Origin of the sequence: Paenibacillus dendrobii, assembly GCF_009807035.1 — a bacterium.
GTDB lineage: Bacteria > Bacillota > Bacilli > Paenibacillales > Paenibacillaceae > Paenibacillus_AQ > Paenibacillus_AQ dendrobii.
On the sequence record NZ_WUBI01000008.1, the window covers coordinates 1 to 55,666 of the forward strand.

At 46.9% G+C, this 55,666-nt stretch carries 72 protein-coding genes and 1 other annotated feature (1 of these 73 cut by a window edge); of the genes, 3 read left to right on the plus strand and 69 right to left on the minus strand.

The genetic code is table 11. The features are described 5' to 3' along the window. Positions 1-474: 474 nt before the first annotated feature. Both GRF59_RS27935 and GRF59_RS27940 read right to left on the minus strand, forming a co-directional pair. Complete coding sequence (locus tag GRF59_RS27935) at positions 475-705, minus strand: hypothetical protein (RefSeq protein ID WP_160501009.1); 231 nt, start codon at positions 703-705, stop codon at positions 475-477. Positions 706-906: 201 nt separating this feature from the next. Beyond that, the gene (locus tag GRF59_RS27940; RefSeq protein WP_160501010.1) at positions 907-1,515 is read right to left on the minus strand and encodes a stage II sporulation protein M; all 609 of its coding nucleotides are present in this window, start codon (positions 1,513-1,515) and stop codon (positions 907-909) included. Between the two features lie 89 nt (positions 1,516-1,604). Here GRF59_RS27940 and pdaB point away from each other — a divergent pair, with 89 nt between their 5' ends. Next, positions 1,605-2,411: a polysaccharide deacetylase family sporulation protein PdaB gene (gene pdaB, locus GRF59_RS27945; protein WP_160501011.1), complete on the plus strand. Its 807-nt coding sequence runs from the start codon at positions 1,605-1,607 to the stop codon at positions 2,409-2,411. Positions 2,412-2,440: 29 nt separating this feature from the next. Here pdaB and GRF59_RS27950 read toward each other — a convergent pair whose 3' ends face one another. After that, complete coding sequence (locus tag GRF59_RS27950; RefSeq protein ID WP_160501012.1) at positions 2,441-3,031, minus strand: KinB-signaling pathway activation protein; 591 nt, start codon at positions 3,029-3,031, stop codon at positions 2,441-2,443. A gap of 125 nt (positions 3,032-3,156) precedes the next feature. Here GRF59_RS27950 and gerD point away from each other — a divergent pair, with 125 nt between their 5' ends. Then, the gene (gene gerD, locus GRF59_RS27955; protein ID WP_160501013.1) at positions 3,157-3,843 is read left to right on the plus strand and encodes a spore germination lipoprotein GerD; all 687 of its coding nucleotides are present in this window, start codon (positions 3,157-3,159) and stop codon (positions 3,841-3,843) included. 42 nt (positions 3,844-3,885) lie between these two features. Here the strand turns inward: gerD and GRF59_RS27960 are convergent, their stop codons facing one another. The 65 genes from GRF59_RS27960 to GRF59_RS28280 form a co-directional block, all read right to left on the minus strand. After that, positions 3,886-4,983 carry an Mrp/NBP35 family ATP-binding protein gene (locus GRF59_RS27960; RefSeq protein ID WP_160501014.1) on the minus strand — a complete coding sequence of 366 codons (1,098 nt, stop codon included), beginning with the start codon at positions 4,981-4,983 and terminating at the stop codon, positions 3,886-3,888. A 67-nt stretch (positions 4,984-5,050) separates the two neighbouring features. Beyond that, on the minus strand, positions 5,051-5,824 hold the full coding sequence (cwlD, locus tag GRF59_RS27965) for an N-acetylmuramoyl-L-alanine amidase CwlD (RefSeq protein ID WP_160501015.1): 774 nt from the start codon (positions 5,822-5,824) through the stop codon (positions 5,051-5,053). 68 nt (positions 5,825-5,892) lie between these two features. Continuing rightward, positions 5,893-7,062 carry a sulfate adenylyltransferase gene (sat, locus tag GRF59_RS27970; RefSeq protein WP_160501016.1) on the minus strand — a complete coding sequence of 390 codons (1,170 nt, stop codon included), beginning with the start codon at positions 7,060-7,062 and terminating at the stop codon, positions 5,893-5,895. Between the two features lie 25 nt (positions 7,063-7,087). Further along, the gene (locus GRF59_RS27975; RefSeq protein ID WP_160501017.1) at positions 7,088-7,780 is read right to left on the minus strand and encodes a phosphoadenylyl-sulfate reductase; all 693 of its coding nucleotides are present in this window, start codon (positions 7,778-7,780) and stop codon (positions 7,088-7,090) included. 180 nt (positions 7,781-7,960) lie between these two features. Beyond that, positions 7,961-8,416 carry a spore coat protein gene (locus GRF59_RS27980; RefSeq protein ID WP_160501063.1) on the minus strand — a complete coding sequence of 152 codons (456 nt, stop codon included), beginning with the start codon at positions 8,414-8,416 and terminating at the stop codon, positions 7,961-7,963. A gap of 446 nt (positions 8,417-8,862) precedes the next feature. Further along, positions 8,863-9,255, minus strand: a complete 393-nt coding sequence (gene rpsI, locus GRF59_RS27985) for a 30S ribosomal protein S9 (RefSeq protein ID WP_136609131.1) — start codon at positions 9,253-9,255, stop codon at positions 8,863-8,865. A gap of 19 nt (positions 9,256-9,274) precedes the next feature. Beyond that, the gene (gene rplM, locus GRF59_RS27990; RefSeq protein ID WP_160501018.1) at positions 9,275-9,712 is read right to left on the minus strand and encodes a 50S ribosomal protein L13; all 438 of its coding nucleotides are present in this window, start codon (positions 9,710-9,712) and stop codon (positions 9,275-9,277) included. Positions 9,713-9,894: 182 nt separating this feature from the next. After that, positions 9,895-10,671 (minus strand): tRNA pseudouridine(38-40) synthase TruA, encoded by a 777-nt coding sequence (gene truA / locus GRF59_RS27995; RefSeq protein ID WP_160501019.1) that lies wholly within the window; start codon positions 10,669-10,671, stop codon positions 9,895-9,897. Between the two features lie 252 nt (positions 10,672-10,923). Beyond that, a complete protein-coding gene (gene rplQ / locus GRF59_RS28000; RefSeq protein WP_136609128.1) occupies positions 10,924-11,289 on the minus strand; it encodes a 50S ribosomal protein L17 in 366 nt (121 codons plus the stop codon). Between the two features lie 33 nt (positions 11,290-11,322). Next, on the minus strand, positions 11,323-12,267 hold the full coding sequence (locus GRF59_RS28005) for a DNA-directed RNA polymerase subunit alpha (protein WP_127606487.1): 945 nt from the start codon (positions 12,265-12,267) through the stop codon (positions 11,323-11,325). A gap of 134 nt (positions 12,268-12,401) precedes the next feature. Continuing rightward, a complete protein-coding gene (gene rpsK, locus GRF59_RS28010; protein WP_127606489.1) occupies positions 12,402-12,797 on the minus strand; it encodes a 30S ribosomal protein S11 in 396 nt (131 codons plus the stop codon). 19 nt (positions 12,798-12,816) lie between these two features. Further along, a complete protein-coding gene (gene rpsM / locus GRF59_RS28015; RefSeq protein WP_160501020.1) occupies positions 12,817-13,185 on the minus strand; it encodes a 30S ribosomal protein S13 in 369 nt (122 codons plus the stop codon). A gap of 21 nt (positions 13,186-13,206) precedes the next feature. Beyond that, entirely contained in the window at positions 13,207-13,320 is a 114-nt protein-coding gene (gene rpmJ, locus GRF59_RS28020) for a 50S ribosomal protein L36 (protein WP_026688601.1), read from the minus strand. Positions 13,321-13,522: 202 nt separating this feature from the next. After that, the gene (gene infA, locus GRF59_RS28025; RefSeq protein ID WP_006212898.1) at positions 13,523-13,738 is read right to left on the minus strand and encodes a translation initiation factor IF-1; all 216 of its coding nucleotides are present in this window, start codon (positions 13,736-13,738) and stop codon (positions 13,523-13,525) included. Positions 13,739-13,740: 2 nt separating this feature from the next. Beyond that, positions 13,741-14,049 (minus strand): KOW domain-containing RNA-binding protein, encoded by a 309-nt coding sequence (locus tag GRF59_RS28030; protein ID WP_160501021.1) that lies wholly within the window; start codon positions 14,047-14,049, stop codon positions 13,741-13,743. 10 nt (positions 14,050-14,059) lie between these two features. After that, on the minus strand, positions 14,060-14,812 hold the full coding sequence (gene map / locus GRF59_RS28035; protein WP_160501022.1) for a type I methionyl aminopeptidase: 753 nt from the start codon (positions 14,810-14,812) through the stop codon (positions 14,060-14,062). A 5-nt stretch (positions 14,813-14,817) separates the two neighbouring features. Continuing rightward, positions 14,818-15,462 (minus strand): adenylate kinase, encoded by a 645-nt coding sequence (locus GRF59_RS28040; RefSeq protein WP_160501023.1) that lies wholly within the window; start codon positions 15,460-15,462, stop codon positions 14,818-14,820. Positions 15,463-15,553: 91 nt separating this feature from the next. Then, positions 15,554-16,852, minus strand: coding sequence for a preprotein translocase subunit SecY (gene secY, locus GRF59_RS28045; protein ID WP_160501024.1), 1,299 nt, complete (start codon positions 16,850-16,852; stop codon positions 15,554-15,556). Then, positions 16,852-17,292 (minus strand): 50S ribosomal protein L15, encoded by a 441-nt coding sequence (gene rplO / locus GRF59_RS28050; RefSeq protein WP_160501025.1) that lies wholly within the window; start codon positions 17,290-17,292, stop codon positions 16,852-16,854. Before rplO ends, secY begins: the two co-directional genes overlap by 1 nt. A gap of 46 nt (positions 17,293-17,338) precedes the next feature. Then, positions 17,339-17,524: a 50S ribosomal protein L30 gene (gene rpmD, locus GRF59_RS28055; RefSeq protein ID WP_127606503.1), complete on the minus strand. Its 186-nt coding sequence runs from the start codon at positions 17,522-17,524 to the stop codon at positions 17,339-17,341. Positions 17,525-17,536: 12 nt separating this feature from the next. After that, positions 17,537-18,034 carry a 30S ribosomal protein S5 gene (rpsE, locus tag GRF59_RS28060; RefSeq protein ID WP_160501026.1) on the minus strand — a complete coding sequence of 166 codons (498 nt, stop codon included), beginning with the start codon at positions 18,032-18,034 and terminating at the stop codon, positions 17,537-17,539. Between the two features lie 26 nt (positions 18,035-18,060). Next, complete coding sequence (gene rplR / locus GRF59_RS28065) at positions 18,061-18,429, minus strand: 50S ribosomal protein L18 (protein WP_160501027.1); 369 nt, start codon at positions 18,427-18,429, stop codon at positions 18,061-18,063. 83 nt (positions 18,430-18,512) lie between these two features. Further along, positions 18,513-19,055, minus strand: a complete 543-nt coding sequence (gene rplF, locus GRF59_RS28070) for a 50S ribosomal protein L6 (protein WP_136609118.1) — start codon at positions 19,053-19,055, stop codon at positions 18,513-18,515. Positions 19,056-19,085: 30 nt separating this feature from the next. Beyond that, positions 19,086-19,484: a 30S ribosomal protein S8 gene (rpsH, locus tag GRF59_RS28075; protein WP_136609117.1), complete on the minus strand. Its 399-nt coding sequence runs from the start codon at positions 19,482-19,484 to the stop codon at positions 19,086-19,088. Positions 19,485-19,516: 32 nt separating this feature from the next. Beyond that, positions 19,517-19,702 carry a type Z 30S ribosomal protein S14 gene (locus GRF59_RS28080; protein ID WP_074961883.1) on the minus strand — a complete coding sequence of 62 codons (186 nt, stop codon included), beginning with the start codon at positions 19,700-19,702 and terminating at the stop codon, positions 19,517-19,519. A 47-nt stretch (positions 19,703-19,749) separates the two neighbouring features. Beyond that, positions 19,750-20,292, minus strand: a complete 543-nt coding sequence (gene rplE / locus GRF59_RS28085; protein ID WP_160501028.1) for a 50S ribosomal protein L5 — start codon at positions 20,290-20,292, stop codon at positions 19,750-19,752. 31 nt (positions 20,293-20,323) lie between these two features. Next, positions 20,324-20,677 carry a 50S ribosomal protein L24 gene (gene rplX, locus GRF59_RS28090; RefSeq protein WP_160501029.1) on the minus strand — a complete coding sequence of 118 codons (354 nt, stop codon included), beginning with the start codon at positions 20,675-20,677 and terminating at the stop codon, positions 20,324-20,326. 82 nt (positions 20,678-20,759) lie between these two features. Next, on the minus strand, positions 20,760-21,128 hold the full coding sequence (gene rplN / locus GRF59_RS28095) for a 50S ribosomal protein L14 (protein WP_136609115.1): 369 nt from the start codon (positions 21,126-21,128) through the stop codon (positions 20,760-20,762). Positions 21,129-21,166: 38 nt separating this feature from the next. After that, positions 21,167-21,433, minus strand: coding sequence for a 30S ribosomal protein S17 (gene rpsQ / locus GRF59_RS28100; RefSeq protein WP_136609114.1), 267 nt, complete (start codon positions 21,431-21,433; stop codon positions 21,167-21,169). Positions 21,434-21,476: 43 nt separating this feature from the next. After that, on the minus strand, positions 21,477-21,674 hold the full coding sequence (gene rpmC / locus GRF59_RS28105) for a 50S ribosomal protein L29 (RefSeq protein ID WP_036712586.1): 198 nt from the start codon (positions 21,672-21,674) through the stop codon (positions 21,477-21,479). Further along, positions 21,664-22,098: a 50S ribosomal protein L16 gene (gene rplP, locus GRF59_RS28110; protein WP_094600172.1), complete on the minus strand. Its 435-nt coding sequence runs from the start codon at positions 22,096-22,098 to the stop codon at positions 21,664-21,666. The genes rpmC and rplP overlap by 11 nt, the downstream gene beginning before the upstream one ends. A gap of 2 nt (positions 22,099-22,100) precedes the next feature. Further along, the gene (rpsC, locus tag GRF59_RS28115) at positions 22,101-22,766 is read right to left on the minus strand and encodes a 30S ribosomal protein S3 (protein ID WP_136609113.1); all 666 of its coding nucleotides are present in this window, start codon (positions 22,764-22,766) and stop codon (positions 22,101-22,103) included. A gap of 13 nt (positions 22,767-22,779) precedes the next feature. Then, positions 22,780-23,112 (minus strand): 50S ribosomal protein L22, encoded by a 333-nt coding sequence (gene rplV / locus GRF59_RS28120; protein ID WP_136609112.1) that lies wholly within the window; start codon positions 23,110-23,112, stop codon positions 22,780-22,782. Positions 23,113-23,147: 35 nt separating this feature from the next. After that, positions 23,148-23,426, minus strand: a complete 279-nt coding sequence (gene rpsS / locus GRF59_RS28125; protein WP_094600175.1) for a 30S ribosomal protein S19 — start codon at positions 23,424-23,426, stop codon at positions 23,148-23,150. Between the two features lie 69 nt (positions 23,427-23,495). Next, entirely contained in the window at positions 23,496-24,326 is an 831-nt protein-coding gene (gene rplB / locus GRF59_RS28130) for a 50S ribosomal protein L2 (RefSeq protein WP_160501030.1), read from the minus strand. A gap of 12 nt (positions 24,327-24,338) precedes the next feature. Next, entirely contained in the window at positions 24,339-24,632 is a 294-nt protein-coding gene (gene rplW / locus GRF59_RS28135) for a 50S ribosomal protein L23 (protein ID WP_160501031.1), read from the minus strand. Then, a complete protein-coding gene (rplD, locus tag GRF59_RS28140; protein ID WP_160501032.1) occupies positions 24,632-25,255 on the minus strand; it encodes a 50S ribosomal protein L4 in 624 nt (207 codons plus the stop codon). The genes rplW and rplD overlap by 1 nt, the downstream gene beginning before the upstream one ends. A 26-nt stretch (positions 25,256-25,281) precedes the next feature. Continuing rightward, positions 25,282-25,905, minus strand: a complete 624-nt coding sequence (rplC, locus tag GRF59_RS28145) for a 50S ribosomal protein L3 (protein ID WP_160501033.1) — start codon at positions 25,903-25,905, stop codon at positions 25,282-25,284. A gap of 33 nt (positions 25,906-25,938) precedes the next feature. Next, positions 25,939-26,247, minus strand: coding sequence for a 30S ribosomal protein S10 (gene rpsJ, locus GRF59_RS28150; protein ID WP_005544556.1), 309 nt, complete (start codon positions 26,245-26,247; stop codon positions 25,939-25,941). A gap of 229 nt (positions 26,248-26,476) precedes the next feature. After that, a complete protein-coding gene (locus tag GRF59_RS28155; RefSeq protein ID WP_160501034.1) occupies positions 26,477-27,913 on the minus strand; it encodes a globin-coupled sensor protein in 1,437 nt (478 codons plus the stop codon). Between the two features lie 123 nt (positions 27,914-28,036). Then, the gene (tuf, locus tag GRF59_RS28160; protein WP_160501035.1) at positions 28,037-29,227 is read right to left on the minus strand and encodes an elongation factor Tu; all 1,191 of its coding nucleotides are present in this window, start codon (positions 29,225-29,227) and stop codon (positions 28,037-28,039) included. Positions 29,228-29,343: 116 nt separating this feature from the next. Continuing rightward, positions 29,344-31,428: an elongation factor G gene (gene fusA, locus GRF59_RS28165; protein ID WP_160501036.1), complete on the minus strand. Its 2,085-nt coding sequence runs from the start codon at positions 31,426-31,428 to the stop codon at positions 29,344-29,346. Between the two features lie 48 nt (positions 31,429-31,476). Beyond that, positions 31,477-31,947 (minus strand): 30S ribosomal protein S7, encoded by a 471-nt coding sequence (gene rpsG / locus GRF59_RS28170; RefSeq protein WP_160501037.1) that lies wholly within the window; start codon positions 31,945-31,947, stop codon positions 31,477-31,479. A 42-nt stretch (positions 31,948-31,989) separates the two neighbouring features. Continuing rightward, positions 31,990-32,412, minus strand: coding sequence for a 30S ribosomal protein S12 (gene rpsL, locus GRF59_RS28175; RefSeq protein WP_127606536.1), 423 nt, complete (start codon positions 32,410-32,412; stop codon positions 31,990-31,992). A gap of 167 nt (positions 32,413-32,579) precedes the next feature. Then, positions 32,580-32,831, minus strand: coding sequence for a ribosomal L7Ae/L30e/S12e/Gadd45 family protein (locus GRF59_RS28180; protein ID WP_160501038.1), 252 nt, complete (start codon positions 32,829-32,831; stop codon positions 32,580-32,582). 275 nt (positions 32,832-33,106) lie between these two features. Next, positions 33,107-36,721 carry a DNA-directed RNA polymerase subunit beta' gene (gene rpoC, locus GRF59_RS28185; protein ID WP_160501039.1) on the minus strand — a complete coding sequence of 1,205 codons (3,615 nt, stop codon included), beginning with the start codon at positions 36,719-36,721 and terminating at the stop codon, positions 33,107-33,109. A gap of 78 nt (positions 36,722-36,799) precedes the next feature. Beyond that, the gene (gene rpoB, locus GRF59_RS28190; protein ID WP_160501040.1) at positions 36,800-40,345 is read right to left on the minus strand and encodes a DNA-directed RNA polymerase subunit beta; all 3,546 of its coding nucleotides are present in this window, start codon (positions 40,343-40,345) and stop codon (positions 36,800-36,802) included. Between the two features lie 357 nt (positions 40,346-40,702). Beyond that, positions 40,703-41,308: a class I SAM-dependent methyltransferase gene (locus GRF59_RS28195; RefSeq protein ID WP_160501041.1), complete on the minus strand. Its 606-nt coding sequence runs from the start codon at positions 41,306-41,308 to the stop codon at positions 40,703-40,705. 141 nt (positions 41,309-41,449) lie between these two features. Continuing rightward, positions 41,450-41,815: a 50S ribosomal protein L7/L12 gene (gene rplL / locus GRF59_RS28200; RefSeq protein ID WP_160501042.1), complete on the minus strand. Its 366-nt coding sequence runs from the start codon at positions 41,813-41,815 to the stop codon at positions 41,450-41,452. A 69-nt stretch (positions 41,816-41,884) separates the two neighbouring features. Then, positions 41,885-42,388 carry a 50S ribosomal protein L10 gene (gene rplJ, locus GRF59_RS28205; RefSeq protein ID WP_160501043.1) on the minus strand — a complete coding sequence of 168 codons (504 nt, stop codon included), beginning with the start codon at positions 42,386-42,388 and terminating at the stop codon, positions 41,885-41,887. Positions 42,389-42,502: 114 nt separating this feature from the next. Next, positions 42,503-42,660 (minus strand) — a sequence feature (ribosomal protein L10 leader region). Positions 42,661-42,727: 67 nt separating this feature from the next. Next, positions 42,728-43,420, minus strand: coding sequence for a 50S ribosomal protein L1 (rplA, locus tag GRF59_RS28210; RefSeq protein WP_160501044.1), 693 nt, complete (start codon positions 43,418-43,420; stop codon positions 42,728-42,730). An 87-nt stretch (positions 43,421-43,507) separates the two neighbouring features. Then, positions 43,508-43,933 carry a 50S ribosomal protein L11 gene (gene rplK, locus GRF59_RS28215; RefSeq protein WP_160501045.1) on the minus strand — a complete coding sequence of 142 codons (426 nt, stop codon included), beginning with the start codon at positions 43,931-43,933 and terminating at the stop codon, positions 43,508-43,510. A 68-nt stretch (positions 43,934-44,001) separates the two neighbouring features. Then, positions 44,002-44,535, minus strand: a complete 534-nt coding sequence (gene nusG / locus GRF59_RS28220; RefSeq protein ID WP_160501064.1) for a transcription termination/antitermination protein NusG — start codon at positions 44,533-44,535, stop codon at positions 44,002-44,004. A 31-nt stretch (positions 44,536-44,566) separates the two neighbouring features. Beyond that, positions 44,567-44,758: a preprotein translocase subunit SecE gene (gene secE, locus GRF59_RS28225; RefSeq protein ID WP_036712533.1), complete on the minus strand. Its 192-nt coding sequence runs from the start codon at positions 44,756-44,758 to the stop codon at positions 44,567-44,569. A 21-nt stretch (positions 44,759-44,779) separates the two neighbouring features. Continuing rightward, a complete protein-coding gene (rpmG, locus tag GRF59_RS28230; protein ID WP_076176720.1) occupies positions 44,780-44,929 on the minus strand; it encodes a 50S ribosomal protein L33 in 150 nt (49 codons plus the stop codon). 400 nt (positions 44,930-45,329) lie between these two features. Beyond that, the gene (gene sigH, locus GRF59_RS28235) at positions 45,330-45,974 is read right to left on the minus strand and encodes an RNA polymerase sporulation sigma factor SigH (protein WP_160501046.1); all 645 of its coding nucleotides are present in this window, start codon (positions 45,972-45,974) and stop codon (positions 45,330-45,332) included. A 163-nt stretch (positions 45,975-46,137) separates the two neighbouring features. After that, entirely contained in the window at positions 46,138-46,659 is a 522-nt protein-coding gene (locus tag GRF59_RS28240; RefSeq protein ID WP_160501047.1) for an NYN domain-containing protein, read from the minus strand. Positions 46,660-46,665: 6 nt separating this feature from the next. Next, positions 46,666-47,409, minus strand: coding sequence for a 23S rRNA (guanosine(2251)-2'-O)-methyltransferase RlmB (rlmB, locus tag GRF59_RS28245; protein WP_160501065.1), 744 nt, complete (start codon positions 47,407-47,409; stop codon positions 46,666-46,668). 19 nt (positions 47,410-47,428) lie between these two features. Further along, on the minus strand, positions 47,429-47,887 hold the full coding sequence (locus GRF59_RS28250; protein WP_160501048.1) for a Mini-ribonuclease 3: 459 nt from the start codon (positions 47,885-47,887) through the stop codon (positions 47,429-47,431). Then, entirely contained in the window at positions 47,884-49,290 is a 1,407-nt protein-coding gene (gene cysS, locus GRF59_RS28255; protein ID WP_160501049.1) for a cysteine--tRNA ligase, read from the minus strand. The genes GRF59_RS28250 and cysS overlap by 4 nt, the downstream gene beginning before the upstream one ends. A gap of 48 nt (positions 49,291-49,338) precedes the next feature. After that, positions 49,339-50,022 carry a serine O-acetyltransferase gene (cysE, locus tag GRF59_RS28260; protein ID WP_160501050.1) on the minus strand — a complete coding sequence of 228 codons (684 nt, stop codon included), beginning with the start codon at positions 50,020-50,022 and terminating at the stop codon, positions 49,339-49,341. A gap of 647 nt (positions 50,023-50,669) precedes the next feature. After that, positions 50,670-52,133, minus strand: coding sequence for a glutamate--tRNA ligase (gene gltX / locus GRF59_RS28265; RefSeq protein ID WP_160501051.1), 1,464 nt, complete (start codon positions 52,131-52,133; stop codon positions 50,670-50,672). 275 nt (positions 52,134-52,408) lie between these two features. Continuing rightward, positions 52,409-52,897, minus strand: a complete 489-nt coding sequence (gene ispF, locus GRF59_RS28270) for a 2-C-methyl-D-erythritol 2,4-cyclodiphosphate synthase (RefSeq protein WP_160501052.1) — start codon at positions 52,895-52,897, stop codon at positions 52,409-52,411. Then, positions 52,894-53,598 (minus strand): 2-C-methyl-D-erythritol 4-phosphate cytidylyltransferase, encoded by a 705-nt coding sequence (gene ispD / locus GRF59_RS28275; RefSeq protein ID WP_272915040.1) that lies wholly within the window; start codon positions 53,596-53,598, stop codon positions 52,894-52,896. Before ispD ends, ispF begins: the two co-directional genes overlap by 4 nt. 169 nt (positions 53,599-53,767) lie before the next feature. Continuing rightward, complete coding sequence (locus tag GRF59_RS28280) at positions 53,768-54,844, minus strand: PIN/TRAM domain-containing protein (RefSeq protein WP_160501053.1); 1,077 nt, start codon at positions 54,842-54,844, stop codon at positions 53,768-53,770. Between the two features lie 206 nt (positions 54,845-55,050). On the opposite strand from GRF59_RS28280, the gene GRF59_RS28285 reads away from it, so the two are divergent. Then, positions 55,051-55,446 (plus strand): nucleoside triphosphate pyrophosphohydrolase family protein, encoded by a 396-nt coding sequence (locus tag GRF59_RS28285; protein WP_160501054.1) that lies wholly within the window; start codon positions 55,051-55,053, stop codon positions 55,444-55,446. 108 nt (positions 55,447-55,554) lie between these two features. Here the strand turns inward: GRF59_RS28285 and pssA are convergent, their stop codons facing one another. Then, a protein-coding gene (gene pssA / locus GRF59_RS28290; RefSeq protein WP_160501055.1) for a CDP-diacylglycerol--serine O-phosphatidyltransferase crosses the window boundary here: on the minus strand, positions 55,555-55,666 show its 3' end. 617 nt of this gene lie beyond the right edge of the window; the window shows 112 of its 729 coding nt (coding positions 618-729); its start codon lies beyond the right edge, outside the window; it ends in the stop codon at positions 55,555-55,557.

A 55,666-nucleotide genomic window follows, 5' to 3' on the forward strand; every position in this document is an offset into this window, starting at 1 on the left:
GCATGTATTAGGCACGCCGCCAGCGTTCGTCCTGAGCCAGGATCAAACTCTCCAAGAAAGTTTGTAGCTCATTTTGAAACTGACGAGATATAATGAATTTTTGAATGAGGCAAACCCCAATCAAAAACTTCATTACTTAAAATCTCATTTGTGCTCCACAGTTCGGGGACCGAACTGCTTTGCGTTTCGACTTCATTGCTGAAGTCTGTATCTCACTCGTTGTTCAGTTTTCAAAGATCAAATTCTTTCGATTCAAGCCTCTTTCGAAGCTTTCTTTCGTACATCACCGCATCTCAGCGGCGACTTTTATAATATACCATACATGCTCGATGTTTTGCAAGTCTTTTTTTCAAAAACTTTTTTCAAAGTTTCTAATTCATCAATATCTTGCAGCATCTCACAGCATTCAATTTTATGTGACTAAAACTGAAGCGAAAATAAATTTATCATAGAATCCATTCTTTCGTCAAGCATTTATTGCTTGAATTGAGAGAGCTTGCTGTTACGTGCATATTTAGAGAGTTCCTTGTGAGGAGCAAACCTGGCATACATGCGGAATACCGTTCTATATCTGCTGGCAATGGCGTTCCTGACCTCAAGGTCCAATCTCTGATCACTTAAATCAAACAGCATCTCATCCAGCTCTTTGCGTAGCACATAATCAAGTTCCTTGCATTCCTTATCGTTAAAAAGCATACCCAGCATGATTGCCTGGCCTCCTTGTCGATTAAAAAGCGAATATACAGCTTCAAGTGAGCTAAAGAACGGCAAACTTCTTAATATGAAGCAGCATGGACTTTAGCTCATTTGATATGCGGCTCGATTTTACCGCCTTACTGTTATGCACATTTTTTGGGAAATTTATGAATGTGTTTTTCACAATTCTTCATTTCCTAATACCGATCCCTATCCTTTCATCAGGCTGTATGTAACCGTGCTCTCAATAATAGCTGCCACAAACAGCAAAATTACGATCCATACGGATGCGGTAAGAGCTTTTCTGAACAACTCCCTCCATCTCCCCTTCAATCCTTCCTTCCCGCTTCCGCCAAGGCTCGCAATAACCATCAACCCCATTTGAAGGCCAAAGGCACAAGCAATGATAATAGCCGGTATTTCGATAATACCGTGAGGCAGTAGCCCTTTGACTACCAGATCAAACAAACTGTTTCCCTGCTCCAGAGAACTATGTACGAGATAGCCCAAAACCATGCCGTTCACAAGCAAAAACAAAATCGGCAAAATCCCTACAAACAAACCCAGGAAGATCATCACTACGGCCTTAATGCTGTTATTGAAGAAAATGAACACAAAAAAACTCCACATCGGGCTTGAGGAATCGCTCAGCGACTTGCTGATATCCCGAATCCCCTCCATTTGATTGTTAATGATCTGTTCCAGAACACCAGTGCTGTACCATCCCGCTACAATACCAAGCATGAAAAGCACCGTAACAAACAGCAATGTTTTGCGAATGGATCCAAGGTCTTTTAGAAAAGTACTTAGTCGAAGCATATATAACCTCCTCATGGTAATAACTCGCTGGTACGAGCATACATTGAAGTAAACAAGCATTTCGAAAGTGGAAAGGGGCGACTATAGCGATGAATTCATTTTTTTATGTGCTGAACGGCCGCAAAATCAAGCGTACTTTCTTTGTTCTCGCCGCTGCACTGTTCGCTATCGGCATTATTTATGTAGAGTCTGACAATATTACAGTGTTTTCCGAGGGAGCTCCAGCTGCTATTTACAGCGTTCCTACGGACAAGAAGGTGATTGCCCTGACATTTGATATCAGTTGGGGAGAAAAGCGTCCTGAACCCATCCTGAACGTTCTGAAAGACAAAGGAGTCGAGAAAGCAACTTTTTTCCTCTCCTCACCTTGGAGCAAAAGCCATCCGGACATTGTGAATCAAATCAAAACTGCCGGCTTTGAGATCGGAAGCCATGGGCATAAGCATGTGAATTACAGCAGTCTGAGCGATGAGGAGATTAAGACACAGCTTACGACAGCCAACTCTATATTAACCGATTTGACGGGCAAGGAACCCAATCTGCTTCGTCTTCCAAATGGGGATTTTGATAAACGGGTGCTGAAGATTGCAGACAGCCTGAACTATAAGGTTATTCAGTGGGATACTGACTCACAAGACTGGAAGAACATCGGAGTAGACAATATCGTGAACCGCGTCGTCAGCAAAGCTCATCCAGGTGACATCGTCCTCCTTCACGCCAGCGATTCCTGCAAACAAACGCACGAGGCTCTCCCGATCATTATCGATGAACTGCGCAAGCAGGGATATGAGTTCGTAACGGTATCCGATCTTCTGACCCAAGCCGACACCAAGGGCAAAGAAGTCCGCGATCAAGCCACGCTGCAGCAAGCCATTGATGACGCTGCGGGCATGTAGCAAAAGCTAAAGAAAAAAGAGCTAATTACTTAGCTCTTTTTTGGTTTCAACACTTTATGAAGTATTAAAATCTGGTATGCATTGCAGGCTAACAATGGAACCACAATAAAGATGGTGGCATTGTTATCGTTAATTTTGAGTCCGCCTACCATCTCTACAATCGTAACTGCTGTCATGAAGAAAATCGTCGGTACCCACGCACTCGGGTTCGTCGCTCGGACTTTAAAGAAGGCAACCGCGACAGCGACAACTAAAATGGCTATACCCAGTAATAAATCTGCCGCTTGATTGCCCTCCCTGCCTACAAAGGACCGGAAGAACATGACTTCAAGCAAAGCCAGAACCGCGAGGACAAACTGTATGTACTGCCACGTTTTCAGCTTGAACACGCCAATAGCCGTATAATTCAGGATCATATAAGCAAAAAAACCAAGCTGTGAGTATACGCTCGTCATCGCCCCAAAACCGAAAAGAATGAGCAAATAAAACAAAACATCTTTAGCATCCTTGAATGAAATGGTTTCTCTGCTGTACGGTAGAAGGAAACCGGTAATTATGGAGACGATGGCTCCCACAAGCAAGGTTTTTAAAAATAACTTGGACCAATTTTTCAAGTTCAACTCGTCTGCACCCCCAAGACATTATTTTACCAACGTTCTCATTAAAAAACCATGCCCGTGTCGACATATTTCGAAATTCACTTCGGCATACTACAAACAGGATTATAGACAAAGGAGTGACGCTCATGAAGTGGCCGGTTTTAGGCGTATGGGGAATCATTTTCGGGCTTTCCGCCGTACTTGCGGGCTGTGGATCCGAACAGAGCTATGCACCGCCTCAGGGCGATTATAAAGAAATGAAAACGATGGTTGTCGACATCCTGAAAAGCGATGAAGGCAAAAAAGCGGTCGAAGATGCTTTAAAACAAAGTGGCGGAAGCTCTTCAAGCGGTCCGGGCATGCAAATGATGACCGTGCAGGCAACAGATCAAATCCGTACGGCCGTAAAGGACACCATTACTTCCGAGGAATATAAAAAAGAATTCGAAAAAATTATGACCGATCCTCAGTTTGCCGGCGAATTCGCCAAATCGATCAGCTCCCAGAATAAACAGCTACACATGCAGCTCATCAAGGATCCAACTTATCAAAAGGCGGTCTCGGACATCATGAAATCGCCGGAAGTCATGAAAATGTTCCTAGACCTCACCAAAACACCGGAATACCGAAAACAATCCATGACGGTTATGCAGGAAGCCATGCAGAATCCGATGTTTAAAATGGAAGTCATGTCACTGTTGAAGAATGTCGTCACCCAAGAATTGCAGCCAAAAGTAGAAAAAGGCAGCCAAGGTGGCGAAGGCGGTAAGGGACAGGAAGGCGGAGACAAAGGCGAGAAGGATAAGGACAGTGGAGACAGCGGCGGTTCTTAAAACAAAAAAGCCCCTATGTAGGGGCTTTTTGCTTGCGAAGAATTACTTTTCACATTTGCCAATTATGTTCGTTGCCAATTCATTATAAAGCTTGCCGATTGTCGATTCGGATTTGTACACCGAAGGCGAGAAATCCGGTTCTGATATATGATTATCCGGCGCTCCCAGCGGCAGCTGCGCCAACAGGCTCGTATGAAGCGTTTCGGCAAGCTGTCCGCCGCCTCCGCGGCCAAATACATAATCCTTTTCACCGCAATGCGAACATTCATAATATGCCATGTTCTCCACGACGCCCAAGATTTCATGATCCGTTTGAATGGCCATGGCACCCGCACGAGCTGCTACGAATGCAGCAGTGGCATGCGGAGTCGTAACAATAACCTCTTTGCTCTGAGGTAGCATTTGATGGACATCCAGTGCAATGTCACCGGTTCCCGGAGGGAGATCCAGAAGCAGGTAATCCAGCTTGCCCCAATTGACATCGCCGAAAAATTGATGAAGCATTTTGCCAAGCATTGGTCCGCGCCAGACCACAGGATTGTTCTCACGGATAAAGAACCCCATGGACATTACCTTCACGCCAAATCGCTCTACGGGTACAATGGTACCATCTACCACGACAGGACCTTCTTCGATCCCCATCATATCCGGAACGCTGAAGCCGTAAATATCCGCATCGATCAGGCCAACTCTTTTCCCTTGGCGGGCCAATGCGGCAGCCAGATTGACGGTTACCGTCGACTTGCCAACGCCCCCCTTCCCGCTCGCTACCGCGATGAAGTGTACGTCGGGATCGGTCAGCAGCTCATTTCTCTCAAGACCCGCCGCATGTCCCTTGACCAGCTTATCCTCGTCCGTTTTGCTCTCATGCTCACCCAGGATCTTGCTGCGCTCATGTTCATTGGCTTCTCGCATACGAATATGAATATCTTCGACTCCCGCAGACTGCAGACGATCGCGGATCTCCTTCTCGAGCGCTTGTCCGTAGCCTTCACGGTTATCCAGTGTAATAACGGAAAGCGAAACCCTATTTTCTTTTACAACAATATCTCTTATCATTTGCAGCTCAATCAGGCTTCGGCCGGTGGCAGTATCACCGATGGGCTGTAGCACCTCTTGAACTTGCTCACGTGACAACATGATGGCAGCACCTCTGCTTTATTAATTGGCATCCATACATGGATAAGCCCCAGTAGGTATTATACCATCAACGCTCATTTTCTGACGACAGTTTCACCTTTTCTCCGGATAAATACCTTAACATCCCCTTGTAAACAGCTGCAGCGATCTTACGCTGGTAATTCTCATCCCTAAGCAGCTGAGATTCCTGCGGATGGGAGAGAAAGCCTAACTCCACTAGCGCAGCAGGCATTTTTAATGCTTGCAGGAGATAAACAGTATCAACCGTTTTCGCGATACGGTCCGTATTTCCAAGGTTCCGCTTGATTTCATCCTGAATGAGTTCAGCGAGTCCCTCGTTATCAGGATGATTAGGATAATAAAAGGTCTGAGCCCCGCTCCATCTGCTGGACGGAAAGCTGTTCAGATGAATGCTCAGAAACAGGTCGGCCTTCGTATCCTGGATAACTTTTGCCCGTTGTTTCAAATCTTCCGTCTTGCGTTTGGAGTACCCCTTGGTATCTGCATCCGCCAAATCGTAATCTCCTTCGCGGGTCATATAGACCAGGGCTCCCGCCTGCTGCAAATAATCCCGGAGGTATAATGCGATCGCGAGATTTACGTCTTTTTCAATAACGCCCTGTTTGCTTACCGCCCCTCCATCAGGCCCACCATGCCCTGCATCAAGCGCAATCACCTTTCCCGATAAAGGGAGGCTCCAGTGTCCCGTTGTTTTGACAACAGGGATATTAAATGTGGCTACGGCGATAAATACGATAAGCAGACATAAGCCCATCAGCAATTTTTTGATCGAGCTCAGCCTGATCCACAGCACCTGCTTGCCAGGCCCCTGCTTGGACATCAAAAATCCACCTCCGTTCCCATATCGACTCTACTCATCTATATGGGCGAAGGTGGACAAATAGTACCTTAAGGCGTAACTTGCGCGCTCATACCGGCAATCAATACTTCGGCGACTTCCGGGCGGGTAAATTCCGGAGGCGGGCACTGACCGTCTCTCAGCAACCCGCGCACCTTGGTACCAGAAAGCGTCAGATGCTCTTCATGCGGATGAGGACAGGTTTTGCTGGAAGCCATGTTGCCGCATTTCTTGCAAAAGAAGCTATGTTCAAAAAATAGAGGGGTAATTCCGAGTTCCTCCGGTCTGAAGTTCGAGAAAATCTCCTGAGCTTCATAAGTTCCATAGTAATCGCCTACACCCGCATGATCGCGGCCAACGATAAAATGGGTACATCCGTAGTTTTTGCGGACAATTGCATGGAATATTGCCTCTCTTGGACCTGCGTACCGCATCGCTGCCGGGAATACGCCCAAGAAAGTCCGATCTTCGGGATAATAATTTTCCAAGAGTACCAGATAGCTTTTCATCCGTACATCAGCCGGAACGTCGTCCGACTTCGTTTCGCCCACGAGCGGGTTCAGGAACAAGGCATCGACGATTTCCATCGCACTCTTCTGGATGTACTCATGAGCTCGATGCACCGGGTTACGGGTCTGGAAACCGACGACCGTTCTCCATCCTTTTTGCTCGAACAGCTCTCTGGTTCTTGCAGGATCAAAATAAAAGTCGCTAAATCTGGCTGGCTGCGGCCGATTAAGAATCTTAACGCTCCCGCCAACATAGATCGAGGAGCGCTCCAGCAGCTTTTTCACGCCGGGATGTTCCGGGTCAGAGGTCTTGAATACCTTATTAGCCTCTTCCTCTTGATCCACTTCATATACACTTTCAATATTTAACACAGCATAAATGACTTTATCCTCAGCGCCTGTCAGTGCCACCTGATCTCCTATGCTCAGACTGCCAACTGTCTCTTCATCCACGGACAGGGTCACCGGAATGCTCCATACGTTTCCATCGGCAAGACGCATGGTATGAACAACAGAACGGTAATCTTCCTCATTCATAAAGCCTGTTAGCGGAGAAAAGGCACCACTCCCAATTAAATCAAGATCGGATATGGTCCAGTTATTCACCGGTATCTGCTTCAGATGATAAGAGGTTTTCAATAGTTCTTCCCTCTCCTGCCCCTCGGCAATCCGGTTTACAAGTTTTCCACCGTGTGGAAGAATTGTTGTCATATTTGCTCCCCCTTAGCCGCGTCTATTATTGGTGAAGTCCACACTCTGTTTTATCGCTGTCGGACCAACGTCCTGCTCTTGCATCTTCTCCCGGATTTACCTGACGAGTGCAATACTCGCAGCCTATACTGGGATAGTTCTGATCATGCAAAGGATTATACAGTACTTGGTTCTCTCGAATATAATTCCAGACATCATCCGATGTCCAGTCGGCAATCGGGTTAAATTTTACAAGTCCAAATTTCTGATCATATTCAACCTTCTTGGCATTCGCACGCGTTGGAGCCTGATCTCTGCGAATTCCAGTGATCCAAGCATCATACTGGGAGAGAATCCGAGTCAACGGTTCGACTTTGCGGATATTGCAACATTGGTTGGGTTCCGACTTCCACAATTCAGCACCATGCTGCGCAGCTTGCTCCTCCGGAGTCAGTTTGGGAGATACACGCACGAATTGAATACCGTACTTCGATTCAAGGCGGTCCTTGGTTTCATACGTTTCTTTAAAATGAAAATCGGTATCCAGATAAAAAATATCCGTTGAAGGACTCACTTTTTGCAGAATATCGACCAGAACGACATCTTCAGCACCAAAACTGCATGCAAACGTCAGATTCGGGAACGTCTCTACGGCAACACGGATGACTTCTTCGGCAGAAGCATGTTCAAGTTCAGCAGCTTGAAGCTCAATCCATTTTTCCTTTTCAAGCAAATTCATTGTGAATGTCTCTCCCCTTCCCATATTTCACACCATTAAATTCATTTAATACCAAGCGGTTTAATATGATTTAAATCCAGTATAAACCAATTTGGTTGGTTGTCAATGCTCATAACGTGTAATTTCCAGTTGAACAAATAAAAAAAGCCCTTCTTCAGAAGGACTTTTTATCAAAATAAATTAAAGCTCGAGCGCCTTTTTAGCCATCTTCTTATCATTTTCCAGCATCTTGTGAAGATCATATGCAGGATAATACCCATGTTCCAACATAAAGTGAAAAACTTTGGCCTGCAGTTTGATGTATTGGTTCAAATGTTTCGTAAACGTGTCTCTTAACTGAGGCGTTGCCGTTTCCGTAATGGCATCTGCGTAACTTTTAATACATGTCTTGAGCATTCCCAGCAGGTGCCCTGCATAAAATCCGGTCAGATCCTCATGCTCGCCTTTGCTTTTATTGTTTCGGGTCTCTGTCGGCGCCATGGAGTAAAAGTGAAGCAGATCTTTCAGATTCCCTTCCATCATGCGGATCGTTTCCTCGTACAGATGATGCAGATGGGGATTGGCCACCTCATGCACATGCATTTTAAGAGCGATTAAATTATTCGCTGTAGATGCCGTTAATTCGTGCAGCTTCATGGTTTCATGCCAGGCCAGATGTTTATGCTGCGCGTTTACGTTTGCATTGACATTCGCATTAGCATTCGTATGTGTGTTTGCATTTACGTTTGTATTAGGTTGCAAAATCGAATCCCTCCGTGTTCAGTAATACTTCAGCATATGGGGGATCCGCCCATTAGGCATGTTGTCTCATGCAAAAAATTCAGAAGATTAATCTCCAGCCCTCAACGCAACAAAATACATCCTAACCAGCCAAGACCGTGCAAGCCTTATTACGATAATGCGAGAAGAGGAGCAGGACTTGAATCTTCAGGATCAAGTAAAGCTCTCCAGATAGGTATAAATGGGTATGGATGCGCATTGACTCAACTTTGTCGATAACGAAGTTGCCTTTTCACTATCGCAAACAAAAAAGCCCCTGACCATAAGGCCAGAGGCTTTGTTTTCTTGGATACCAAGAAATATTAACGTTTGGAGAACTGAGGTGCGCGACGAGCCGCTTTGAGACCGTATTTTTTACGTTCTTTCATACGTGGGTCACGAGTCAGGAATCCTGCTTTTTTCAGGGATGGACGGAAGTCTGGATCAGCTTTGAGCAACGCACGGGAGATACCGTGACGGATTGCTCCTGCTTGACCAGAGATACCACCACCGTGAGCAATAACGAGCACGTCGTATTGTCCAAGTGTTTCAGTCAGGTTCAGTGGTTGTTTAACGATCAGTTTGAGGGTTTCCAAACCGAAATATTCATTGATGTCGCGTTTATTGATGACAATGCGTCCTTCACCCGGTACAAGGCGAACACGTGCTACCGAATGTTTACGACGACCTGTCCCATAGTATTGTACTTGTGCCATGAAACTGTCCTCCTTTTAATTATCCGCGAAGTTCGTAAACTTCTGGTTTTTGTGCTGCATGTGGATGTTCGGTGCCTGCATATACTTTCAATCTCAGCTTCATTTTTTCGCCCATGCGAGTTTTAGGAAGCATACCGTGAACAGCAGATTCGAGTACACGTTCTGGTTTTGTGTTCAGCAGGTCTTGAGCGTTAGTCACTTTCAGACCACCTGGATGCATGGAGTGACGGTAGTATTTCTTGTTTTGCAATTTCTTGCCTGTCAGATGGATCTTCTCAGCATTGATGATGACTACGAAGTCACCTGTGTCAACGTGAGTTGTGAATTGTGGTTTGTGTTTACCGCGGATCAAAGCAGCTGCTTCGCTCGCCAAACGACCAAGCGTTTTGCCTTCGGCATCAATGATGTGCCAGTTGCGCTCAACTTCATTTGGCTTAGCCATATAGGTGGTACGCATGAATAGTTCCTCCTTGTATTCGTCCGAAAATCATTTATCTTCGTTCTTTGTCGTTATCAAAAGTCATTTGTAAATGTTAGGTTGTTATTTCCCTGATTGGGGGCTGTGGGATAGCCATCAAGAAAACACAACTTTTATTTTACAGTATAGGCAGATAAATCGCAAGCTCATTTTCAATGTTTTTAATTGAAATTCTCATACTCCACATTCCATAAAATGAGGCCCTTAGATTCAGCTGTCGGACCAGCTTTCATCCGGTCTTTGGCCTCCAAAATCGAAGCGATATCCTCCGGCTTCTTACGGCCCTTGCCCACTTCCAGCAAAGTTCCCGCAATAATGCGGACCATATGCTGCAAAAAGCCATTGCCGGTGATATACAGATGTATCAAGCCCTGATCCCGGGTTCCCGGACGACACATGGATTGATCCCTTTCAATATGGACATCATAAACGGTGCGGATATGAGACGGCTTGGTAGAGTGCCGGGACGCAAAAGATGTATAGTCATGCGTGCCGATCAGATACTTCAGCCCCTCAGCCATGGCTTCTACATTCAGCTTGCCGGGATGATGGAGTTCCGTATTTCGCCGGAATAGATCCGGAAACTGATTGGCATTGATGGTATAACGGTAGGTTTTACGCTTGGCAGATCTTCTCGAATGAAATTCCATTGGGACCTCTCTGGCTTCGGTCACCATGATATCTCTCGGTAGTCTGGAATTGAGTGCCATACACCAGCGTTCCACAGGAATCTTGGAAGCCGTGTGAAAATGAAACACCTGCCCGTAGGCATGTACACCGGCATCGGTGCGACCCGAGGCATGAATTTTCACTTTCTCTCCCGTCAGCATCTCAATGGCCTTCTCCAAATAATCCTGAATGGCATTTCCGTCGGGTTGAGTCTGAAAACCGCTGTAATTCGTACCGTCATAACTGACTTTCATACATATGTTGCGCATTTCCCCTAGTACCTCCTGAATCCTCTGCCTGCCTTTTACGCAAAAGGCAACTCATGCGCTGCATGCCGAAACATAAAACGGCTCCGCCGTACAACACGGCGAAGCCGTTCCAGATCGAGTCATAGGAACACGATTCGAGGCCTGTATTCGGAAAAGAAGAGCGTCTTTATCCGTCCGCAGGCCCCGGACGTGAAAAAAAGGGTTCGATCAGAATCATACGATTCCTTCCCCCCTTTCCCCATCCTCACCTGTTTACGCGCGGTCAACCAGTTCCAGATAAACCATAGGCGCGGAGTCACCGCGGCGAGGTCCGAGCTTCAGGATACGAGTGTATCCGCCTGGACGCTCAGAATAACGGGTAGCCAGTTCGCTGAACAGTTTTTGGATAGCGTCTTGCTCTCCATCAATCGTTTCACGACGAACGAATGCTGCCACTTGACGGCGAGCGTGAAGGTCACCCTTCTTCGCTTTAGTGATCAGCTTTTCAGCGATGGAACGAACTTCCTTCGCTTTAGCTTCCGTAGTTTGAATGCGTTCATATAAGAACAGGTCGGTTACCAGATCACGGAACAAAGCTTTACGTGCACTGGAATCGCGGCCCAACTTTTGGTATGCCATGTTTTCCCCTCCTTCGCTAACGATTCTAAGAAGCTATTCTTCTGTACGAAGCCCCAGACCAAGTTCCTCGAGCTTTTCCTGTACTTCTTCCAAAGACTTGCGGCCCAGGTTACGGACTTTCATCATGTCTTCTTCGGTTTTGGTAGTCAGCTCTTGTACCGTATTGATGCCGGCACGTTTGAGGCAGTTGTAGGAACGAACAGAGAGATCAAGCTCTTCGATCGTCATTTCAAGCACTTTTTCTTTTTTGTCTTCTTCTTTTTCGACCATGATTTCAGCATCTTTTGCTTCGTCAGTCAGACCAACGAACAGCATTAAATGCTCGGTCAAAATTTTGGCGCCGAGGCTTACAGCCTCTTCCGGACGAATGCTGCCATCAGTCCAGATTTCAAGCGTCAATTTGTCATAGTTGGTCACTTGACCAACCCGCGTATTCTCCACGCCGTAGTTGACGCGGCTAATCGGGGTATAGATAGAATCGACCGGGATGACGCCAATCGGTTGATCATCACGTTTATTCTTATCTGCTTGGACATAGCCACGACCGCGGTTAGCAAAAATACGCATGTGAAGTCTCGAACCTGGACCCATTGTTGCAATATGAAGGTCTGGATTGAGAATTTCCACATCGCTGTCCGCCCGGATATCTCCTGCCGTCACAACTCCTTCACCCTCAGCATCAATCTCGAGGACTTTCTCCTCATCAGAATGAATTTTCAGGGAAAGAGCCTTCAGGTTCAGAATAATTTCCGTCACGTCTTCCATTACACCCGGAACCGTTGAGAACTCGTGGAGAACGCCATCGATCTGTACGGATGTTACGGCTGCGCCTGGCAGCGAGGATAGCAGGATCCGGCGAAGGGAATTCCCCAAAGTCGTTCCATATCCACGCTCAAGCGGTTCTACTACAAACTTGCCATAGGCTCCGTCTTCACTGACGTCTACGGTCTCAATTTTCGGCTTTTCGATTTCAATCACGCAAGTACCCCTCCTTCAAACGTCGCTCCTATTTGAAACTGTCACCTTATCTTGTGTAAACATGTAGTATGCCTAAACAACCATTATTAGCAGATTGTGCCGGAAATATACCACATTCTTCAGGTTGGCTTCAATTAGACACGACGACGTTTAGGCGGGCGGCAACCGTTGTGTGGAACTGGAGTTACGTCTTTGATCAGGTTGACTTCCAGACCAGCAGCTTGCAAAGAGCGGATCGCTGCTTCACGGCCTGCACCTGGACCTTTAACCATAACCTCTACCGATTTCATACCATGTTCCATAGCAGCTTTTGCCGCGGATTCAGCAGCCATTTGAGCTGCAAACGGAGTCGACTTACGGGAACCTTTGAATCCAAGGCCGCCGGAGCTTGCCCAGGAAATCGCGTTTCCATGAGGATCCGTAATTGTTACGATCGTATTATTGAACGTGGAACGGATATGAGCCACTCCGGATTCAATATTTTTGCGGTCACGACGTTTAGTACGTACGACTTTTTTCGGTTTAGCCATTGTCTTTTATCCCCCCTTCTTATTTCTTCTTGTTCGCTACAGTACGACGAGGGCCTTTCCGTGTACGAGCATTCGTTTTAGTACGTTGTCCACGAACCGGCAGACCGCGGCGATGACGCACTCCACGATAGCAACCAATTTCAACGAGACGTTTAATATTCAAGGAAATTTCACGACGCAGGTCACCTTCAACCTTAACCGTTTTGTCGATCGTTTCACGCAATTTGCTGACTTCATCTTCCGTCAAATCACGAACACGAGTGTCCGGATTGATGCCTGTAGTGCTCAGAATTTTCTGGGAAGTCGTTTTACCGATTCCGAAAATATAAGTCAAGGCGATCTCAACGCGTTTGTCACGTGGCAAATCCACACCAGCTATACGAGCCATTTTACGCTACACCCCCTTCTATTAACCTTGTTTTTGTTTGTGTTTCGGATTTTCACAGATAACCATTACAGTACCTTTGCGGCGAATGACTTTGCATTTTTCGCACATAGGCTTCACAGAAGGTCTCACCTTCATGTTAATTACCTCCCTCAAGTTTTGCAAAGCAAAACTCACTTCGTAAGGATTGAATAAAGGATTTGCCTCCATCATGAAGGAAACAAATTCATATCTTATAGGATCAACCGGATTTTACAAGTGTAAAACCAGGAAAGAACTTTTTCAAGTGCCATATAGGATCATAACATCCCTGGCGTCTTATTGAAAGAAACGGTAAAAATTACTTACGGTACGTTATACGGCCTTTGGTTAAATCATAAGGCGATAACTGCACGACCACTTTGTCACCTGTCAGAATACGGATAAAGTGCATCCGCAGCTTACCGGAAACGTGAGCAAGAATTTGATGACCGTTCTCAAGCTCAACTTTGAACGTAGCATTCGGCAACGGTTCGATGACCGTACCTTCCACTTCAATTACATCTTCTTTGGCCACAGTTAGTCTCCTTTCTCTTCAGCATGGGGTTCGGTGGACTGCACAAATTTCGTCACTGCAAAACGCAGCTTTCCATTTGTGACCCGACCGCTTTCATTTAAACTGTTTGCGACCTCGCTGCTAATAAAGGACTGGGGCTCCAGATGAAGAAGACTCTTCTTCTTTCGCTGATCAAACTTACGTTTGTTCCCATCCGCTATATACACGAACCTGCTGTCTTCAATGGATACGACCACGGCCACCTGTCCGGCATCTTTGCCCTTCAGGATCTTCACAATCTGACCGATTTGCAGGGTGCTTTGATTACTCAAGAACAATCACCTACATATCCAGTTTAGTGAGAATTTCATGACCTTCGGCAGTAACAGCTACTGTATGCTCAAAGTGAGCACACCATGCTCCGTCGACCGTAACGACCGTCCAATTGTCTTCCAGCGTTTTGACATAACGGGATCCGGCATTCACCATTGGTTCAATCGCCAGCACCATGCCGGGTTTGAGCCGTGGTCCCCGATCCGGAACGCCAAAGTTCGGAATATTCGGTTCTTCATGCAGTTCTGCCCCAACTCCGTGTCCGACATACTCCCGGACAACCGAGAAGCCGGCGTCTTCGATGACGCGTTGGATGGCATGTGAGATCGTGAACAGGCGCACATCAGGTTTGACAAGCTCCAAGCCTGCATACAAGGAAGCTTCCGTGACGTCCAGCAGACGCTGGGCCTCTTCGGAAATCTTGCCTACAGGATAGGTCCAAGCGGAGTCTCCATGGTAACCACGGTACTGCGCACCGATGTCTAGCGTAATAATGTCGCCTTCGTTTAATTTGCGTTTGCCGGGAAATCCGTGTACCAACTGATCATTGACTGAAGCGCAAATGCTGGCAGGAAAACCATTGTAGCCCTTAAAAGACGGCAGTGCTTTCTGACTGCGGATGTAGTGGTCGGCAATGCGGTCAAGTTCCCCGGTCGTGATGCCCGGTTCAATGTGCTTTGCCATGAGACGGTGTGTTTCCGCCACAATTCGCCCTGCTTCCCGCATAAAGCCGAGTTCCGTTTCGGACTTACAAATGATCATTACGACTAACCTCGCAGCACCGATACGATTTCTTGAGATACCGTATCGATTTCTTGATCACCATCGATCTGACGCAATAGACCTTTGTTCTCATAAAATGCTAGGAGTGGTGCTGTTTTGTTGATATATTCGTCCAGACGGGTACCCACGCTCTCTTCGTTGTCATCCGAGCGTTGATACAATTCGCCTCCGCATTTATCACATACACCTTCCTGTTTCGGCGGGTTGAAGATCACATGATAAGTAGATCCGCAGTTTTTACAAATCCGGCGTCCTGTAAGGCGCGCCATCAGTTTATCACGGTCTACTTTCAGGTTAATGACATGATCGAGCTGAGTGTTCAGTCTGCTAAGAATTTCATCCAGCGCTTCCGCTTGCGAAAGGGTTCTTGGAAAACCATCCAATAAGAAACCTTTTTCGCAATCGGACTGCTGCAGACGTTCCTCCACAATGCCGATCGTTACATCATCCGGTACCAAAAGCCCTTGATCCATGTATTCTTTGGCTTTAATGCCAATGGGAGTTCCCTGTTTGATCGCAAGACGAAATGCATCGCCTGTTGAAATATGGGGAATGCCGAATTCATTTACAATGACTTCTGCCTGTGTTCCTTTTCCTGCCCCAGGAGGGCCCATGAATAGTATGTTCACGTTTCTCTCTCCCTCCGACACTGCCTCTTTACAAGAAACAACGCAATAAGTTGCCGGGAAGCTTAAAGATCACTTCACCGGAACCTATCACTTATTTATTGATAAAACCTTTGTAGTGGCGTTTGATCAACTGGCTTTCGATGGTTTTCATCGTATCCAGCGCTACCCCGATGACGATCAGCAGCGAAGTGCCTCCGATTTTAACCGAGCTAGGCAAGCCAGCCAGGGTACCGAAGCCAATCGGCACGAGAGAGATCACTGCCAGGAAGATGGCGCCAGTCATGGTTAGACGGGACATCACTCGTGTCAGATACTTCTCGGTTGCTTTACCAGGACGAATGCCCGGGATATAGCCGCCGTTTTTCTTCATATTGTCTGCCATTTGGTTTGGATTCATCTGCACGAAGGTGTAGAAGAATGTGAACCCGATAATCATCAGAACATACAGTACCATACCTAGCGGATAATCATATCTCAAGTTGGTTTGAATCCACTTCGCCCACTCATGAGTTGACCAAAAGCTCGCGATAATGGTAGGGAACTGCAGCAGGGATACGGCGAAGATGACCGGAATAACGCCAGCCGCATTGATTTTCAGCGGAATATGCGTATTCTGTCCACCGTACATCTTGTTGCCAACCACGCGTTTTGCGTATTGTACAGGAATTTTACGAATCGCCTGCTGGATGTAGATTACACCCACAATGATCGCTACGATGACAATCAGAACGATCAAAGTTTTCAGGATATTCATAAATGTCTGACCATCTTGAATGAAATTGGATTGAGCCGTAGAACGGATATATGTCGGAATATTTGCGATGATCCCGGAGAAGATCAGAATGGAAATACCATTACCGATTCCCTTTTCCGTAATCTGCTCACCCAGCCACATCAGGAATGCGGTACCTGCTGTCAGCACGATGGCAATCAACAGATAATCCACAAAAGTAGCATTAGGAATCATTTCGGCCGAATACAAACGGTTAAAACCGATTGACATCGCAAACGCCTGAATGAGACCCAACACGATCGTCAAATATCGCGTTAACTGCGCCGATTTCTTTTTCCCGTGCTCGCCTTGTTTTGCCCACTCAGCAAGCTTCGGTATAACATCCATCGAGAGCAACTGCACGATAATGGACGAGGTAATATACGGCACGATCCCGAGGGCAAAGATGGAGAATTGATGCAGCGCACCACCCGAGAACGTGTTTAAGAGACCAAACAATTCGCTACCTTGCTGATTCGTTTGCTCCAGGACTGTTTTGTCAACGCCCGGAACAGGAACGAAAGAACCAATACGGTAAACAATCAGTACTAACAAGGTGAACAGAATTCTTTTACGAAGGTCCTCAACCCGCCATATATTCTTCAGGGTCTTAAACATTAGATCACCTCGGTTTTACCGCCGGCAGCCTCGATCTTCTCTACCGCAGATTGAGAGAACTTATTTGCTTTTACAGACAATTTGACGGTTACTTCGCCATTGCCAAGAATTTTGATGCCGCTCTTCGTGTTTTTCACGACGCCGCTTTCCACCAAAAATTCTGGAGTTACTTCTGTACCTTCTGCAAAGTTGTTCAGTTCCTCGATGTTAACAATCGCATACTCTTTCCGCGTAGGATTTACAAATCCACGTTTTGGCAGACGACGATACAACGGGTTTTGTCCACCCTCGAATCCAGGACGTACGCCGCCGCCGGAACGAGAATTTTGCCCTTTATGACCGCGGCCAGATGTTTTACCCGTTCCGCTACTTGTACCGCGACCTACACGCTTACGGTCTTTACGGGATCCAGTAGCTGAAGTAAGTTCATGTAACTTCATCGTTCGTTGCACCTCCTTAATATTTGTAGGTTAATCTTTAGATAGATTAACCTTCAATTTCTGTTACAGATACCAGATGGCTCACTTTGTTGATCATTCCGCGAATCGCGGGATTGTCGTTGTGTACCACGCTGGAGTTAAGTTTACGCAAGCCGAGAGTCTTAACGGTTGTACGCTGAGTTTCAGGACGACCGATTACACTGCGGACGAGGGTAATTTGAAGTTTAGCCATGACATTCCCTCCTTAACCGAGAAGCTCTTCGACAGATTTGCCACGTAGTTTGGCAACATCTTCAACACGCTTCAGACGGGACAAGCCTTCCAAAGTTGCGTTGACCATGTTCATGGAGTTCGAAGAACCCAAAGATTTTGTCAAGATGTCACCTACACCAGCAAGTTCCAGTACGGCACGTACAGGACCGCCAGCGATTACTCCAGTACCTTCAGAAGCTGGTTTCAAAAGAACGCGACCAGCACCGAAGTGACCAGTAACCAGGTGTGGAATGGATGTTCCTACGATCGGAACGTGAATCAGATTTTTCTTAGCATCTTCAATGCCTTTGCGGATGGCGTCAGGTACTTCGCCTGCTTTACCGATACCGGCACCAACGTAGCCTTTGCCATCACCGACAACAACCAGAGCGCTGAAGCTGAAACGGCGTCCGCCTTTTACAACTTTAGCTACACGGTTAATATTTACAACTCTTTCAGTCAGTTCTAAAGTGTTCGGATCTACACGCAAGTCGTTAACCTCCTTTTTAGAAATTCTTAGAATTCCAAGCCTGCTTCGCGTGCTGCTTCAGCCAAGGCTTGAATCCGTCCATGATACAGGTATCCTCCACGGTCGAATACAACCGATGTGTGACCCTTTTCTTTCGCGCGCTTAGCAACCAGTTCGCCTACTTGACGAGCGGATTCTACGCTACCGCCGTTCTTAATAGAACTGCTAAGTTCTTTATCAACTGTAGATGCGGATACGATGGTTACACCTGCTACGTCATCGATCAGTTGAGCATAGATATGTTTAGAAGAACGGAATACGTTCAGACGTGGACGAGCTGCAGTACCTTGGATTTTCTTGCGTACACGCAGATGACGTCTGACACGTGCCTTGTTCTTATCCTGTTTTGTAATCATGACTTCCCTTTCACTCCTTTCAGTTTGCCATTACAGCTTCACTTTAAGACGCATGGGGTAAAAGACTGATAAGTTTAGAAAGCTTATTTCTTCTTACCAGCTTTACCTTCCTTACGGATAATGCGCTCGCCTTCATACTTGATCCCTTTACCTTTGTAAGGCTCAGGCTCGCGAACGGAACGGATTTTAGCAGCGTATGCACCTACGCGCTCTTTATCGATACCGCGAACGATGATTTTTGTATTTGCAGGCACTTCGAATTCGATACCGGCTTCTGGAGTGATTTCAACTGGATGAGAGTATCCAACGTTCAGAACGATCTTATCTCCGGATTTGCTTGCACGATATCCGACCCCAACCAATTCCAGAGATTTGGAGAATCCTTCAGTAACGCCGCTCACCATGTTGTTGACAACGCTGCGGGTCGTGCCATGAAGGGAACGATGCAGTTTGTTATCAGATGGGCGTTCAACGACGATCTCGTTGTTTTCAACCGTTACTTTCATATCCTTGTGAAGTTCACGAGTCAAAGAGCCTTTAGGTCCTTTAACTGTAATTTCGGTATTGTTCAGTGTGATATCCACACCGCTAGGTACTGCGATTGGTTTGCGACCAATACGGGACATTTGTTGCACCTCCTTGTTTTGTGACGTGTATTACCAAACGTAGCAGACAACTTCTCCGCCAGCTTTGGATTGACGAGCTTCTTTGTCGGTCATAATCCCCTTAGAAGTGGAGATAATCGCAATTCCGAGACCGCCGAGTACACGAGGGATTTCATTGCTCTTCGTGTAGACGCGCAGACCTGGTTTACTGATTCTTTTCAAACCGGAGATAACGCGTTCGTTGTTTGCACCATATTTCAGGAAAACACGGATAATCCCTTGTTTGTTGTCATCGATATATTCTGCATCACGGATGAAACCTTCACGCTTCAAGATATCAGCGATTTGTTTTTTCATCGTCGAAGCAGGCATTTCTACTGTTTCGTGACGTACAGTGTTAGCGTTACGAATACGAGTAAGCATATCTGCAATTGGATCAGACATAGTCATGTGTGTAAACCTCCTTCCCGATTATAAACTTCTTACCAGCTTGCTTTTTTGACGCCAGGAATCTGGCCCTTATAAGCTAATTCACGGAAACAAATTCTGCAAATTTTGAACTTTTGCAGTACCGAATGTGGACGACCGCAACGTTCGCAGCGCGTGTAAGCACGAACTTTATACTTAGGCGTACGTTGTTGTTTTACTTTCATCGAAGTTTTTGCCACTTAGCCTGACACCTCCTAAAAAATTTTCGGAGAAATGGATTTGCGAATTATTTCGCAAAAGGCATTCCCAATTGAGCGAGCAGCTCGCGGGACTCTTCGTCAGTTTTTGCCGTCGTTACGATAACGATATCCATACCACGGACTTTATCCACTTGATCATACTCGATCTCAGGGAAAATCAGTTGTTCCTTGAGGCCAAGTGTGTAGTTGCCGCGTCCGTCAAATGCTTTGGTGGACACGCCGTGGAAGTCACGTACACGTGGAAGAGTAATGTTGAACAATTTGTCCAAGAAGTAATACATACGCTCACCGCGCAGCGTTACTTTCACACCGATCGGCATATTCTCACGCAATTTGAATCCAGCGATGGATTTTTTAGCACGAGTGATAACTGGTTTTTGACCAGCAATCAGCTGCATATCATTGACTGCGGAATCAAGTACTTTCGAGTTGGATACGGCATCACCCACACCCATGTTGATGACAACCTTCTCGATTTTAGGTACTTGCATTACCGTAGAATAATTGAACTTCTGCATCAAGGCAGGAGTGATTTCGTTCAGAAAACGTTCTTTCATTCTTGTTGCCATGAATCATAAACCTCCTTTCTCCACTGTTCGATTAGTCGATAACTTCTCCGGACTTTTTGGCTACGCGAACCTTTTTACCGTTATCGAGCACTTTGTAACCCACACGAGTTACGTTACCGCTCTTCGGATCAAGATGCATCACGTTGGATACATGGATTGGCGCTTCCTGTTCAATAATTCCGCCTTGCGGATTCATTTGGTTCGGCTTCTGGTGTTTTTTCACCATGTTGACGCCTTCCACAAGCACGCGGTTCTCACGTGGATAAGCTGCAATGACACGGCCTTTTTTGCCTTTGTCTTTACCGCTGATCACCATAACTTTGTCGTCTTTTTTGACGTGAAGCTTGTTATTGTGCGATTCAAGAACCTTTTTCACTTTTGGCATTTATTACACCTCCTGCGGCTTGCCTTTTGACAAGCATAACTTGGAACGATCTATTCAATCGGTTATCCGATCAATGTAAGTCTTAGATAACTTCCGGTGCCAAGGAAACGATTTTCATGAAGTCTTTATCACGAAGTTCGCGAGCCACTGGTCCGAAAATACGAGTTCCGCGAGGGCCTTTGTCGTCTTTAACAACAACCGCTGCGTTTTCGTCAAATGCGATATAAGATCCGTCCTTACGGCGTACAGAACGCTTCGTACGAACCACAACAGCCTTGACTACGTCACCCTTTTTGACAACGCCGCCTGGTGTTGCTTGTTTCACGGAACAAACGATCAAATCACCGATTGCAGCAGTACGACGACCCGTACCACCCAATACGCGGATACACATCAGTTCCTTCGCACCAGAATTGTCAGCTACATGCAGACGTGTAAATGGTTGAATCATTGAAATTTCCTCCTTTCGGAAAAACTGTCGTTATATCTTTAGATGATAACCGCTTTTTCAACGACTTCTACCAATCTCCAGCGTTTGTCTTTGGAGAGTGGACGAGTTTCCATGATTTTAACGGTATCTCCGATTTTTGCAGTATTGTTCTCATCATGCGCCTTAAATTTCTTAGTGTATTTAATACGCTTGTGGTAGAGATCATGTTTTTTGTAAGTTTCAACAGCTACAACAATGGTTTTTTCCATTTTGTCACTGACAACTTTACCTACTTGCACTTTACGAGCATTGCGTTCTTCGCTCATCGTTAGCCTCCTTCCTGAATACAGGCAAAAATGACTGATTCAATTAACTAATCCCAAGTTCTCTTTCACGGATGACGGTTTTAGCACGAGCTATTTCCCTGCGCACATCACGGATCCGAGTCGGGTTGTCAAGCTGTCCGGTAGCCAATTGAAAACGGAGGTTAAAGAGCTCCTCTTTAAAACCCGCAATCTTTTGCTCAATTTCTGCAGTGGTCAAGTTACGCAGATCATTAGCTTTCATTTGCTTCACCACCCAATTCTTCACGTTTCACAAACTTCGTTTTGATCGGCAGCTTGTGAGCGGCAAGACGCATCGCTTCGCGAGCGATTTCCTCAGGCACGCCTCCAAGTTCAAACATAATCTTACCTGGTTTGACAACTGCGACCCATTTCTCTACGTTACCTTTACCGCTACCCATACGAACCTCAAGAGGTTTTTGAGTGATCGGTTTATCAGGGAAAATTTTAATCCATACTTTACCGCCACGTTTGATGTAACGCGTCATAGCAATACGCGCTGCTTCGATCTGACGGTTCGTAATCCAAGTTGGCTCAAGAGCTTGCAGACCGAATTCACCGAAGTTGAGCTCAGTGCCGCCTTTAGCCATACCTTTCATGTGACCGCGTTGTTGCTTGCGGTGTTTTACACGTTTTGGTACCAACATGATTAGTTGCCTCCTTCCTGAGCAGCTTGTTTCTTAGCCGGAGGAAGTACCTCACCACGATAGATCCATACTTTTACGCCGATACGGCCATAAGTAGTATGCGCTTCTGCTGTACCGTAGTCAATATCAGCACGGAGCGTATGAAGAGGAACTGTTCCTTCACTATATCCTTCCGAACGAGCGATCTCGGCACCGCCAAGACGTCCGCCGACTTGAGTTTTGATTCCCTTTGCACCAGAACGCATTGTTCTTTGAATCGCTTGTTTCAGAGCGCGACGGAAAGATACACGACGTTCCAATTGTTGAGCGATGCTTTCTGCAACCAAGATTGCATCCAGATCCGCATGTTTGATTTCAGAGATATTGATGTGAACTTTTTTACCGCCTGCAATTTTAGTAACTTGGCTGCGAAGTACTTCTACTTCAGAACCGCCTTTACCGATAACCATACCTGGTTTCGCAGTGTGGATAGTTACATTCACACGATTTGCCGCTCTCTCGATCTCAATACGAGATACAGCAGAATCTTTCAGTTTATTCTTAAGGTATTCACGAATTTTAACGTCTTCCAGCAAAAGATTTCCGAAATCTTTGCCTGCATACCATTTCGATTCCCAATCACGAATAATACCGATCCGGAGTCCGACTGGATTTACCTTTTGGCCCACACTTTATCCCTCCTTATTTTTCAGATACCACCAAAGTGATGTGGCTGGTGCGTTTATTGATCCGACTTGCACGGCCCATAGCGCGTGGACGGAATCTCTTCATGGTTGGTCCTTGGTTAACGAAAACCTGGCTAACAACCAGACTGTTAATGTCCATAGAGTAGTTATGCTCAGCATTGGCGATCGCCGAGTTCAGCAGCTTCTCTACAACCAGGGAAGCCGATTTCGGAGTGTGGCGGAGAATGGCGATAGCCTCACCAACTTGCTTACCACGGATCAAGTCAATCACGAGCTTGACTTTACGAGGAGCAATCCGGATCGATCTAGCATGTGCTTTTGCTTCCATTTAATTTTACCTCCTCTCAAACAAAGAGCTTCAAATTATCTTCTTGTTTTCTTGTCATCGTCCGTATGACCTTTGTAAGTACGAGTTGGTGCAAATTCACCCAACTTGTGTCCTACCATGTCTTCCGTTACATATACAGGTACGTGTTTGCGTCCATCGTATACACCGAACGTGTGACCGATAAATTGTGGGAAAATCGTAGAGCGGCGGGACCAAGTTTTGATAACAGCTTTCTTGCTCGACTCGTTCATCACTTCTACTTTTTTCAGCAGGTACCCATCAATGAAAGGTCCTTTTTTCAAACTGCGACTCATCTATAAAATCCTCCCTTCGTCCAATCTCTCGTTACTTTCGGCACTTCACAAAGTTATGCACATTGTGCATTATTTTGTGCGGCGGCGAACGATATACTTGTCAGAAGCTTTTCCTTTTTTACGCGTTTTGAAGCCAAGGGTTGGTTTGCCCCATGGAGACATTGGCGATTTACGTCCGATTGGAGCGCGGCCTTCACCACCACCGTGAGGGTGATCGTTAGGGTTCATAACAACACCGCGTACTTCAGGACGTTGTCCGAGCCAGCGGCTACGACCTGCTTTACCGATCTTGATGAGCTCATGATCTTCGTTACCAACGGAACCGATGGTTGCGCGGCAAACTTTCAGAAGTTTACGAACTTCACCAGAAGACAAACGTACGGATACGTATTTTTCTTCTTTACCCAGAAGCTGAGCTTCGGTACCGGCTGCACGAACCAATTGTCCGCCTTTGCCAGGTTGCAGTTCGATGTTGTGGATAACAGTACCTACAGGAATGTTCTCCATTGGAAGAGTGTTACCGATTTTGATGTCGGCACTCGGTCCGGATTCGATCTTATCTCCAACTTTCAGACCTTTAGGAGCGATGATGTAGCGTTTCTCTCCGTCTGCATAGTGGATCAGAGCGATGTTAGAAGTACGGTTCGGATCATACTCGATTGTAGCAACGGTACCTGGTATGCCGTCTTTCGTACGTTTGAAGTCGATGATACGGTATTTACGTTTATGTCCGCCGCCGTGGTGACGAACTGTAATTTTACCTTGGTTGTTGCGGCCAGCTTTTTTGCTAAGCGGTGCAAGCAACGATTTCTCCGGCTGATTTGTCGTGATCTCTTCAAAAGTAGACACGGACATGTTACGTCTTGCCGGGGAAGTAGGTTTATACTTTTTAATAGGCACGTGATTTCCTCCTTACTCTACAGATTCAAAAAACTCGAGCGCTTTGCTGTCTTTGCTCAGCGTTACGATGGCTTTTTTCCACTCGGTTGTGTAACCGTTGTAGCGGCCATAGCGTTTTGGCTTAGCTGGAACGCGCATAGTGTTAACGTTGGTCACTTTCACTTTGAAAATAGACTCAACGGCTTTTTTGATTTCGGTTTTGTTCGCACGAATGTCAACTTCAAAGGCATACTTAAGGTCAGCCATAAAGTCAGCAGTACGTTCCGTAATCACCGGACGTTTGATAATATCACGAGGATCTTTCATTACGCGAGCACCTCCTCTACCTTCTGAACTGCTTCTTTCGTAATGATCAGCTTGTCGTACATCAGTACGTCAAGAACATTAATGCCGTCTGCCGCTACGAATTTCACACCAGGAATATTACGAGCGGAAAGAGCCACATTATCATCATAGCTAGGAGCCACGATCAGAGCTTTACGTTCCACTTTCAGGTTGTTCAAGATGGTTACAAATTCTTTCGTTTTAGGCGTGTTCAGTGCAAGTGCATCCAGAACGATAATGTTGTTGTCGATCACTTTGGAAGACAATGCGGATTTAATCGCCAAACGACGAACCTTCTTAGGAAGCTTGAACGAGTAGCTGCGTGGTGTTGGACCAAATACAGTACCGCCGCCTTTCCATTGTGGTGAACGGATCGAACCTTGACGAGCACGGCCTGTGCCTTTTTGTTTCCAAGGCTTACGTCCGCCGCCGCGTACTTCAGAACGGCCTTTCACTTTGTGCGTACCGCGACGCAAAGATGCTCTTTGCAGCAATACAGCTTGGTTCATAACATGAACGTTAGGTGTAATACCGAATACCGCTTCGTTCAATTCCAATTCTTCAACTTGGCTTCCGCTGACATTCAACACGGATACTTTTGGCATTGATTGTTCCTCCTTTCCTTAGGTGATTATTTCTTCACCGTTTCATTGATTTTCACGAAACTGTTTTTAGGACCTGGAATCGCGCCTTTGATCAACAAAACATTGCGTTCTGTATCCACTTTAACGATCTCAAGTTTTTGAACAGTTACAGTTACGTTACCCATTTGTCCTGGAAGGTGTTTGCCTTTAGGAACACGGTTTGCTTGGATGGAGCCCATGGAACCTGGTCCACGATGATAACGGGAGCCGTGCGCCATTGGTCCGCGGCTTTGTCCCCAACGTTTGATGTTACCTTGGAAACCTTTACCTTTAGAAGTACCAGTCACGTCAACATATTCGCCTTCTGCAAAAATGTCAGCTTTAAGCTCTTGGCCAACCTCGTATGCCCCGAGGTCAACACCGCGAACTTCGCGAACGTAGCGCTTAGGTGCAGTATTAGCCTTTTTGGCATGACCTGCTTCAGGTTTGTTGGATCTGCTTTCTTTTTTGTCGGAGAAACCGATTTGGATCGCTTCGTATCCATCGTTCTCGACATCTTTCTTTTGCAGAACAACACAAGGACCTGCTTCGATAACCGTTACAGGAATTACATTACCTTCTGGAGTAAATACTTGAGTCATTCCGAGTTTTTTTCCTAAGATACCTTTCATGTTGACACCTCTTTTCTCTTCTTAATTCGGATATTACAATTTGATTTCGATATCTACACCGGACGGCAGGTCCAAGCGCATAAGAGCATCCACAGTTTGTGGAGTTGGGTTCACAATGTCGATCAAACGCTTATGAGTGCGCATTTCGAATTGTTCCCGAGAATCCTTATACTTGTGTACCGCACGGAGAATAGTAATGATTTGTTTTTCAGTTGGAAGCGGAATCGGTCCGGATACACCTGCACCTGAACGTTTCGCAGTTTCAACAATTTTCTCAGCGGATTGATCAAGAATTCTGTGATCGTAAGCTTTCAAACGAATACGAATTTTTTGCTTTGCCATTTTAGTCCCTCCTTCTATCGCCCAATTTGGTATCGGACATACTCCGTGAAAATTTTCTAACACACTGCTCCATGGCAAAGGGGCCGGGTGTGTCAGTAACCTCTCACATCATCGCAACGTCTCAGAACAACATTCATTATTATATAGAAAGAATGGGCACAATGCAAGCTTTTAATAAAAAGAGCGTCATTCTTTTTGAATGTACGCCTCTAAGGACATTTTATTCCGCTCAAAGCAGCGCCGAAGCGGTTTTGAAGCGACTTGCCGACTCAGCCGCCTGTGACGTTGATGAACCAATTCCTTCTATTGTAGTGATTAGCAGCCGAATCTGTTCTTCAACAGAAACAATATCCTTGGTACTATGCTTCATGGATTCTACGATATCGGAGAATACCATTCGGGTTGCCGAGGATTGCTGTCTTCCTAGCCCGGTTAACTGACGAACATCTTGAATTTTGCTGACTACCCCCGAAGTGATCTCTTGTGAGTTATGCACCAATTCAGCTATGCGAACCACCGTCTGCTTCGTATCCTCGGACAATCGGCTGACTTCCTTAGCCACTACCCCAAAGCCCTTCCCATATTCACCGGCTCTAGCTGCTTCAATCGACGCATTTAATGAAAGCATCTGGGTTTGGCTTGCGATTTCCTTCACGGAATCCACAATATATTCAATCTGTTTCGACGCATTGCTTAATTCCTTTATGTTTTTCTCCATCTCGTGAGTTTGCTCATATATGCTGCTGATCCGCTCGTTGAGTTCCTCCATCTGAACGCTTCCTTCTTGCGCCATCCTCTCCGAAGTAACCGCCAGAGATGATGTTTTCTGGAAAGTGCCGCTGACTTCAATACTGCTGGCAATCAACTGCTCAATGGCCTCATTGGTGGAAATGCTGAGTTGAATTAAATCTTCGCTAAACATAGCAATTTTATTCTTCAGTTCGTTCTTAACCTTTTCATGCTCAAGTAGCTGCTCCTGCATGTTTTCTTTTTCGTAAGCCTCAAGTACCAGCTGCTGCTCCAAATTAAGCAGTTTGGTAATTGTACGAATAACCATAAGTCTCTGCTCGTCATCCATTCGTATTTCCTTATAGAGGATTTCCATAAATCCATTTTGCAAATTTTGAAATGCCGATAAATACCACTTGGGTTCCAGTCCTACTCGCTTGTGCACTTTGGCGATCATCAATCGTTTAGATATGTACTTTTCATCCACATCTCCATTAAAAATCTCCAGCAAATGGTCTCTGAGGGTCTTTTTCAAACGTTCAATGGTACTATGCTTCACTATGATTTGCTCAAGCTTCTCTACATCAAGTACTGATGTATAAAAAAAGTCAGTTATCCGGTCTAAGTAACGTTCTACTTCTGGTTTGATTTGACGCAGCAACCTTAGATCACTTTCATTCAGATCGATCATACGCATTTGTTCATTAAGTTCGTTTTGACCCGGAAGGAAATGATGGCTCTCCTTCTTCGCGTCATTCACAAACGCGTACTCCTGTTGAATATTGTTTCTCCCCACCATCTTACTTAGGAAACCGAAAGGGCATTTATGCAAAGGGCACTCCTCATTCCAAAAAGATTGATTACACAAAGAGTATACAAAAAATGATAAATAAACTATACACAATTGTAAAGGAGGATACAAAACAACCATATCCATATCTAAAAAAACAAAAGGCACCTCTCATAAAGAGAAGTGCCTTCTGCATCTTGTGTTTACATCATATCGTTACTCGTTCCAGCACAATGTTGCATTTATCGAAAATTAAGGCGAAAGCCTTAACTATTTCAAGATTGTTGCTACTGCGCCAGCGCCAACTGTACGTCCGCCTTCACGAATAGAGAACTTAGTTCCTTCTTCGATCGCGATTGGAGCAATCAGTTGTACTGTAACAGTGATGTTGTCGCCAGGCATAACCATTTCGGAACCTTCTGGCAGGTTGATGATACCCGTTACGTCAGTTGTACGGAAGTAGAACTGTGGACGGTATCCAGTGAAGAAAGGCTTATGACGGCCACCTTCTTCTTTAGTCAGAACGTAGATTTGTGCAGTGAATTCAGTATGAGGTTTAACTGAACCTGGCTTAGCCAGTACTTGACCACGTTCGATTTGAGCACGGTCTACACCACGAAGCAGGGCTCCGATGTTGTCACCAGCTTGAGCGGAATCAAGCAATTTGCGGAACATTTCTACGCCAGTTACGACGGATTTTTTGGACTCTTCAGCGATACCGATGATTTCGATTTCGTCGCCCACTTTAACAGTACCACGTTCTACACGACCTGTAGCAACGGTACCGCGGCCAGTGATGGAGAATACGTCCTCGACAGGCATAAGGAAAGGCTTGTCAGTGTCGCGTTCTGGAGTTGGGATGTACTCGTCGATGATGTTGAACATTTCAACGATTTTTTGAGCCCACTCGCCATCTGGGTTTTGCAGAGCTTCACGAGCAGAACCTTGGATGATTGGAGTGTCGTCGCCTGGGAAGTCATATTCGTTCAGCAGGTCACGTACTTCCATTTCAACCAGTTCAAGAAGTTCAGCGTCTTCAACCATGTCGCATTTGTTCAAGAATACAACGATGTAAGGAACGCCTACTTGGCGGGACAACAGGATGTGTTCGCGAGTTTGCGGCATAGGGCCGTCAGCTGCGGATACAACCAGGATTGCTCCGTCCATTTGGGCAGCGCCAGTGATCATGTTTTTAACATAGTCGGCGTGTCCTGGGCAGTCAACGTGTGCATAGTGACGAGCAGGAGTTTCGTATTCTACGTGAGCTGTAGAGATTGTGATACCGCGTTCGCGCTCTTCTGGAGCTTTGTCGATTTGGTCGAATGCTACAGCAGCACCACCGTAAGTTTTGGACAATACAGTTGTGATAGCAGCAGTCAGAGTAGTTTTACCATGGTCAACGTGACCGATAGTACCGATGTTAACGTGCGGTTTGTTACGTTCAAATTTAGCCTTTGCCATTTTGAACAATTCCTCCTTAAATGGAATAATGTTTTATATGTTTGTGCTGACCGGTTACTTATGCAGGTTGTCTTGGTTGTTGAATGTCCCGGTCAGTCTTAAAAACGATGGTTAGCTTATTCAGCAGAACCTTTGGACTTGGAGATGATCTCTTCAGAGATGTTCTTAGGAACCTCTTCATAGTGAGACAGTTCCATGGAGAACACACCGCGTCCTTGGGTACCGGAACGAAGAGTTGTCGAGTATCCGAACATTTCGGACAGAGGCACCTTCGCACGGATGATTTGAGCACCGGAACGGGAATCCATACCTTCAATCCGTCCACGGCGGGAGTTCAGCATACCCATTACGTCGCCCATGTATTCTTCAGGCACGGTAACTTCGACTTTCATGATTGGCTCGAGCAGGACAGGTTTACACTTGTCTTTTGCTGCTTTAAGTGCCATGGAACCGGCAATCTTAAACGCCATTTCATTGGAATCGACATCATGGTACGAACCGTCTACGATTGTAGCTTTAACGTCTACAAGCGGGAAGCCGGCGAGGACACCATTTTTCATGGCTTCTTCGATACCAGTCAATGCAGGCTGAATGTATTCTCTTGGTACGGAACCACCGACGATCTTGCTGTCGAATGTGCTACCAGTACCTGCTTCGAGAGGTTCGAACTCAACCCATACGTGACCGTATTGACCACGACCACCGGACTGACGAACGAATTTACCTTCGACGCGAGCTGGTTGACGGAAGGTTTCACGGTAAGCAACCTGTGGTTTACCCACGTTGGTTTCTACCTTGAATTCACGACGCATACGGTCAATGATGATGTCGAGGTGAAGTTCACCCATACCAGCCAAGATGGTTTGGCCAGTCTCTTCATCTGTATGAGCACGCAGCGTAGGATCTTCTTCTGTCAATTTGCCCAAAGCAACGCCCATTTTGTCTTGGTCGGCTTTGGTTTTTGGTTCTACGGCAATCTCGATAACCGGATCCGGGAAGTTCATGGATTCCAGAATTACCGGAGATTTCTCGTCGCAAAGCGTGTCGCCTGTACCCGTATCTTTCAAACCTACGGCAGCTGCAATATCACCGGAGAAAACTTCGCTGATTTCTTGACGGCTGTTCGCATGCATTTGAAGAATACGGCCAATACGTTCGCGTTTGCCTTTTGTTGCGTTCAATACGTAAGAACCGGATTGAAGAATACCGGAATATACGCGGAAGAACGTCAATTTACCAACGTAAGGGTCAGTCATGATTTTAAATGCCAGAGCTGCGAACGGCTCTTCATCGGAAGAATGACGTTCAACTTCAGTTCCGTCTTCCAGGTGACCCTGAATGGATGGAACGTCAACAGGAGCTGGCAAGTAATCGATAACAGCGTCCAGCATCAGCTGAACCCCTTTGTTACGGTAAGAAGAGCCACAGATAACCGGGAAGATCTTAACTTCTACAACACCTTTACGGAGTGCAGCTTTCAGTTCAGGAATAGTGATTTCTTCACCTTCCAGATACTTCATTGTCAAGTCTTCGTCGAGTTCTGCAACTTTCTCGATCAGTTCTGCGCGAAGCTCTTCGACTTTGTCTTTGAACTCTGCAGGAACTTCTGTTTCTTCAACATCTTGACCCAGGTCGTCTTTGTACATATACGCCTTTTCTTCAACGATGTCGATGATACCTTTGAAATCATTTTCCGCACCGATTGGCAATTGAATTGCAACTGCGTTCGCTTGCAGACGGTCGCGCATATCAGAAACTACGTTCAGATAGTCAGCACCGATGATATCCATTTTGTTTACATATGCGATCCGTGGTACGCCATAACGGTCAGCCTGTCTCCATACAGTTTCAGACTGAGGTTCAACGCCCTCTTTCGCACTGAAAACGCCTACTGCCCCATCCAATACACGAAGGGAACGTTCAACTTCAACAGTGAAGTCAACGTGCCCCGGGGTGTCAATAATATTTACGCGGTGACCTTTCCAAGAAGCGGTCGTCGCAGCGGAAGTAATCGTGATCCCGCGCTCCTGTTCCTGCTCCATCCAGTCCATTGTCGCAGCACCCTCGTGAACTTCACCGATTTTGTGCGTACGGCCTGTGTAGAACAAGATCCGCTCTGTAGTGGTCGTTTTACCAGCGTCAATATGCGCCATAATCCCGATATTACGTGTATTTTTCAAGGAGAACTCTCTTGTCGCCATGCGAATAGTCTCCCTTCAAAATTGAAGTGTAATATGTTGAACTGAATCCTACCAGCGGTAGTGTGCGAACGCTTTGTTCGCTTCAGCCATTTTGTGTGTATCTTCGCGTTTCTTAACGGAAGCGCCTGTGTTGTTGGAAGCATCGATAATCTCTGCCGCCAAACGCTCTTCCATGGTTTTCTCACCGCGGTTGCGGGAGTAGTTTACGAGCCAACGAAGTCCCAAAGCAGTACGTCTCTCTGGTTTTACTTCGATAGGCACCTGGTAGTTTGCACCGCCGACACGGCGAGCTTTAACTTCCAGAACTGGCATGATATTTTTGATAGCTGCTTCAAATACTTCCATAGGCTCTTTACCTGTACGTTCTTGAATCAACTTAAACGAATTGTAAAGAATGCTTTGAGCAACACCTCTTTTACCATCCAGCATAATGCGGTTGATCAGACGAGTAACCAGCTTGCTGTTGTAGACCGGATCTGGCAACACGTCTCTTTTGGTAACTGGACCTTTGCGTGGCATGGATATCCCCCTTTCTTATGTCATGAATTCATATAGGATTTATTACGATTTTTTAGCTTTTGGACGCTTAGCGCCGTATTTGGAACGAGCCTGCATACGGTTGTTCACACCAGCTGTATCAAGTGCGCCGCGAACGATGTGGTAACGTACACCCGGAAGGTCTTTTACCCGTCCACCGCGAACCAATACCACGCTGTGCTCTTGCAGGTTATGTCCGATCCCCGGAATGTAAGCTGTCACCTCAATGCGGTTCGTCAAGCGAACACGGGCATATTTACGAAGTGCGGAGTTCGGTTTTTTCGGAGTCATTGTACCTACACGGGTACAAACTCCACGTTTTTGAGGAGCGCTCAAATCCGTATCTTCACGCTTCAAAGCGTTATATCCTTTCTGCAGAGCAGGGGATTTCGATTTGTAGATTTTTGCTTGACGTCCTTTGCGAACCAGTTGGTTAATTGTTGGCATTCTAGCCACCCCCTTCCAATATAATTATTCTCGTTACAAACCTTGTTTTAAGTCCACAGACCCAGGCGGTTCATAAAAGAACAAATGAAAAGTTTTTGCCGAGAGAAGTTGACCCTTCTCTAACAAAAACGTTTCTTACAGATTGAACTTACGTTCATTCCATATCACTATGGTTTAATGATGGCAGCCATGGCTGCTCCCACTTCAATGCCGCATGCTTTACCCAAATGTTCCATGGTGTCCACATAGGTGATCTTTACGCCGTGCTTGCTGCACAGGCCTTCAATCTTTGAAATGAGCCGGGATTCCGCATCTTCGGCTACATAAACTTCAGCAGCCTGGCCCAACTCCACAAGCTTCATGGTTTGTTTGGCCCCAATCTTTACATGAGCGTCCTGTAATCCTTTATCATTAGACATCTTTTACGATTCCTCCAAAAGCACAGGGGTGTTACTACTCACGCACCTTTGATATATTAGCACCTGCACTGAGCGATGTCAAGAACATCAGTTATTAATTTTCGCTATACAAATGAAAATAAAGATTAAATCTGTTACCTCGTGCACAGTTAATCGACCATGAAGATGGAAGAACATACATTATTTCATTTCATAGTTGAAATTGATAGAAAAGGTTCTGCGAAGGCAGTCGGCTATAGCGGCCGCCCTCGCAAAAGGCTCTCCATATTCTTGACTTATTCTACAGACGCAGTTTCCAATTCCTTAGAGCTGTCATTCTCAGCATTCGGGTCATCGAATTTGACGCTGCGGTAGCGGTTCATACCTGTACCTGCAGGAATCAATTTACCGATAATGACATTTTCTTTCAGGCCGAGCAACTGGTCGACTTTGCCTTTGATGGCAGCGTCAGTCAGTACGCGCGTTGTTTCCTGGAAGGATGCCGCAGACAAGAACGAATCAGTTTCCAAAGATGCTTTGGTGATACCTAGCAGGACAGGTTTGGCCACAGCCGGTTCCTTGCCGCTCAGGATCGCTTCTTTGTTCGCTGCTTCGTATTCATGCATGTCACTGAAGGATCCAGGCAGAAGCGGAGTATCACCGGCATCAACAATCCGGATCTTACGCAGCATCTGTTTGATCATCACTTCGACGTGCTTGTCGTTGATTTCTACGCCCTGGTTCCGGTATACGCGCTGAACTTCCTGAAGGATATAGTTCTGCACGCCGCGGATGCCTTTGATGCGCAGCATTTCTTTAGGGTCGATCGAACCTTCGGTAAGCTCATCGCCAGCTTCGATTTCCTGTCCTTCGCTTACGCGCAGACGGGAACCGTAAGTAACGGAGTAAGTTTTCGTTTCCGCTTCGCCTTGAACCTCGATTTCACGACGGTCCTTGCCTTCACGGATTTCTTTAACTACGCCATCAATTTCACTGATCGTTGCTTGACCTTTCGGATTTCGAGCTTCAAACAATTCCTGAATACGCGGAAGACCTTGAGTGATATCGTCACCGGCTACACCACCAGTATGGAACGTACGCATGGTGAGCTGGGTTCCTGGTTCACCGATGGATTGAGCGGCGATAATGCCGACTGCTTCACCGATTTCCACGAATTTACCTGTTGCCAGGTTGCGTCCATAGCACTTCTTACATACACCGTGACGAGCACGGCAGCTGAGTACAGAACGGATTTGCAGTTTGGTTACGCCGGAATCCACGATCAGGTTCGCTTTATCCGAATCGATCAGCTCGTTGCGATTAACCAGGATTTCCTTGGTTTTCGGATGACGAACGGTTTCGAAACAGTAGCGTCCTTCGATACGGTCGTATAGATCCTCGATAACCTCTTTACCGTCTTGAATACGGCTGACGGTGAAGCCTTTATCGGTACCGCAGTCTTCCTCACGCACAATCACATCTTGGGCAACGTCAACCAGACGACGAGTCAAGTAACCGGAGTCAGCGGTACGAAGTGCTGTATCCGCCAGACCTTTCCGCGCGCCGTGTGTAGACAGGAAGTACTCGAGGACCGTCAGTCCTTCACGGAAGTTCGATTTGATCGGGAGTTCGATGATCCGACCCGATGGGTTGGCCATCAGACCCCGCATACCACCGAGCTGGGTGATCTGCGATTTGTTACCCCGTGCTTTGGAGTCGACCATGAGCATGATGGAGTTGAAGCGATCCATCGATTTCATGAGGACTTCCGTAATATCGTCTTTGGCTTTAGACCAAATATCGATAACACGGTCATAGCGTTCTTCGTTGGTAATCAGACCACGACGATATTGGTTTGTTACAACCGCTACCTTGTCGTCAGATTCCTTCAGAATCGCTTGTTTCTCTTCCGGTACGATTACGTCGGATACCGCAACCGTCACGCCGGCACGAGTAGAGTATGTGAACCCGAGCTGTTTGATTTTATCCAAAATAACGGAAGTTTCCGTTGTATGGTAAATTTCGAAGCAGCGGGCAATGATTTGACCCAGATATTCTTTACCAACAGCGTTGCTGATTGGAAGCTGGTTCAGGCTTTCACGGATGTCAGTACCCTTTTCATACACGAAATATTTCTCAGGCGTACCGTTGAATAGATTGTCGCGGGTTGCTTCGTTAATGTACGGGAAGCTGCTTGGGAAAATCTCGTTGAAAATGATACGTCCAACCGTCGTCAAAAGCATTGCTTCTTGCTGCTTATCCGTAAAGCTGGTTTTACCCAAAGCCTTAACAGGAATAGCTACACGAGCATGCAGACCAGCGGAACCGCGTTGATAAGCAGATACTGCTTCGTTAACGGTACGCAGAATCATGCCGCTGCCCTTCTCTTCCTTGTTGTCCATCGTCAGATAGAAGGAACCAAGGACCATATCCTGGGAAGGAGTAACGACTGGTTTACCGTCTTTAGGGTTCAGGATGTTACCGGATGCCAACATGAGAATGCGTGCTTCCGCCTGAGCTTCGGCAGACAACGGAACGTGAACCGCCATTTGGTCACCGTCAAAGTCGGCATTGTATGCCGTACATACGAGCGGGTGAAGACGAATCGCGTGTCCTTCAACCAGAATTGGTTCGAAAGCTTGAATACCCAAACGGTGAAGCGTCGGTGCGCGGTTCAGCAGTACTGGATGTTCCTTGATGACTTCTTCAAGCACATCCCATACTTCCGGACTTACACGTTCCACTTTACGTTTAGCACTCTTGATATTATGAGCAAGGCCTTTATTGACCAATTCTTTCATGACAAACGGCTTGAACAATTCCAGCGCCATTTTCTTAGGCAGACCGCATTGGTACATTTTCAGGTACGGTCCAACGACGATAACGGAACGACCGGAGTAGTCAACACGTTTACCCAGCAAGTTCTGACGGAAACGTCCTTGTTTACCTTTCAGCATATGGCTGAGGGATTTGAGAGGACGGTTACCCGGACCCGTTACAGGACGTCCACGACGACCGTTATCGATCAAGGCGTCAACAGCTTCCTGCAGCATACGTTTTTCATTCTGCACGATGATGTCAGGCGCGCCCAAGTCGAGCAGGCGTTTCAGACGATTGTTACGGTTGATTACACGGCGATACAGGTCATTCAGGTCAGACGTTGCAAAACGTCCGCCGTCCAGCTGTACCATCGGACGGAGTTCCGGAGGAATAACCGGAAGAACGTCCATAATCATCCATTCGGGTTTGTTGCCGGAATTACGGAATGCTTCAATGACTTCAAGGCGTTTGATCGCACGGTTACGGCGTTGGCCTTGAGCAGTACGAAGCTCTTCTTTCAGAAATTCCAATTCTTTTTCAACATCGAGGTCCTGAAGAAGCTTTTTGATGGCTTCCGCACCCATGCCTGCTTGGAATCCGTAGCCGTATTTTTCACGGTAGCTGCGATATTCTTTTTCAGACAGGAGTTGTTTCTTTTCCAGAGGCGTATCTCCTGGATCGGTTACAACATAAGATGCAAAATAGATAATCTCTTCCAGAGATCTTGGAGACATATCCAAAGCGAGACCCATCCGGCTCGGAATGCCTTTGAAGTACCAGATATGGGATACAGGAGCTGCCAGCTCGATATGACCCATCCGTTCGCGGCGAACTTTCGCGCGGGTAACTTCTACGCCGCAACGGTCGCAGACAACGCCTTTATAACGGACACGCTTATACTTACCGCAATGGCATTCCCAGTCTTTTTGCGGTCCAAAAATACGTTCGCAGAACAGGCCCTCTTTCTCCGGTTTCAGCGTACGGTAATTAATGGTTTCCGGTTTTTTTACTTCTCCGCGGGACCATGAACGAATTTTTTCCGGGGATGCAAGCCCGATTTTCATGAATTCGAAATTGTTTACGTCCAACAAGGAGCAACCCTCCTAGTCCTATTGTTTTAATCCGTGAATGAGGCAGACGGGTTAGCCCCGTCCGCCATAATCACGAACTTATTCCACTCCGACTTCCGTGCCTTCCAGATTGAGGCTCAGCTTATCGCCTGCAGTCTCATCTTCATCATCAAGTTCTTTCATCTCGATCTCCTGCTCATCACCACTGAGAATCTTCACGTCCATACCCAGAGACTGGAGCTCTTTGATCAAGACCTTGAACGATTCAGGAACGCCCGGTTCCGGAACATTCTCACCCTTGACGATGGATTCGTACGTTTTCACGCGGCCGACCACGTCATCGGATTTAACAGTGAGGATTTCCTGCAGCGTATATGCGGCGCCGTAGGCTTCAAGCGCCCACACTTCCATCTCACCGAAGCGCTGACCACCGAACTGAGCTTTACCACCCAGAGGCTGCTGCGTAACGAGAGAGTAAGGACCTGTGGAACGGGCATGAATTTTATCATCAACCATGTGCGCCAGTTTGATCATGTGCATGACGCCGACCGTAACTTCACGCTCGAAGCGCTCGCCGGTACGTCCATCATACAGCACAGTTTTACCGTTGCGCTGCATGCCTGCTTCTTCCATCGTATCGAACACGTCATACTCGTTAGCACCGTCAAATACCGGCGTTGCCACGTGAATGCCGAGCTGCATGGCTGCAAAGCCCAAATGGACTTCGAGCACCTGCCCGATATTCATCCGCGAAGGTACGCCGAGCGGATTCAGTACGACCTGTACAGGCGTACCGTCCGGCAGGAACGGCATATCTTCTTCCGGAAGGATCCGGGCCACGACCCCTTTGTTACCATGACGTCCGGCCATTTTGTCACCCTCAGAGATTTTACGCTTCTGAGCGATGTACACACGAACCAGTTGGTTTACGCCAGGAGGCAGCTCATCGCCGTTCTCGCGGGTAAACACTTTAACGTCAACGATAATACCATCACTACCATGCGGTACACGGAGTGAAGTGTCGCGAACTTCACGAGCCTTTTCACCGAAGATCGCATGCAGGAGACGTTCTTCTGCAGTCAGCTCCGTAACACCCTTAGGAGTTACTTTACCAACCAGAATGTCGCCGGCGCTAATTTCGGCACCAATGCGGATAATTCCGCGCTCGTCAAGATTTTTGAGGGCATCTTCACCTACGTTAGGAATATCGCGGGTGATTTCCTCAGGTCCGAGTTTAGTATCACGCGCTTCAGACTCATACTCCTCGATATGAATCGAAGTGTAGACGTCCTCTTTAACCAGTTTTTCGCTCAGCAGGATGGCATCCTCGTAGTTGTAACCTTCCCAGGTCATGAACGCAACGACAACGTTACGTCCCAGGGCAAGTTCACCCATTTCTGTGGAAGGACCATCAGCAAGAATGTCGCCTTTCTTCACGATGTCGCCTTTTTTGGCGAGTGGGCGCTGATTAATGCACGTTCCTTGGTTCGAACGCATAAATTTGTGTAATTTATGTTTAACGATATCGCCCTTCACTTCTTTGCCGTCCACGTTTTCGATCCGGCGTACCCAGATCTCATCCGCGCTCGAACGTTCCACGATGCCATCATGCTTGGAAACGATACACACACCCGAATCCTTAGCAGATTTGTGTTCCATTCCAGTTCCGACCAGCGGAGCTTTAGGAATAAGCAGTGGTACAGCCTGACGCTGCATGTTCGATCCCATCAGCGCACGGTTGGAGTCATCGTTCTCAAGGAACGGAATGAGCGCCGTCGCGACGGATACAACTTGTTTAGGAGATACGTCCATGTAATCGACACGTTCGCTCGGCATAGGCAAAATGTTATCGGATTGTTTGTTGTAACGGACGATAACCATATCTTCCGCAAACGTTCCGTCTTCATTAAGAGCCGCGTTCGCCTGTGCTACTACATAATTGTCTTCCTCATCGGCCGTAAGATAATCGATATGCTCGGTTACTACCCCCGTCTTCGGATCGACCCAACGGTATGGAGCCTCAATAAAGCCATACTCGTTAATGCGGGCAAATGTAGACAAGGAGTTGATCAAACCGATGTTCGGACCTTCCGGCGTTTCAATTGGACACATACGGCCATAGTGACTGTGATGGACGTCACGCACTTCAAAGCCCGCGCGCTCACGTGTCAAACCACCAGGTCCGAGTGCAGACAGACGACGCTTATGCGTAAGTTCTGCAAGCGGGTTCGTTTGGTCCATAAACTGCGACAACTGGGAGCTACCAAAGAACTCTTTGATCGATGCAATCACAGGACGTATGTTAATCAACGCTTGAGGCGTGATGACATTGGCATCCTGAATCGACATTCTTTCGCGAACGACGCGTTCCATACGGGACAGACCAATACGGAACTGGTTCTGCAGCAGTTCACCTACGGAACGCAGACGACGGTTGCCCAGATGGTCAATATCATCCGTGTTGCCGATTCCGTGAAGCAAATTAATAAAGTAGCTGATCGAGGAAATAATATCAGCAGGCGTAATATGTTTCACCGACTTGTCGATGTTGGCATTCGCCAATACCTTAACCACTTTGCCGTCCTCAATCGGCGAGAAAACCTCGATGCTTTGAAGCGGAATATCATCAGCATCAAGCACACCATTTGCAACATGGTAAGTTTTGTGGCCAACCATATTATCCAAATGAGGCAAAATCTCATCCAGCAATCGACGGTCAACCATTTGTCCAGCTTCCGCGATGATTTCGCCCGTGCTGGCATCAATCAGTGTTTCAGCCAAACGCTGATTGAAGAGACGGTTCTTGATGTGGAGCTTCTTATTGATTTTATAACGGCCTACGTTGGCCAGATCATATCGTTTTGGATCAAAGAAACGCGCTACGAGGAGACTCTTAGCATTATCCAGCGTAGGCGGTTCACCTGGACGGAGGCGTTCGTAAATTTCGATGAGCGCTTTTTCCGTAGAATCGGTATTGTCTTTATCCAGCGTGTTGCGTATATATTCGTCGTTGCCAAGCAGGTCCAAAATTTCGGCGTCACTGCCGAAACCAAGCGCCCGCAGCAATACAGTAACCGGGATTTTGCGGGTACGGTCAATCCGGACATACATAATGTCCTTAGCATCCGTCTCCAATTCAAGCCACGCTCCGCGGTTCGGAATAACCGTTGCGGTGTATGTCTTTTTGCCGTTCTTATCGACTTTCGTGCTGAAGTAGACGCTTGGAGAGCGTACCAACTGGCTGACAATGACCCGTTCTGCGCCGTTGATAATAAATGTACCGGTCTCCGTCATCAGAGGGAAATCCCCCATGAATACTTCCTGTTCTTTGACTTCTCCGGTTTCTTTGTTGATGAGCCGTACCTTCACCCGTAGAGGTGCCGCATACGTCACGTCGCGTTCCTTAGCGTCATCGACGGTGTATTTAGGTTCACCAAGGCTGTAGTCAATGAACTCCAGCACCAAATTTCCCGTAAAATCCTGAATTGGCGAGATATCCTGGAACATTTCGCGCAATCCTTCCTCCAAAAACCATTCGTATGATTTCTGTTGGATTTCGATCAGGTTCGGAACCTCTAGTACTTCATTAATTCGCGCATAACTTCGCCGAGTGCGTCGACCATACTGAACAAGATGTCCTGCCAACTTTAACTCACCCCTCATGTCTACTCACTTCAAAAATTGATTGCGAACCTCTGTTTGGAACCTTATAATGGATTCATGCAGAGGATTCATCCACAAATAAAGAAAAGCCCTTACCCGAATGCTTTCGAACAAAGAGCAACTTATCCATGGTCTTCCTAACTAAACACGGAAGTGACTTCATATCCTGTAGATTTGCCCAAAATGTACATATTATACGTGAACATGCCCTCGTTTATGCATTTCTCCGCATAAAAACTATTGACATTTCAGTCAACTAAAGACAAGAAGCCTATCCTAATACTGACATTTTATAATAATATCACATCAGCAATTTCAAGTCAATAGTCCTATTGCGCATTATTGAAAAGTTTTTGTAGCTTTAAAAATCCGGTAACCTTTATCCTTCGTTACTTCATCAACACGTCCAAACAAACTTTCCAATTTCGCTTTTGCGGATGGCGCGCCCTGTTTCTTCTGAATGACGACCCATAGCGTACCCCCATCGCGTAGATGCTCGTACGCCTGCTCGAAAATCGCATGCACGGTGTCTTTACCGGCTCGGATGGGCGGATTCGTCAGCACGACATCGAAACTCTTCCCTTTCACAGCCGCCAATACATCGCTTTCCAAAATGGTTACATTCAGAATGCCGTTCAGCTTCGCATTTTCTTTGGCTAATTCCACCGCACGAGAATTCACATCAAGCATGGTCACATGACCATCACCGGAAAGTCTCGCCGCCGTAAAACCAATCGGACCATAGCCGCAGCCGACATCCAGGACATCCGCATTGTCCGGAATTTCCATCGCCTCGATCAAGACCTTACTGCCATAGTCAACGCCTTTTTTCGAAAAAACACCTGCATCGCTGATGAATCGGAAGGTTTGGCCGCGAAGATGCTCTTCCAGCTGACGCCGGTCATGGCTGGCTTCCGGCTGATTCGAATAGTAATGCTGTGACATGCTTTCCCTCCGTATCCTGGTCTTGTATTCACAGAATTCCCCGTTCTGTTGGTGTTCAGACTCAGGGGGATGCTCGTTTACAAAAACAAACCCCTTGAAGGATCAAGGGGTTTGTTATGTCTGGAGCTGCTTAAGAAGGAATTACTTCACTTCTACAGAAGCACCTGCTTCTTCCAATTTAGCTTTAACGGATTCAGCTTCTTCTTTACCCACTTTTTCTTTGAGTGGTTTTGGTGCGTTGTCAACGAGGTCTTTAGCTTCTTTCAAGCCAAGGCCAGTGATTTCGCGAACTGCTTTGATAACGTTGATTTTGGAAGCACCAGCGCTAGTCAAGATTACGTCGAATTCGGATTGCTCTTCAGCTTCAGCTGCGCCAGCGCCGCCGCCTACCATAGCTACTGGAGCTGCAGCAGTTACGCCGAATTCTTCTTCGATTGCTTTAACAAGATCGTTCAGTTCCAATACAGTCATACCTTTGATTGCTTCCAAGATTTGCTCTTTACTCATGGTTGAACCTCCATTTTATAATTAAAGTTTTTTGTGTTTGTACTTCATACTGCAGGAAGAATCAGATGCTTACGCGCCTTGTTCTTCTTTCTCTGCAACGGCTTTAACTGCAAGCGCGAAGTTGCGCATAGGAGCTTGAAGCACGCTGAGGAGCATGGAAAGGAGACCTTCGCGGGATGGCAGTTCTGCCAGCGCTTTAACTTGGTCAACGCCAACTACACGGCCTTCGACCACGCCACCTTTCAATTTCAATGCGTCGTTCTTCTTAGCAAAATCGTTAAGGATTTTAGCTGGAGCTACGGCGTCATCCGCACTGAAAGCAATCGCTGTAGGACCGGTCAATACTTCGTCCAGTTCTGTCAGCTCAGCAGCAGCGGTAGCGCGACGCAGCAATGTGTTTTTCAACACTTGGAATTCAACGCCAGCTTCACGAAGCTGCTTACGCAGTTCAGTCACCTGGGAAACGTTCAATCCGCGGTAGTCAGCTACAACAGTCGTTGCGCTATCGCGCAATTTAGCCGTTACAGCATCTACTGCTTCTTGTTTCGCTTGAATCACTTTTGCGTTTGCCATGTCTACACCTCCTGAAAAATTTCACTGCCTCCGCATTCGGATCATTCCGAATTGCCAGGGCATTTTGTAATAGCTCGGACGAAAAGTTCTGAACATTCTCATCCTCTACTAGTTCAAGGCAAGTAAAAAGCCTCCGTAGAATCACGAAGGCCTGATGAATGATGATTGTCCGAAATAGTTCCGTTCAATTATCTATATTCTATCACAACACCTCGGTAGGAAATTAAGCCTTTAGGGGCACCTACTGTCTACGGTAAGCATATTCAACTTTAACGGTCAGCTGTTTTGCAACAACTTTTACAGAATATCAGATATCGTGACAGAAGTCAACGACATTTATTATCTGTAGGAAGCTGTGCTCACGCGTGCGCTTGGGCCCATCGTCGAGGATACTGCGATCCCTTTCAGATAAACACCTTTTGCAGCAGCCGGTTTAGCACGGTTGAGTGCGTCGATGAGAGCTTTAAGGTTCTCATTCAGTTGAGTCGCATCAAAGGATACTTTGCCGATTGGAGCGTGAATTTGACCTGCTTTGTCCAGACGGTATTCGATTTTACCAGCTTTGATTTCTTGAACAGCTTTGGAAACATCGAATGTAACTGTACCTGCTTTAGGGTTAGGCATGAGGCCTTTACCACCGAGCAGACGACCCAGTTTACCGACTTCGCTCATCATATCAGGTGTAGCTACGCAGACATCGAATTCGAACCAGCCTTGTTGGATTTTGTTGATCATGTCTTGATCGCCAACATAATCCGCGCCAGCCGCTTCCGCTTCCTTCGCTTTTTCACCTTTTGCAAATACCAGTACACGTTGTGTTTTGCCTGTGCCGTGAGGCAGGACAACAACACCACGAACAGCCTGATCTTGTTTACGCGGGTCTACACCCAAACGTACTGCAACTTCAACGGTTTCGTCGAATTTTGCTGTCGCAGCCTTTTTCACAAGGTCAACGGCTTCTGCTGGTTCGTAAAATGTTTCGCTGTCAATCAACTTGGCAGCTTCAACATATTTCTTACCATGTTTCGCCATGTTTGTTCCTCCTTTGTGGTTTTAACGGAAATTCCTCCCACTTGTGCCGGTCACGTTTGACCGGTTGTCGCAGAAAAACCGAAATAATTAGTCTTCGATATTGATACCCATAGAGCGGGCAGTACCTTCAACCATACGCATAGCAGCTTCAACGGAAGCAGCGTTAAGGTCAGGCATTTTAGTTTCAGCAATTTCACGAACAGCGCTACGTTTTACCGTTGCCACCTTTTTCTTGTTAGGTTCGCCGGAACCCTTCTCGATTTTTGCAGCTACGCGAAGCAGAACTGCAGCCGGTGGAGTTTTAGTGATAAACGTAAAGGAGCGATCTTCAAATACCGAGATTTCAACCGGAATAATCAGACCCGCTTGATCAGCAGTACGAGCGTTGAATTCTTTACAGAATGCCATGATGTTGACACCTGCTTGACCCAATGCTGGACCTACTGGCGGTGCTGGATTCGCTTTACCTGCAGGGATTTGCAGTTTCACCATTTTGATTACCTTTTTTGCCATGTAAGACACCTCCTTCAAAAGTGGTTAACGGGACTAGGTTGCCCCTCCCACAAGAAACCCGAAGAAATTTATATCTTCTCCACTTGAGTATAATCCAGCTCAAGCGGGGTTTCCCGTCCAAACATGTTGACGTGAACTTTGAGTTTGCTCTTGTCGGCCAGAATTTCTTCTACAGAGCCCACAAAATTCGCAAACGGACCAACTTTAATACGCACGGATTCTTTAATATCGAATTCGATCTTCGGTTTAGGTTCTTCCATTCCCATATGCTTCAGAATCTGTTCAACTTCTTCTGGCAGCAATGGCGTCGGTTTGGAACCCGAACCCGTCGATCCGACGAATCCTGTTACTCCAGGCGTGTTGCGTACAACATACCAAGAGTCGTCGGTCTGGATCATTTCAACCAAGACATAACCGGGGTAAACTTTTCTCATGACGGTCTTTTTCTTACCGTCCTTGTTTACGATTTCTTCTTCCATCGGAACAAGAACGCGGAAAATCTTGTCTTCCATGCCCATGGACTCAACGCGTTTTTCTAAATTGGCCTTGACCTTGTTCTCATACCCGGAATAGGTATGAACAACGTACCATCTTTTTTCCATAGTTTCCATATCAAGCCACCCGGGACCCTTCTTAAATAATCGCTTCGATCACAGCGGAAATGCCGATATCCAGAACCCAAAAATAAATCGTGACGAATACAATGGTGCCGAGGACGATCAGAGTATAATTCGTCAGCTCCTTACGATTAGGCCAGCGAACTTTTTTGAGCTCCGCCCAGCTTTCAGAGAAAAAGGAAAACAGAGACTTGAAACTACTTTTCACGCCGACTACACCTCCAAAAAACTATCTGGTTTCGCGATGAGGAGTTTGCTCGTTACAGAACTTGCAAAATTTCTTCATCTCCATGCGGTCGGGGTGATTTCGCTTGTTTTTGGTAGTCGTATAGTTTCTTTGTTTGCAGTTCGTACAAGCCAAAGTGATAATTACCCGCATGCTGTGCACCTCCCGAAGACGTCCTTCTTTTCAGAAGGCTCTATATTTCCTAGCAGAACAGCCCAAGCCCTTCATTGCTGAAAAGAAAATAACCGTTCCTGCGAAATGAATAAGAAACAAAAACCGAGTGGTCTTTGCTAGAGCTCATTCATTAAAACACGCGAATTTAGGCCTACCTAAAACACTTTATCATAAGGGTCAACCCGTGTCAACGAAAGAATGGCCCTGTTTCCGGCATGCCGGGATCGCTTTTTCCCTAGTAATTTCAAGCTTTTTTTCTCTGATGAAAGCCGCCTGCATTCATTTACCATTATGATTCATTCCCGAGGTGCTTAAACCTTGGCAAACTTCCTTTGTGAAAAAAAAAGACTCTGAAATGAGCCTTTTTCGATCAAAGCGTCTAATTGTCGCGAACTTCCAAATAACGTTCCAATTTTCGTTTGACTCGCTGCAGTGCGTTATCAATCGATTTCACATGCCGCTTAAGATCAACTGCAATCTCCTGATAGGAGCGGCCGTCCAAATAAAGCATCAGCACTTTGCGTTCCAGGTCGCTTAAAATCTCGGACATCTTGTCCTCCAGACCCACGAACTCTTCCTGGTTAATAATCAGTTCCTCAGGATCAGACACCTGGGAACCGCAAATCACGTCAAGCAGCGTCCGGTCGGAATCTTCATCGTATATCGGCTTGTCCAATGACACGTAGGAATTCAGCGGAATATGCTTCTGTCTCGTTGCCGTCTTGATCGCCGTAATAATCTGCCGCGTAATGCATAGCTCGGCGAAGGCCTTGAACGAAGATTGCTTGTCCATTCTGAAATCACGAATCGATTTGTATAAGCCGATCATGCCCTCCTGAATGATATCTTCCCGGTCGGCACCGATCAGAAAGTAAGACCTGGCTTTGGCGCGCACGAAATTCCGGTACTTGTTAATCAAGAACTCCAGCGCTTCGCTATCGCCTTCACGAAAATATTCGACAACGTCCTCATCTGACTTGTACTCGTAATCCGACAACGTTAACTCTTTGAGGTCTACACTCACCAAGAATCCCCCCGGCTGCAACGCAAGGTACCCCGTTACTCTGTGAAATATACGAACAGTATATATGATGGCAGTTGATACCGTCAACCACGTATTACCTAAAAAAGAACATGAATAACAAAATTGTCAAGAGATTCAAATTTGTAATAACTTCCAAATTCTGTTATTCTCTGCGCCATTTCTCGAATATTTCCTTAAGCTCCGGTTTTAGCTTGCTGTCCAGCGTATTTCTCGTCGATGGGGCATGATCGAGTTTAATGCGGTTTTGAATCGCCTTTTCGCAGTTCTCCACCTCGATGAGAAGCTCACGGGCGGATAGCCGCAGCGCACCGCGAGCAAAAATCACATGCTGCTCGATGAAATCGCTGGTCGCTACATATATTTTACGGCTACGGAGGCTGAGCTCTCCGACAAGCCGTTCTATACATTCATCGGCAGTTTCTTTCTCTTTTGTGAAATAAACCTGGATTTTACTTTGAGCAAAGGCTTTGCCGAGTCCCGGCACCCGGTACGCATCGAACACGGCAATGACTTTGCGGCCGGTAAAAGCCTGGTAATCCGCAAGCTTCCCAAGCAGATTATCGCGAGCCTCCTGCATGCTGATTTGCGACAGCTTCGCAAGAGACGGCCAGGCTCCGATCATATTGTAGCCGTCCACCAGAAGCACATCCCGCAAATCCGCCATTTCACGTTAACCTTGGTTGCGGCGGCGCAACACTTCGTACATCACGACGCCGGCAGCCACGGAGGCGTTCAGCGAATTGATCTGTCCGTTCATCGGCAGCTTGATCAGAACATCGCATTTTTCCCGAATAAGCCGTCCCATGCCTTTGCCTTCATTGCCGATGACGATGGCTACCGGACCGTCAAAGACATTCGTTTCGTAGATTCCCGCTTCGGCTGACAGATCTGTACCCACGACCCAGATTCCTTTTTCCTTCAAAGAATCAATCGTTTGTCCCAAATTGGTTACTCTCGCTACTGGCACGTACTCAGCCGCGCCGGCAGAGGTTTTGGACACCGTTGCCGTTACCTGCGCCGAGCGGCGTTTGGGAACAATGACTCCATGAACGCCAGTACAGTCCGCCGTACGCAGAATGGATCCCAAATTATGCGGATCCTCAATCTCGTCCAGCAGGAGTATGAATGGCGCTTCCCCTTTATCTTCCGCTGCAAGCAGGATATCTTCAACCTCAGCGTAAGCATAAGGAGCTACCTGCGCTACGACGCCCTGATGCTGCACTCCCGGAGCCAATTGATCGAGCTTGCGCTTATCCACCTGCAGGATCACGATTCCAAGTTTTTTCGCCTCAATGATGATGGGCTGCGTCAAATGCTTTTGCGCATTTTCGGCAATCCAGATTTTATTAATCGTACGGCCGGATTTCAGCGCTTCGATGACCGAATGCTTTCCGCCGATAATTTCTTCCTCCATGACATCCTCCACAAAATCTTTATTTTCCATGCTGTTGTTGTTCCATATATTCTATACCCATTCCGATCAGCTCCCGCATCCGGTCCTGCTGCTGGGAGTAATACAAATATCCGATCAGACTTTCAAAAGCCGTCGCATGGCGATATTCCAGGACATCGGCATTTTTGGGAATGCTGCCGGACTTGGCATTGCGCCCCTGCCTGACGACATCCTTTTCTTCTTCCGTCAAAAAGGGGTCCAACAGGGTGACAATTCGGCTTTGCGCCTTGGCGGACACCATGCCGGTCGCCTGCCGGTGCAGCAGATGAGGCTTCAGATTCGTTTTGGATATCAGGTACTGCCTGACCGCAACTTCATAAATGGCATCCCCGATGTAAGCGAGCACGATCGGCGGAATCAAACGAGGCTGCCTGGAAGGAGGATAATCGAACCATCCCGCTTCCGGCGGCAGTCCCTGATTGTTGTCCAGCCCGCTCATTTCCGCCGCCAACGCATACCTTGCGCTGTATCCTCCAGCGCAATCCCCTGTGCTGCCAGAAGATCGCGGATTTCATCGGCGCGGTTCCAATTCTTATCTTTGCGGGCTTGCATGCGCTCTGCAATAAGATTTTCGATTTCTTCGTCCAAAAGCTCAGCCTCATCGCCGGCATACAGACGAAGCACAGCATTCAACTCATCAAAAGCAGCGAGCATTACTTTTAATTCTTCCGGATTTGCAACAGGCTCTTGCAGCAGCAAGTTGGCTTCATTGACCCATTCGAACATCGCGGTAATGGCATCCGGTGTGTTGAAGTCGTCGTCCATTTTTTCATAATACTGCTTCAAAATGCCGTCCAGCTTCTGCTTCATCTCATCCCGAACCGGTCCATGTCCGTCAGACGTTACGGTTTCAAGACGGTGCTTCAGGTTTCCGACAGCATTCGCGATTCTTTCCACGCTGTTCATGGCCTGATCCATAGTCTCGCTATTAAAGTTCAGCGGGTTGCGGTAATGTGTCGAGAGCATGAAGTAACGGATGGCTTCCTTTTTGAATTCCTTGCGGAGATCCTTTACTAAAATGCCGTTTCCGAGCGATTTCGACATTTTTTCGTTGTTAATTTTAATGTAGCCGTTGTGCATCCAGTAGTTGGCCAGTGGCTTGCCTGTCAGTGCTTCCGACTGGGCAACTTCGCACTCATGGTGCGGGAACTGCAAATCCTGACCGCCTCCGTGGATGTCAATCGTTTCTCCAAGATAACGACGAGCCATAGCCGAGCATTCGATATGCCAGCCAGGACGGCCGTCTCCCCATGGACTGGACCAGAAGATTTCTCCCGGCTTGGCAGCCTTCCAAAGCACGAAATCCTCTGGGTTCTCCTTACGTTCATCCACATTGATACGGATACCAAACTGCAGTTCATCCAGCTTTTGATGCGATAGCTTGCCGTATCCCGGGAATTTATTCGTCCGATAAAACACGTCGCCACCTTTTTCATACGCAAAGCCATTCTGCTCCAGTTCCTGAATAAAGGCAATGATGTTATCCATGTTCTCGGTTACGCGCGGATGAATTGTCGCCTTGTGAATTCCCAAACCTTCTAAATCTTCGAAATATGCCTTGATAAATCTGTCGGCAACCTCCGGAACCGTGCTATCCAGCTGCTCCGCCTTGCGGATAAGCTTGTCGTCCACATCCGTGAAGTTCACGACATAGTTGACCTCATTGCCAATCTGCTCCAGATATGTGCGAACCACATCAAAAAAGATCATGGGCCGTGCATTACCGATATGAATGTAGTCATACACGGTAGGTCCGCATACATACATTTTCACTTTGCCGGGTTCCTGCGGAACGAATTCTTCCTTTGACCGAATTAATGTATTGTAAATTTGAAGTGCCATCATCACAATTCCTTTCTTCAAATAAATATCTATCGAGTTCTGTGGGAGTTATTCTCCCTGTTCCCTGCCTGCAGCAGCCTTAATGTGTACCAGTTCGGTGTTATCGCTTCTGTTGCCTTCAAGCTCGCTCTTGAGCCGGTCGATTTCTTTCTGCATATTGCGGATGGAATCCACGATAGGGTCGGGCAGCTGGTGGCTAAGGCGATCTACGCGGCGGCCATCCTGCTTCACGATGGTACCGGGAATGCCGACGACCGTGCTGTTTGAAGGAACCTCTTTCAGTACGACCGAGTTTGCACCAATATTGCATTGATCCCCTACTTTGAAGGAACCCAGGACCTTGGCGCCGGAAGCAATAACGACATTATTGCCGATGGTCGGGTGACGTTTACCCTTTTCCTTACCCGTACCGCCGAGCGTTACGCCCTGATATATGACGACGTCATCGCCAATTTCGCAAGTCTCCCCGATCACCACGCCCATGCCATGGTCGATAAAGAGCCTTTGGCCGATCTTGGCGCCTGGATGAATCTCAATCCCCGTCATGAAACGGCTGAACTGTGAAATAATGCGTGCCAGGGTGAACCACCGGTGAGTGTACAGCTTATGGGCAACCCGGTGTGCCCAAATGGCGTGCAGCCCTGAATATGTGAATACCACTTCGAACAATCTTCTGGCGGCCGGATCATTTTCAAATACCGTCTGGATATCCGATCTGATCTGCTTAAACATATCCGTTCCCCTCTTCGTCCTCTTCTAATCCTTCGCAGGTTTCACGAAGGACATCTCCACTTCCGGCGGTTCAACTTCATGTTCGACATGCTTCTTACTCCTTAGACATATCGAATGTCTTCTTGCGGTACACGTAGCCCCATTCTCGAAGTCAGGCTATCTCATGCGCAAAAAGACCAAAAAACGCCTCGGCAGCTTTCGCTGCAGAGGCGTCATACGCGGTTCCACTCTGCTTGATTCCTTCCTTTGCGCGTACACATCAATACGAGCATGCACAAAAAGGCTGGATTCATCTCAACTGTCCCGGTAACGGGGGACCTTCCGGCATAGTCTAACGGTTCACATCAGAACCGCTCATCCATGCAGCTCGCAGGCGCATTTCCGCAGTCGGCATATGGATAACTTCCAGCCGCATGGAAAGCAGGTTCTCCATGAGGTTATCCTCTCTGGCAAATGCCTAGGTTAAAGCGTACTTCTCCTGTTCGTCGCTATTCACGCAACTTTATCTAATTCCGACCTGCTGCTTAAGACAGGTTTTATAGATCTTATTTTGGTAGTAATTATAGCCGAAAATACATCAGGCTGACAAGAAATGTTTTCAGCCTATCTTTATCTCGGTCTTTTCAATTTCCAGGGCGTTGCTTCAGTTATGCACCTTTAATTTGCGAACGCAAACGTTCGATCACGCGATCTTTGCCCATCAGATAGATGGTTTCGTTCAAATCGCGGCCATGCATCTGACCCGTAATCGCCACTCGGATCGGCATAAACAGCTGCTTGCCCTTAAATCCGGTTTCCTTCTGTACTTCTTTGATCAGAACAGCGATGTGAGCTGCTGTATATTCCTCGGAAACCTCGATTTTATCCAGCAGCGCTTTCAGTACCGTCGGTACTTGCTCTTCAGCCAGAACTGGCTGAGCATCATGCTCCACTTCCAAATGCGTGCGGAAGAACATATCGGACAGTCCGACGATATCGGATACAGCCGTCATTTGTTCTTGATATAGAGCTACCAGTTTCTTCGCCCATACTTCCTGTTCTTCACTCAACTCCGCAGGAAGACGGCTTGCTTTTTGAAGATGAGGAATGGCCAGCTTAGCAATCCGCTCAGGATCAGCATGCTTGATGTAGTAGTTGTTCAGGTGAGCTAGTTTGTTCTGGTCAAATACCGCCGGACTCTTGGATAAACGGTCCGGATTGAAGATTTTAATTAATTCTTCTCGTCCGTAAATTTCTTCTTCTCCTTCTGGAGACCAGCCGAGAAGCGCAATAAAGTTCACTAGTGCTTCCGGCAAATAACCGAGCTGATCATACTGCTCAATAAACTGGATGATGGACTCATCCCGCTTACTCAATTTTTTATGGTTTTCGTTCACAATCAGCGTCATATGGCCGAAGCGCGGAGCTTCCCAGCCGAGTGCTTCATAAATCATAAGCTGACGCGGCGTATTCGAAATATGATCCTCACCACGCAAGACATGGGTGATTTTCATCAGGTAATCGTCGATCACAACGGCGTAGTTATAGGTCGGAATTCCATCTCTTTTCACAATGACAAAGTCACCGGTATCCAAGGTATTGAAAGAAATCGTTCCTTTAACAATATCGTCAAATGTATACGTTTTGTCCTCCGGAACGCGGAAGCGAATGCTGGCTGTGCGTCCTTCTGCTTCAAACGCTTTGCATTGATCTTCGGTCAAATCGCGGTGTTTGCCGGAATAACGAGGCGTTTCGCCGCGGGCCATCTGGTCTTCGCGTTCCTTCTCCAGCTCATCTTCGGTGCAGTAACAGCGGTACGCAAGTCCTCTGTCGAGCAGATCCTGCGTGTATTTATTATAAATATCGAGGCGTTCTGTTTGACGGTAAGGTCCGTATTCGCCGCCGATATCAATGCTTTCATCCCAGTCCAGACCCAGCCATTTCAAATACTTCAGCTGGCTCTCCTCGCCGCCCGCAATGTTGCGCTTCACGTCCGTATCTTCGATTCGGATGATGAAGTCCCCGCCCTGATTGCGGGCATACAAATAGTTAAACAATGCCGTTCTAGCGTTTCCGATATGTAAATGTCCTGTAGGACTTGGTGCGTACCGTACGCGAACTTTATTGGTCATGATAATCCCCTCCGCTTTTGCGTGTTATTTATTTCAAACAAGATATCTCGAAAATTATTGAGCGAGGTGGCCGCTGCGGTTACGGATCGTTTTTCCGATCGCTGTTGTTCCCATATTTTCTTGATTAATTATTAATAGGTTAAAATTACGGAAACAAAGGCGAACGCTTCACTTCTTCAAAACGATTCCGTCCCCTACGCTACTTTTTCGCCATATTAAGTACGAAATGACTGCGTAGCTGCTGCACATACGCTCGTTTCTCTTCTTCAAATCTTTCAAGATGATAGCACATCTTTGACGAGACAGACAACCGATTGCGCCGCGATGCCTTCTCCGCGTCCTGCAAATCCAAGCTGCTCTGTCGTAGTCGCTTTGACGTTCACCTGATCGATATCCGCATCAAGAGCACGGGCAATGACTTCCACCATCTGAGGAATATAAGAAGCCATTTTGGGCTTTTGCGCGATAATCGTGGAATCAATGTTTCCAAGGCGGTACCCCCGCTCCTTCGCCATCTCCCAGATGTGCAGCAGCAGCTTTAAGCTGTCCGCATCTTTAAATTCAGGATCCGTATCCGGGAAGTGCTTGCCGATATCGCCAAGTCCCAGCGCACCCAGGATCGCATCCGTCACGGCATGCAAAAGAACATCGGCATCCGAATGTCCCAGCAGACCCTTTTCATATGGAATGGTGACTCCCCCGATAATGCATGGCCTGTCCTCTACAAGCTGATGCACGTCAAACCCCTGTCCAACACGTATCATGTATTCTTCTCTCCCCTGTGTTTTAACATGAATGCGGCATAATCCAAATCTTCCGGTGTGGTAATCTTGATGTTGGTGTAGCTTCCTTCCACGACAGCGACCGGTATTCCCATTCTCTCAATGAGCATGGAGTCGTCTGTTCCGGTAAAGCCATCCGTTTCAGCCTGCTCATGCGCCTTCTTCAAATCAGAAAGACGAAAAGCCTGTGGGGTATGAATCGCCCACAGACTCCGGCGGTCAGGCGTAGCTTCAATCATGCCCGACCCGCTCACCTGTTTGATGGTATCCTTGACCGGAACCGCGAGCACTGCAGCTCCGGAGAGCATCGCTTTCCGGCAGCAAGCCTCAATCTGCTCAGGTTCAACGAATGGGCGTACACCATCATGTACCATTACCCATTCCGTACTGATTTCCATCAAGCCTTTATATACGGACTGCTGTCTTTCACTGCCGCCCGGGATCACTTTAACCACCTTGCGAAGTCCATACTCCGAGATCCACTCGGTACATCGATTTATATCTTCGGCCCCGGTCACCAGAACAATTTCCTGAACCATCGGCATCCGTTCGAAGACTTCCAGTGTATGTATAATGATGGGCTTGTCTTTCAGCAGAAGGTACTGCTTGCTTTCCCGGGTCCCCATTCTGGTGCCTTTGCCCGCGGAAACCACCACCACACCTACACGGTTTTCTGTGTCCAAGCTGCGTCCTGCCCCCTCAATCACCGTAAGAAAATGTCTATCGACGCATTATCAGTGAAGATAGACTAACGGGAAATCCCCTTGTGATTACAGAATGGTCCAGCTTCCGCTGAAAACCCATAGAATCCATTATCCCAAGAAAAAATGTATTATCCCCATCATACCCCTTTTATTGGGCTTTTTCCAACAGTTTCGGTTTGGCAAAAATCATCCGTCCCGCCGAAGTCTGAAGCACGCTCGTTACCAAGACTTCCATCATACTTCCGATATAGTCGCGTCCGCCTTCCACCACAATCATGGTTCCATCATCCAGGTAGGCCACTCCCTGACCATGTTCCTTACCGTCCTTGATAACCTGCACCATAATTTCTTCCCCCGGCAGGACAACCGGCTTGACGGCATTTGCCAAATCGTTGATGTTCAATACGGATACGCCTTGCAGCTCGCATACCTTATTCAAGTTAAAATCATTCGTCACGACCTTGCCCTGAAGTACCTTGGCGAGCTTAACCAATTTGCTGTCCACCTCCGAAATTTCTTCGAAGTCCCCTTCGTAGATCAGCACTCTGACATCCAGTTCCTTTTGAATCTTGTTCAAAATATCCAATCCTCTACGACCTCGGTTACGTTTAAGCAGGTCCGATGAATCCGCGATATGCTGAAGTTCCTCAAGCACAAATTCAGGAATGACGATCGTGCCTTCAATAAAACCTGTTTTGCAGATATCCGCAATTCTGCCGTCAATGATCACGCTGGTATCCAGAATTTTATGTTCCTCAATCTTCCGGTCCTCGTAAGCATCTCCCTTGCTCCACCTGCCAGATGTCCATAGCGTTGCAAGCTCATCCTTTTTATCCAGACCAATCCGGAATCCCATGTACCCGCAGAACATCGTGAGTCCCACCGCAGCGATATCTCCGACTTTCCCCGCCCAAGCCAAGCTCGGGTAGATCAAGAGTGACAGCAACAGTCCTCCCGTAAGGCCAGCTGCTCCAGCTGCCAATTCGTTCATCGGCATACCGGCAAGCGACTGAATGACGGACTGTAAACGGGTGGTTAATGCCTGGGCACAAAGTGAACCTATGAGCAAAAATAAAATGGCTCCAAGTCCTGCGAATAACAGGCTACCCCACATGGAATGATCAATACCTAATCTAGGGAACGTCCATCCGGCTGATTGATGAAGGGTATATCCCATCCAAGCACCGCAAAGCCCGGCAAATGCCACAATGTATTTTCTCAGCATATGTTCCCACACCTCCTTGATTGTATTAGTTATACATATTTCCTTAGCAGTATGGTCCAATTTTGGACGACGTAATCCTGTCTATTCCAAATTTTTCTATACCGTTTTTGAACCTTACCTTAAAAAGATGTGTCATTTTTGGTTGAAAATGGGCAAATGCCTGGCATATAATTAACTCAATTCTTATGCTAGAGGTGAAAAGGAAAATGAGCGCACCAAGTTTACAGGCTTTTCAGGATCAGGTTTCCGAACTATTGCTCCGTCACCGCAGTCTATTGGATGTGCTGTCCAAAAACGGACAAAGCAGCGCTTCTGTCAATCGGGCTGTTGCCAAAGCCATTACGGATTGCGGCTGTATCGAACTGCATGCTACCAAGCAGTCCTTTGAACCTGAAGTCGAATTGGAGGAAGCCAAAGAGGTTGCACGGACCCATGTCCGCGGAGAGCTGTGTGAAAACTGCAGGGAAGTAATCAGTACCGAGCTGGGACGTAACATTTTTTACATGTCAGCCTTATGCAACCTGCTCGATATCAACATGGACGAGGTTGTCCAAAAGGAATCGCAAAAATGCTCCACCCTTGGTTTGTTTAATTTGTCATAGAAGCGGAAGCTAAGTCACATCAATGATGGATATACAGAAACAAAAAAGCATTTATTTCACTGCCGGAGCAGGAAATAAATGCTTTTTATTGTATTTGAAACTGTTCTCTTATGAGTGATCGTTGTACACTTTTTGATCTGCAGATTGGTCATGACGACGTCTGCGAGTCAGCTTCTCCACATTTTGCTTCAAACCGTATGCCGCATACAATACGAGTGGC

Excerpts from the sequence above, each read along its gene's own strand:
- rpsS (WP_094600175.1), bottom strand. The coding sequence starts at position 23,426 with ATGAGTCGCAGTTTGAAAAAAGGACCTTTCATTGATGGGTACCTGCTG.
- rpsI (WP_136609131.1), bottom strand. The coding sequence starts at position 9,255 with ATGGCACAAGTACAATACTATGGGACAGGTCGTCGTAAACATTCGGTA.
- rplV (WP_136609112.1), bottom strand. The coding sequence starts at position 23,112 with ATGGAAGCAAAAGCACATGCTAGATCGATCCGGATTGCTCCTCGTAAA.
- rlmB (WP_160501065.1), bottom strand. The coding sequence starts at position 47,409 with ATGGAGGAAGAAATTATCGGCGGAAAGCATTCGGTCATCGAAGCGCTG.
- rplP (WP_094600172.1), bottom strand. The coding sequence starts at position 22,098 with ATGTTGGTACCAAAACGTGTAAAACACCGCAAGCAACAACGCGGTCAC.
- nusG (WP_160501064.1), bottom strand. The coding sequence starts at position 44,535 with ATGGAAAAAAGATGGTACGTTGTTCATACCTATTCCGGGTATGAGAAC.
- rpsK (WP_127606489.1), bottom strand. The coding sequence starts at position 12,797 with ATGGCTAAACCGAAAAAAGTCGTACGTACTAAACGTCGTGACCGCAAA.
- ispF (WP_160501052.1), bottom strand. The coding sequence starts at position 52,897 with ATGATACGTGTTGGACAGGGGTTTGACGTGCATCAGCTTGTAGAGGAC.
- cysS (WP_160501049.1), bottom strand. The coding sequence starts at position 49,290 with ATGGCACTTCAAATTTACAATACATTAATTCGGTCAAAGGAAGAATTC.
- tuf (WP_160501035.1), bottom strand. The coding sequence starts at position 29,227 with ATGGCAAAGGCTAAATTTGAACGTAACAAACCGCACGTTAACATCGGT.
- map (WP_160501022.1), bottom strand. The coding sequence starts at position 14,812 with ATGATCATTTGTAAGTCCGAAACGGAACTCGGCTTTATGCGGGAAGCA.
- rplL (WP_160501042.1), bottom strand. The coding sequence starts at position 41,815 with ATGAGTAAAGAGCAAATCTTGGAAGCAATCAAAGGTATGACTGTATTG.
- GRF59_RS28180 (WP_160501038.1), bottom strand. The coding sequence starts at position 32,831 with ATGTCTAATGATAAAGGATTACAGGACGCTCATGTAAAGATTGGGGCC.
- rplJ (WP_160501043.1), bottom strand. The coding sequence starts at position 42,388 with ATGGCAAACGCAAAAGTGATTCAAGCGAAACAAGAAGCAGTAGATGCT.
- rplX (WP_160501029.1), bottom strand. The coding sequence starts at position 20,677 with ATGCCAAAAGTGAAAAAGGTTCTTGAATCGCACAATAACAAGCTTCAC.
- GRF59_RS27980 (WP_160501063.1), bottom strand. The coding sequence starts at position 8,416 with ATGAAGCTGCACGAATTAACGGCATCTACAGCGAATAATTTAATCGCT.
- cwlD (WP_160501015.1), bottom strand. The coding sequence starts at position 5,824 with ATGTCCAAGCAGGGGCCTGGCAAGCAGGTGCTGTGGATCAGGCTGAGC.
- rplQ (WP_136609128.1), bottom strand. The coding sequence starts at position 11,289 with ATGGCATACCAAAAGTTGGGCCGCGATTCCAGTGCACGTAAAGCTTTG.
- rpsJ (WP_005544556.1), bottom strand. The coding sequence starts at position 26,247 with ATGGCAAAGCAAAAAATTCGTATTCGTTTGAAAGCTTACGATCACAGA.
- rplW (WP_160501031.1), bottom strand. The coding sequence starts at position 24,632 with ATGAAAGATCCTCGTGATATTATCAAACGTCCGGTGATTACGGAACGT.
- GRF59_RS28240 (WP_160501047.1), bottom strand. The coding sequence starts at position 46,659 with ATGGCGGATTTGCGGGATGTGCTTCTGGTGGACGGCTACAATATGATC.
- rplM (WP_160501018.1), bottom strand. The coding sequence starts at position 9,712 with ATGCGTACCACCTATATGGCTAAGCCAAATGAAGTTGAGCGCAACTGG.
- rplN (WP_136609115.1), bottom strand. The coding sequence starts at position 21,128 with ATGATTCAACCATTTACACGTCTGCATGTAGCTGACAATTCTGGTGCG.
- rpmC (WP_036712586.1), bottom strand. The coding sequence starts at position 21,674 with ATGAAAGCTAATGATCTGCGTAACTTGACCACTGCAGAAATTGAGCAA.
- rpsL (WP_127606536.1), bottom strand. The coding sequence starts at position 32,412 with ATGCCAACAATTAACCAACTGGTTCGCAAAGGACGTCAAGCAAAAATC.
- GRF59_RS27960 (WP_160501014.1), bottom strand. The coding sequence starts at position 4,983 with ATGTTGTCACGTGAGCAAGTTCAAGAGGTGCTACAGCCCATCGGTGAT.
- rplF (WP_136609118.1), bottom strand. The coding sequence starts at position 19,055 with ATGTCCCGTATTGGTCGCAAACCAATCGCAGTACCTAGCGGTGTGGAT.
- rpsH (WP_136609117.1), bottom strand. The coding sequence starts at position 19,484 with ATGACTATGTCTGATCCAATTGCAGATATGCTTACTCGTATTCGTAAC.
- GRF59_RS28250 (WP_160501048.1), bottom strand. The coding sequence starts at position 47,887 with ATGAGCGGGCTGGACAACAATCAGGGACTGCCGCCGGAAGCGGGATGG.
- rpsG (WP_160501037.1), bottom strand. The coding sequence starts at position 31,947 with ATGCCACGCAAAGGTCCAGTTACCAAAAGAGACGTGTTGCCAGATCCG.
- GRF59_RS28155 (WP_160501034.1), bottom strand. The coding sequence starts at position 27,913 with ATGGATATGGTTGTTTTGTATCCTCCTTTACAATTGTGTATAGTTTAT.
- rplE (WP_160501028.1), bottom strand. The coding sequence starts at position 20,292 with ATGGCAACAAGAATGAAAGAACGTTTTCTGAACGAAATCACTCCTGCC.
- rpmD (WP_127606503.1), bottom strand. The coding sequence starts at position 17,524 with ATGGCTAAACTTCAAATTACCCTCGTCCGCAGTGTAATCGGTCGTCCT.
- truA (WP_160501019.1), bottom strand. The coding sequence starts at position 10,671 with ATGCGCAACATATGTATGAAAGTCAGTTATGACGGTACGAATTACAGC.
- rpsM (WP_160501020.1), bottom strand. The coding sequence starts at position 13,185 with ATGGCTCGTATAGCTGGTGTGGATTTGCCACGTGACAAACGCGTTGAG.
- rplR (WP_160501027.1), bottom strand. The coding sequence starts at position 18,429 with ATGATTACAAAACAGGATAAGAACAAGGCACGTGTCAGACGTCATCTG.
- rplA (WP_160501044.1), bottom strand. The coding sequence starts at position 43,420 with ATGGCGAAACATGGTAAGAAATATGTTGAAGCTGCCAAGTTGATTGAC.
- rpsQ (WP_136609114.1), bottom strand. The coding sequence starts at position 21,433 with ATGAGCGAAGAACGCAATGCTCGTAAAGTGCAAGTAGGTAAAGTTGTC.
- GRF59_RS27935 (WP_160501009.1), bottom strand. The coding sequence starts at position 705 with ATGCTGGGTATGCTTTTTAACGATAAGGAATGCAAGGAACTTGATTAT.
- secY (WP_160501024.1), bottom strand. The coding sequence starts at position 16,852 with ATGTTTAAGACCCTGAAGAATATATGGCGGGTTGAGGACCTTCGTAAA.
- rplD (WP_160501032.1), bottom strand. The coding sequence starts at position 25,255 with ATGCCAAAAGTATCCGTGTTGAATGTCAGCGGAAGCCAAGTTGAAGAA.
- rpmG (WP_076176720.1), bottom strand. The coding sequence starts at position 44,929 with ATGCGGGTAATTATCACTTTGGCTTGTACGAACTGCAAACAAAGAAAC.
- rpmJ (WP_026688601.1), bottom strand. The coding sequence starts at position 13,320 with ATGAAGGTGAGACCTTCTGTGAAGCCTATGTGCGAAAAATGCAAAGTC.
- rplO (WP_160501025.1), bottom strand. The coding sequence starts at position 17,292 with ATGAAGTTACATGAACTTACTTCAGCTACTGGATCCCGTAAAGACCGT.
- GRF59_RS27975 (WP_160501017.1), bottom strand. The coding sequence starts at position 7,780 with ATGAATTTGCTTGAAAAGGAAAAATGGATTGAGCTTCAAGCTGCTGAA.
- rplC (WP_160501033.1), bottom strand. The coding sequence starts at position 25,905 with ATGAAAGGTATCTTAGGAAAAAAACTCGGAATGACTCAAGTATTTACT.
- rplK (WP_160501045.1), bottom strand. The coding sequence starts at position 43,933 with ATGGCAAAAAAGGTAATCAAAATGGTGAAACTGCAAATCCCTGCAGGT.
- GRF59_RS28195 (WP_160501041.1), bottom strand. The coding sequence starts at position 41,308 with ATGTCACAGCATTACTATTCGAATCAGCCGGAAGCCAGCCATGACCGG.
- pdaB (WP_160501011.1), top strand. The coding sequence starts at position 1,605 with ATGAATTCATTTTTTTATGTGCTGAACGGCCGCAAAATCAAGCGTACT.
- GRF59_RS28285 (WP_160501054.1), top strand. The coding sequence starts at position 55,051 with ATGAGCGCACCAAGTTTACAGGCTTTTCAGGATCAGGTTTCCGAACTA.
- gerD (WP_160501013.1), top strand. The coding sequence starts at position 3,157 with ATGAAGTGGCCGGTTTTAGGCGTATGGGGAATCATTTTCGGGCTTTCC.
- GRF59_RS28280 (WP_160501053.1), bottom strand. The coding sequence starts at position 54,844 with ATGCTGAGAAAATACATTGTGGCATTTGCCGGGCTTTGCGGTGCTTGG.
- cysE (WP_160501050.1), bottom strand. The coding sequence starts at position 50,022 with ATGTTTAAGCAGATCAGATCGGATATCCAGACGGTATTTGAAAATGAT.
- GRF59_RS27940 (WP_160501010.1), bottom strand. The coding sequence starts at position 1,515 with ATGCTTCGACTAAGTACTTTTCTAAAAGACCTTGGATCCATTCGCAAA.
- gltX (WP_160501051.1), bottom strand. The coding sequence starts at position 52,133 with ATGACCAATAAAGTTCGCGTACGGTACGCACCAAGTCCTACAGGACAT.
- fusA (WP_160501036.1), bottom strand. The coding sequence starts at position 31,428 with ATGGCGACAAGAGAGTTCTCCTTGAAAAATACACGTAATATCGGGATT.
- sat (WP_160501016.1), bottom strand. The coding sequence starts at position 7,062 with ATGACAACAATTCTTCCACACGGTGGAAAACTTGTAAACCGGATTGCC.